We start from the raw sequence: 54,314 nt of genomic DNA, 5'->3' as shown, positions 1-54,314 counted from the left end.
CGGGGATCACGGCGCCTCCCTCCGGAAGAACACGAAGCCGTCGGCCTCGCCGGTGCGGCAGAAGCCGGCCTCCTCGAACAGGCGCAGCGAACGGTCGTTGTCGGTGCGCACGCGCGCGGTCAGGGCGACGTCGGCCATGTGCGCGACGCCCGCGCCCAGCAGCTTGCCGCTCCAGCCCAGGCCGCGCAGCTCGGGGGCGACGGTGATGCTGACCTCCCAGACGCCGGGCCCGGCCTCGTCGAAGCGCAGGGTCCCGATCGCCTCGTCGGTGCGGGTCGCCTCGCCCACGAACAGCAGCCGGTCGGTGCGGGCCAGCGACCGGTCCAGCCAGGCCATGTGCGTGTCGAGGTCGACCTCGGCCGTGTCGACCGACATGGCCCGGGTCACCGGATCGTTGCGCCAGGCCAAGAGGCGGGCGGCGTCGGCCATGCCCGCCGGGCGCAGCCGCAGGGTCGGACCGGTCAAGACTGCAGCCCCAGCACCGCGGCCACGGCTTCGACCACGCGGGCCGGATCCTCGTCGCCCATGCCGGGGTAGAGCGGCAGGCTGAGCGTGGAGGCGTAGAAGGCGTCCGCGCCCGGCAGCACCTGCTCGCCGTAGAGGCCGCGATAGTAGGGCTGGCGGTGCACCGGGATGTAGTGCACCTGGGAGCCGATCCCGCGCGCGCGCAGCCGCTCGGCGACCTCGCGACGGCTGAGGCCCGCGGCCTCGAAGTCGATGCGCACCTGGAGCAGGTGGAGCGCCGGCTCGCAGCCGGCCGGAGTCGCGACCGTACGCACCAGCGGCGCGTAAGGGGCCAGCAGCTCGCGATAACGGCCGGCCAGGAAGCGGCGACGCGCGACAAAGCGGTCCAGCTTGGCGATCTGCGAGACCCCCAGCGCGCACAGCACGTCGGGCAGGCGGTAGTTCCAGCCCAGCTCGACCTGCTCGTACCACCACGGGTTCGGGCGGCCGTCGTCGAAGCCGTCGGCGATGGAGAAGTCGGCGCGCTCGATGCCGTGCGAACGGGCCCGGCGCATGCGCGCGGCGAACTCGGCGTCGTTGGTGGTGATCGCCCCGCCCTCGCCGGTGGCGATGGTCTTCACCGGGTGGAAGGAGAAACAGGCCGCGACGCTGTCGGCGCAGGCCCCGACCGGGCCGGCCGGCGTCCGCGTGCCGACCGCGTGGCAGGCGTCCTCGATCACCACCGCCCCGGCGGCTTCCGCCAGCTTGCGAACCGCCGCCGTGTCGACCGTGTTTCCGGCCAGGTGGACCGGCAGGACGGCGCGGAGCGGACGGCCGCCGACGCGGGTCAGCGCCTCGGTCAGGGTGTCGGCGGTCATCAGGCCGGTGGCCGGATCGACGTCGGCGAACACCACGTCGGCGCCCTGGTAGCGGGCGCAGTTGGCGGTCGCCACGAAGGTGATCGCTGGGACCACGCAGACGTCGCCCGGCTTCACGCCGGCGGCGTGCACGGCCAGGTGCAGGGCTGTGGTGCCGTTGGAGCAGACCACCGCGTGCTCGGCGCCCACGGCCTGAGCCAGCGCGGCCTCGAACCGGTCGACCAGCGGGCCGGTGGTCAGGAAGTCGGACTTCAGCGCGGCGACCACGGCGGCGAGGTCGTCGTCCTCGATGGTCTGACGCCCGTAGGGCAGGAACGGCGCGGCCCCGGCCCCGTCAGGCATGACAGGCGTCCAGCAGCGCGGCGATGCCGCCCGCGTCGAGCCGCTCGGCCGCGTCGGAGGTGTAGGCGAAGGCCTCCGGCACCCGCACGCCCGTGCCGTCGACGGCGAAGGAGGTGCGCGGATACTCCACGAAGTCCGGCTCGATGGCGTAGCGGTCGCCGAGGTCGACGGTGACCCGCGCGTCGTCGGCCGAGATCATCATCTCGTGCAGCTTCTCGCCCGGGCGGATGCCCACCACCCGGGTGCCGGCCTCCGGCGCCATGGCGCGGGCCAGGTCGGGGATGGTGCTGGCCGGGATCTTCGGCACGAAGATCTCGCCGCCGCGCATCACTTCCATGCACGACAGGACGAAGTTCACGCCCTGGTCCAGGGTGATCCAGAAGCGGGTCATCCGCTCGTCGGTGACCGGCAGCTCGGTCGCGCCCTTGGCCAGCAGGTTGCGGAAGAACGGCACCACGCTGCCGCGCGAGCCGGCCACGTTGCCGTAGCGCACCACCGAGAAGCGCGTGCCGATGTCGCCCGACAGGTTGTTGGCCGCCTGGAAGGTCTTGTCCGAGGCCAGCTTGGTCGCGCCGTACAGGTTGATCGGCGAGCAGGCCTTGTCGGTCGACAGGGCCACCACCGTCTGCACCCGGTTGTGCAGGCAGGCCCAGACCACGTTCTCAGCGCCGTTGACGTTGGTGGCGATGCATTCGGACGGATTGTACTCGGCCGCCGGCACCTGCTTCAGGGCAGCGGCGTGCACGACGATGTCGACGCCGCGGAAGGCCAGCTCAAGGCGGGCGCGGTCGCGCACGTCGCCCAGGAAGAAGCGCAGCCGGTCGGTCTTCTCCTTGGGGAAGGCCTCCAGCAGCTCGTTCTTCATGTCGTACTGCTTCAGCTCGTCGCGCGAGAAGACGATCACCTTGCGCGGCGAATAGCGCTCCAGGACCGTGCGCACGAAGCGTCGGCCGAACGAGCCGGTGCCGCCGGTGACAAGGACGACCTTGCCGTCCAGCAGGCGCGAGGTGGGCGCGAAATCGCGGAAAGGCGGGGAAGCGACGGCGTCGTACATGACGGATTCCCTAGGGTCTGCCTTCCTCGTAGGCGCACGCCCCTAAAACGAGCGTTAACGATGTTCGCCAGGCGCGGCGGCCCTGAGGACCTTGTGCCGTGTCGCCGGACGATGCGCGCGGCGCACGTCGTCGCAGCCACGGAACCGGTTGAAGCTGTGCAGGTTGTTTCGAAAGGCGCGCGCGGCCGCGGACGCCGTCGCCTGGGAGGAGGCGACGACGCCCGCTTCCGCGCCGAGCGAGCGCATTCGGAGGGGACCGCTCATGGACGGAGACTGGCGCCGGAAGATTGCCGCCGGCTTGCCGAACGCGGTTAAGCAGGTCTGAGCCGCCCGATGCCCGCCCGCTATCGCTCCACCGACCGGCTCGAGGTCATCCCCACCGCCCTGCCCGAGGTCGTGCTGTTCCGCCCCCGGCGCATGGCCGACGGACGCGGCTTCTTTGTCGAGGCCTGGAACCGGCGCACCTACGCGGAAGCCGGCCTGGACATCGACTTCGTCCAGGACAACCTGTCCCACTCGGCCCGGCCGTTCACGGTCCGGGGCCTGCACTATCAGTCGCCGCCGGCCCAGCAGACCAAGCTGGTCTCCGTCGCGCGCGGGCGGGTGGCCGACGCCGTGGTCGACGCCAGGCGGGGCTCGCCCACCTTCGGCCGGGCGGTGACCATCGAGCTGTCGGCCGAGAACGGCCTGCAGATCCTGGCCCCGCGCGGCTTCCTGCACGGCATGGTCACGCTCGAGCCCGACACCGTGGCCACCTACAAGACCGACGCCCACTATTCCGGCCCGCACGACGGAGCGGTGGCCTGGAACGACCCCGACCTGGCCATCGACTGGGGCGTCGATCCGGCCCGGGTGGTGATCTCCGACAAGGACGCCGGCGCGCCGCTTTGGCGCGACTGGACCTCGCCCTTCAGCGTCGGCGAGGCGGCGTGAGGCTGCTGGTCACCGGCGGCTGCGGCTTTATCGGCTCGGCGGTGGTGCGGCAGGCCGTCCGGCGCGGGATCGAGGTCGTGAACGTCGACGCCCTCACCTACGCCGCCAATCCGGCCAACGTGGCGGAGGCGGAGGGCTCGCCGCTCTACGCCTTCGAAAAGGCCGACGTGCGCGACCGCGCCGCCATGGCCGACATCTTCGCGCGCCGGCGGCCCGACGCGGTCATGCACCTCGCGGCCGAAAGCCACGTGGACCGCTCGATCGACGGCCCGCTGGCCTTCGTGGAGACCAACGCGCTGGGCGCGGCGGTGATGCTGGACGCCGCCGCGCGTTTCCGCGACGGCCTGCCCGGGGCCGAGCGCGACCTCTTCCGCTTCCATCACGTCTCGACCGACGAGGTGTTCGGCGCGCTGGGCGCCGACGGCGCCTTCGACGAGGCTTCGCCCTATCGGCCCAATTCGCCTTACGCGGCGTCGAAGGCGGCGGCCGACCTGCTGGCCCGGGCGTGGGGCGCGACCTACGGGCTGAACGTGGTCACCACCAACTGCTCGAACAATTACGGGCCGTTCCAGCATCCGGAGAAGCTGATCCCGACCGTGGTGCTCTCCGCCCTGGAGGGGCGGCCCATCCCGATCTACGGCGGCGGGACGAACGTGCGCGACTGGCTCTTCGTGGAGGACCACGCCGAGGCCCTGCTGCTGGTGCTCGAGAAGGGCCGCGCCGGCGAGACCTACGCCATCGGCGCCCGGGCGGAAGCCGCCAACCTCGACCTGGCGCTCAAGCTGTGCGGCGTGCTCGACACGATCGCGCCGCGCAAGGACGGCGGCGCCTACGCCGAGCAGATCAGCTTCGTCGACGATCGGCCCGGCCACGACTTCCGCTATGCGCTGGACGCCTCCAAGATCCAGGCCGACCTGGGTTGGAGCCCGCGGGTCGCCCTGAACGAGGGGCTGGAACGGACCGTGCGCTGGATGCTGGACAATCCCGGCTGGATCGCCGCCGCCCGCGCCGGCGGCTTCGACGGCGGGCGGCTGGGGCTCAGCCGATGAGCCTGCGGGTCCTGCAGTTCGGCTCGACCGGTCAGATCGGCCGGGCGCTGGTCGACCAGGCCGCCCGGCGCGACGTCGAGATCGTCGCCCTCGACCGGTCCCGCGTGGACCTGCGCGCGTCCGACGCGGTCGCCCGCGCCGTGCGCGAGGCCGGGCCGGTCGACCTGGTGGTCAACGCCGCCGCCTTCACCCGCGTGGACGACGCCGAAGCCGCCGAGGAGGAGGCTTTCGCGGTCAACGCCGAGGCGCCTCAGGCCATGGCCGAGGCCTGCGCCCGGCGCGACCTGCCGCTGGTCCATTTCTCCACCGACTACGTGTTCGACGGCGAAAAGGGGGCGCCCTACGCCGAAGGGGACGCGCCGCGCCCTTTGAACGCCTACGGCCGCTCCAAGCTGGCCGGCGAGCGGGCGGTGCTGGCCGCATGCCCGCGCGCCCTGGTCGTGCGGGTGTCCTGGGTGTTCTCGCCGTGGGGGACGAACTTCTTCAGCTGGATCCTGTCCCAGGCCGGCCGGCGCGAGCCGCTGCGCATTGTCGAGGACCAGATCGGCCGCGCCACCTCGGCCCTGGACGCCGCCGCCTTCGTGCTGGACCTGGCCCCGCGCCTCGTCACAGCTCCGGCGGGCGACCCGATCTTCGGCCTGCTGCACTTCGCCAACGCCGGCGCCGTCTCGCGCCGCGCCTTCGCGGAGGAGCTGTTCGCCCTGGCCGGCGGCGGCCCGCCGGTCGAAGGCGTGGCCTCGGCCGCCTTTCCAGCGGCCGCCGTGCGCCCGCTGCGGGCCGAGCTCGGCACCGGTCGACTGGAACGCGAATTTCTTGCGCCGCCGCGACCCTGGCGAGAAGCGGCTCTGGAGGTGCTGGCCCGCCGAAAAGGGTGAACCGCGCTCGCCGAACGCGTCCGGGCCACTGGCGTCGAAGCCCCGGAAAAGCTATCTCCTCGGGACCTTGGAAGCTCCGCCGCAGACGCGGGGCGCCTCATCAAACTGGAAGGTTCGTCGATGCGTGTCGCGATGATCGGGACCGGCTACGTTGGGCTGGTCTCCGGAGCCTGTTTCGCTGACTTCGGCCACGTGGTGACCTGCGTCGACAAGGACGCGTCCAAGATCGAGCGCCTGAAGCAGGGCGAAATCCCGATCTTCGAGCCCGGCCTGGACCAGTTGGTCGCCACCAACGTGCGCGAGGAGCGGCTGTTCTTCACCACTGAGGCGGCGGACGCCATCAAGGACGCCGACGCGGTGTTCATCGCCGTGGGCACGCCGTCGCGCCGCGGCGACGGTCACGCCGACCTGTCCTACGTCTACGCCGCCGCCGAAGAGATCGCCGACCTGATGGACGGCTTCACCGTGGTGGTGACCAAGTCGACCGTGCCGGTCGGCACCGGCGACGAGATCGAAGAGATCATCAAGAAGCGCCGCCCCGACGCCCAGTTCGCCGTGGTCTCCAACCCGGAGTTCCTGCGCGAGGGCGCGGCCATCAACGACTTCAAGCGGCCCGACCGGGTCGTGGTCGGCACGGACGACGAGCGCGCGCGCCACGTCATGTCCGAGCTGTACCGCCCGCTGAACCTGAACGAGACGCCGCTGGTCTTCACCGGCCGGCGCACCTCGGAGCTGATCAAGTACGCCGCCAACGCCTTCCTGGCGCTGAAGATCACCTTCATCAACGAGATCGCCGACATCTGCGAGAAGGTCGGCGCGGACGTGAACCAGGTGGCCCGCGGCATCGGCCTGGACAACCGCATCGGCTCCAAGTTCCTGCACGCCGGCCCCGGCTACGGCGGCTCGTGCTTCCCGAAGGACACGCTGGCCCTGGTGCGTACGGCGGCCGATTACGGCGCGCCGATCCGCCTGGTCGAGACCACTGTCGAGGTGAACAACGCCCGCAAGAAGGCCATGGCCGAGAAGATCGCCGCGGCCATGGGCGGCGACCTGCAGGGCAAGACCGTCGGCCTGCTGGGCCTGACCTTCAAGCCCAACACCGACGACATGCGCGACTCTCCCTCGCTGGACATCGTCCCTGCCCTGCAGGCGAAGGGCGCCACCGTCCAGGCCTTCGATCCGGAAGGCATGCACGAGGCCGAGAAGATGCTGTCGGGCGTGGTGTTCAAGGACGGCCCCTACGAGGCCATCACCGGCGCGGACGCGATGGTCATCGTCACCGAGTGGGACCAGTTCCGCGCGCTGGACCTGGACCGCGTGCGGCTGCTGCTGCGCAGCCCGACGTTGGTGGACCTTCGCAACGTCTACCGCCCCGACGACATGCGCGCCCGCGGCTTCAACTACACCAGCATCGGCCGCGTCTAAGCCGGTGGATGCCTGAAGCGACGAGGGCGGCCGCTCCCCGGAGCGGCCGCCCTTTTCGCATCCGCTGGGGACCCGCTCAGGTGGTGGTGTGCGGACGCAGGATGATCTCCACCCGGCGGTTCTGGGCGCGGCCCTGCTGCGTGGCGTTCGAGGCGATCGGTTCGCTCTCGCCGCGGCCGGCGACGAACAGGCGGGCGCGCAGCACCTTGTGGCTGAGCAGGTAGTCGCCGACCGCCAGGGCGCGCCGTTCCGACAGCACCTGGTTGTGGGCGTCCGACCCGTCGGCGCTGGCGTGACCCACGATGTCGACATAGGTGGCCGGATAGCGGTTCAGCACGGCGGCGACGTCGTCGAGCACCGGATCGAAGCGCGGCTGGATGGCGGCGCTGTCCAGGGCGAAGGTGACGTCGCCGGGCATCTGCAGGACGATGTTCTCGCCCTGCCGGATCACGCCCACCCCGCTCCCGGCCAGGTGGTGCTGCAGCTCGGCCTCCTGGCGGTCCATGTAGCGGCCGATCCCGGCGCCGGCGAGCGCGCCGATGCCGGCGCCGATCAGGGCGTTGGTCCGCCCCTCCTCGCTCTTGTTGGTGTTGGTGGCGTAGCCCAAAGCCGCGCCGCCGACGGCGCCCATGAGCGCGCCGGTCGCGGTGTTGTTGCGGCGGACCTGGCCGGTGTACCGGTCCAGCGTCGAGCAGGCCGCTAGCAGCGCGGCCGTCGCCGCGCAGAGGGCGACATTCCTGGAGATCATGCGCCGGAATCCTCGTGGCTGATCCGGCCTGACAACGTGAAGCTAACGGCGACGGTTCCCCCCTCTCGCCCCCCTGTTTCCTCGGCGCGAACCCTGTAGAAAGCGCCCCAGAAACGACAGTCCGAGGTTTCCCCGTGAGCGTCGACGCCCCCGCCTCCGCCATCGAACCGGTGTCCATGCGCCGCTGCGAGACCGACTTCGACGGCTTCGCCGAGGCGCTCGGCGCGTCCTTCCGCCGGTACGGCTTCGCGGTGATCTCCGACCATGGCCTGGACCAGGCGGTGATCGACGGGGCGCTGGCGCGGACCCGCGCCTTCTTCGCCCTGCCGGACGCGGTCAAGCGCGCCTATCACATCCCCGGGACTGGCGGCGCGCGCGGCTACACCCCGTTCGGCACGGAAGCCGCCAAGGACGCCGACACCGTCGACCTGAAGGAATTCTGGCACGTCGGCCGCGACCTGCCGGAAGACCACCCCTATCGCCGCTACATGCCCGACAACCTGTGGCCGACCGAGATCGAGGGCTTCCACGAGTATGTCGGCGCCCTCTACGGCGCGCTGGACGACATGGGCGCCAAGGTGCTGCGGGCGATCGCGCGCGGGCTGGACCTGCCGCTCGACTTCTTCGCGGACAAGGTCGCGCTGGGCAACAGCGTGCTGCGCCTGCTGCACTACCCGCCGGTGCCGGCGGACGCACCGGGCGTGCGGGCCGGGGCGCACGAGGACATCAACGTCATCACCTTGCTGCTGGGCGCCGAAGAGGCCGGCCTGCAGGTCAAGGACCGCGACGGCCAGTGGCTGCCGATCAATCCGCCCCCGGGCGCGCTGGTCTGCAACATCGGCGACATGCTGCAGCGCCTGACCAACCACGTGCTGCCCTCGACCACCCACCGGGTGGTCAATCCGGCCCCGGAACGGCGCGGCTTCTCGCGCTACTCCACGCCCTTCTTCCTGCACTTCGAGCCGGAATATCTGATCCGCACCCTGCCGGGCTGCATCTCGGCGGAAAACCCGGACCGCTATCCGGAGCCGATCACGGCGGACGACTACCTTCAGCAACGCTTGCGCGAAATCCGCCTGCTTTAAGCCTTAACGCGCACCAAACTTTAAGAGGCTGCGGCCCAGGCTCCTCCCGAGCAGGAGGAAGCGTGCCATGGACATCGCGGCGCCCGTTCCCGTCGACGAACAAGAGCGCCTCGCGGTCCTGCACGACCTCGGCCTGCTGGAGGCCGCGCCCACCCTGGGCCTGGACCGTCTGACCCGCCTGGCCACCGTCGTCGCCGAGGCGCCGTTCGGCCTGGCCGCGCTCGTGGACGTCGACGAGGTCCGGTACAAGGCCGCGGTCGGCCTCGACGCCGACGGGGCGCTCCGCCACCGCTCCTTCTCCGCCTGGGTGATCCTGGCCGACGAGCCGCTGTGGGTCGCCGACGCCTTCGAGGACGACCGCTTCCGCGAGGCCTCCAAAGGCAAGGGCCGTCCCGACTTTCGCGCCTACGCCGGCGCGCCGATCACGGTCCAGGGCCGCCGCGTCGGCGCGCTCTGCGTCGGCTGGTTCGCACCACGCCCCTACGACGCCGCGGTCGCGTCGCATATTTCCGAACTGGCCAGCCTGATCTCCGACGAGTTCGAGCTGCACGCGGCCAAGACGCGGCTGGCGGCCGCCCTGGAAGAGACCCGCCAATCCGAAAACCGGCTGAAGCTGGCGACCGAGATCGCCGACCTGACCGTCTGGGAGTACTCCTACGTCCGCCAGTCGCTGGAGTACGCCGTCGGCGACGTGCCCACGGTCTTCCACGGGCAGCGGGACTACGAATCCTTCGTCGGCGAGTGGCTGAACCTGCTGCATCCGGAAGACCAGGCCTGGGTCGAGCGGGCCTGGCGCGAGCATGTCGAGACCGGCGCCCGCTTCGCCTGCGAGTACCGTCAGAAGGGCCGGCGCGGCGACGAGATCTGGGTGCGCAACGTCGCCCAGGCCACCCGCGACGAGGAGGGCCGGCCGGACCGGATCGTCGGCGTGATCCGCAACATCACCGCCCGCAAGCGCAGCGAGTTGGCGGTCGCCCGCGCCCGCGAACAGGCGGAGACCGCCAGCCGGGCCAAGAGCGAGTTCCTGGCCAACATGAGTCATGAAATCCGCACGCCCCTGAACGGCGTGCTGGGCGTGGCGGGGGCGCTTGCCCGCACCGAGCTCGCTCCCGGCCAGCGCGGCATGGTCCGTCTGATCGAGACCTCGGCCGAGACGCTGGAGGTGCTGCTCTCCGACCTGCTGGACCTGGCCCGCATCGAATCCGGGCGCATGGAGCTTGCGGCCGAGCCCTTCGACCTGGAGGAGGCCACCCGTTCGGTGGCGGCCCTGTTCGAGGCCAAGGCGGCCGAGAAGGGCCTGAACTTCGAGGTCGAGCTGCACGCCGACGCCAAGGGCCGCTTCGTCGGCGACGTGGTGCGGGTGCGCCAGATCCTCGCCAACCTGCTGTCCAACGCGGTGAAGTTCACCGATCGGGGCGGCGTGCGCCTGTCGGTGCGCACCACCTGCGGGCGCGAACGCTGCACCCTGCGCTTCGAGGTCGCCGACACCGGCATCGGCTTCGACGAGAGCTTCCGCGCACGACTGTACGAACGCTTCGAGCAGGCCGACGGCTCGATCACCCGCCGTTTCGGCGGTACGGGCCTGGGCCTGTCGATCTGCAAGTCGCTGGCCGAGCTGATGGGCGGACGCCTCGATGCGGTCGCCACCCCCGGCGAAGGCGCGACCTTCTCGTTGGAGGCGCCCTTCGACCGCGCCCCGGCCGCGGCGGCCGAGACCGGCGCGCCGCCTTGCGTCGAGGTCGCGCCGCTGCGCCGCGCCCGCGTGCTGCTGGCCGAGGACCATCCGACCAACCGCACGGTCGTCGAGCTGATCCTGGCCGGCGCGGACGTGGACCTGGTGTCGGTCGAGAACGGCGCCGAGGCGCTGGACGCCTTCACGCCCGGCGCGTTCGACCTGGTGCTGATGGACATGCAGATGCCGGTGATGGACGGCCTGTCCGCCATTCGGGCGATCCGGCGCCTGGAGGCCCAGGCCGGCGCGTCGCGCACGCCGGTTTACGCGCTCACAGCCAACGCCCTGCCCGAGCACGCCGAGGCCTCGCGCGCGGCCGGGGCGGACGACCACCTGACCAAGCCGCTGTCGGCCGCGACCCTGCTGGCCTCGGTCGCGCGGGCGGTGGCTCAGCGCGCGAGCGTCGAGGCGGGCGTGGAGGCGGCCTGAAGACGGGACCTACGCCGCGAACGCCTTGAAGGCCGCGACCACCTGCTCGTAGGCGGCGCGCTTGAAGGGCACGACCAGGTCCAGCACCTCGCCGAGGTCGGCCCAGCGCCAAGCGTCGAACTCGGCCGGCGGGTGGGCTTCGAGGTTCACCTCGGCGTCCTCGCCCTCGAACCGGTAGGCGAACCATTTCTGCTTCTGGCCGCGCCAGCCCTTGGCGATCTTCGAGCCCTCGGCCTCGGGCGGGAAGTCGTAGGTGATCCAGCCCTCGGTCTCGCCCAGCGGGCGGATAGAGACCACGCCGGTCTCTTCCCGCAGCTCGCGGCGCGCCGCCGTCTCCCAGTCCTCGCCGTCGTCGACGCCGCCCTGGGGGAACTGCCAGTTGTAGGGCCCCGGCGTGCCGGCGCGGCGGCCCAGCCAGACGCGGCCCTCTGCGTTGAAGAGGACGACGCCGACGTTGGGGCGATAGAGGTCGAGGTCTAGCGGGGTCACCGCCGCGCAACCGCCGAGGCGGGCGCGAGTTGCAGGCCGCGGCTCTTCAGGCCGTCGGCCCAGCGGGTGGCCACTTCCACCGTCACCGGATAGGCGAAGCCGGAACCGAGCGCCGAGCCGCGGCTGCGGGCGGTCTGCTCGAGCGCGTTCAGCTCGCTGGCGATGGCCTGGGCGGACAGCTGGTCGTCGACGATGGCGTCGGCGCTGGCCCGGGCCCAGGCGCCGCCGCGCTTGCGCGCCGAACCGTCGTCCATGAAGGCGAGGCCCCGGCTCTTCAGGGCGCCGGTGAAGGCGCCCATGCCCGAGTCGGAGGTCACGAACCGCTGGCCCAGATAGTTGGTCACGCCGAAGTAGCCGGTGGCGCGGCTCAGCAACCACTCCAGGCGCTTGACCGTCTCGGCCGGCTGGGCGTCGGCCAGCAGGGTGTAGGGACCCGGATCGTTGTCCGGATAGTCCACCGGCTCCATCGGGATCTCGAGCAGGACCTCGTGGCCGTTGGCGCGGGCCAGGTCGATCCAGCCCTGCAGGCCTTCGGCGTAGGGCACGAAAGACAGGGTGATCTCGGGCGGCAGGCGTTCGATGGCGGCCTTGGTGGCGGCGGCGTTCAGGCCCAGGCCGCCGACGATCAGGGCGACCCTGGGCTGGCCGTTTGACTTGAAGGGGCGGGCGTAGGCGCCGAACGGCGTGCGGCCGTCCGCGGCGACCACCGGCATCGGGCCCAGCGGGCCGGGCACGTTCACGCCGGCCAGGGGCGCGGCCGGCAGCGGATCGGCCGGGACGCGGCGCGGCGCGGCGGCGGTCGGTGCGGCGGAGGCGGCCGCGCCTTCCGGCAGCTCGATGGTGGCTGTGCCCTGCACGGGCGGCGCGTCGGTCAGGTCGAAGCCCGGGACCGCGAGGTCCTGGTACATGCCCAGGGAGTCGATGGTGAAGGCTTCGAAGCCGGTCGGGGCCGCGGCGGCGGCCTTCGGCGCGGGCCGCTGCAGGGCCACGCGCACGGACGGCGCGCCCGCGCGCGGGTCGGCGGCGACCATCAGCAGAACCGCAGCCGCGCCCATGAACAGCACGCCAGCGCCGGCGGGCGCCACGAACGGCTTCTTGGCGAACGCCAGCAGCGCGCGCACGTCGAACCGCGATTGCGGCGCGGCGGCGGCGGTCCCGGCGAGGGCGAGGCGGCGTTTGGCGAACATGGACCCTGAGCGTCGGCTCGAAGACGAGGTTTCCGAGGCTCAGGGTCTGTCCGGCGGGTTAAGAAACCCTGACGGTCTTAACCTATTTTTTCACGGCCGCGGCCGGGGCCTCGGCCACCTTGGCCGGGACGGGGGCGGCGATCTTCGGCAGGGCCTTCAGGTCGCCCTTCACGGACAGCACCTGGAAGGCGCGCTCCAGCTGGAAGTCCTTCTTCTCGTCGAAGCCGGCCGGCGGCGCTTCGGTGGGCTTGTGCGGCCCCTTGCGCTCTGCCTTCTCGGCGGCGTCGAGCGCGTTCGAGTAGGCGGCTTCGCTGTAGATGAAGTTCGACTCCGAGACGATCTCCGCCTCCTTGACCGAACGCGCGACCTCGAGGTCCGGCTCGATGCCGGTCTTCTGGATCGAGCGCCCCGAGGGCGTGTAGTAGCGCGCCGTGGTCAGGCGCAGCGCTCCGTCGCGGCCCGAGCGCAACGGCATCACCGTCTGCACCGAGCCCTTGCCGAAGCTGGTCAGGCCGACCACCGTCGCCCGCTCGTGGTCCTTCAGGGCGCCGGCGACGATCTCGGCCGCCGAGGCCGAGCCGTAGTTGATCAGCACCACCACCGGCAGGCCGTGGGCCAGGTCGCCCGGGGTGGCGTTGTAGCGCTCGATGTCGCGCGGATCGCGGCCGCGCTGGGAGACGATCTCGCCGCCTTCCAGGAAGGCGTCGGCCACCGCCACCGACTGCTCGAGAATGCCGCCGGGGTTGTTGCGCAGGTCCAGCACGACGCCCTTCATGTCGGGCTTCTGGGCGCGCAGCTTGTTCAACGCGTCGACCGTCTCCTGGCCGGTGTTCTCGTTGAAGCTGGAAATGCGCACCACGCCGTAGTCGCCCTCGACGCGCTCGCGCACCGATTTCAGGTTGATGACCTCGCGGGTCAGGTTGCGCTCGATCGGCTTCTCCTCGCCCTCGCGCGCGAAGGTGACCTGCACCTTGGTGCCCATGGCCCCGCGCAGCTTGTCGCCGGCCTTCTTCAGGGTCATGCCGACGGTGTTCTCGCCGTCGATCGAGGTGATCACGTCGCCGGCCTGCACGCCCGCCTTGGCGGCCGGGCCCTCGTCCATCGGCGTGATGACCTTCACGAGGTTGTTGTCGACCGTGATCTCCAGGCCCACCCCGCTGTACTGGCCGCGCGCGCGTTCGCGCAGGTCGTTGTACTCCTCGGGGTTCATGTAGTTGGAGTGCGGGTCGAGCGAGGTGAGCATGCCGTTCAGGGCCGCTTCGATCAGCTTCTTGTCGTCGACTTCGACGACGTACTGCTGCTCGACGACGGCGAGCACGTCGCCGAACAGCTCGAGCATGCGGAAGGTCTCGGACTTGGGCGCGAACGACGACTGGGCGGCGTAGGCGACCGCGCCCGCGCTCAACGCCAAGGCCGAAACTCCGATCACCAGCAGCTTGCGCATTCGCGTCCTCGCGCTTCCAGGCCCGGGCGTCCGCCATGAACGCTCTCGGCCACGCATCAAATCAGTCCCGACGACCTTCGTCGAGCCACCGCGCCGGATCGACCGGCGCTTCGTTACGGCGAATTTCAAGATAGAGTTCCGGCGGCGGCCCGGAAGAGCCGCTCATGCGGCCGATCGGTTCCCCGGCCGCGACGGATCGTCCGGTCCGGGCCGACACCTCGTCCATTCCAGCGACCACCACGTGGTAGCCGCCCCCCATGCGCAGGATCACGACCTCGCCCCACTGCTTCAGCGGGCCGGCGTAGGCGACCACGCCGGCGGCCGGGGCGAGGACCTGAGCCGAGCGTTCGGTGCGCCACGTCCACCCGTCGGACCGCCCGGCGCCGGCGCTCTGGCCAAAGCGGCGGATCAACTCGCCCCGGACCGGCGCGGACAACCGCCCCGGACCGGCGCCGGACTCGCCAGGATGCGACAAGCCCTGAATGAGCCCGCCCAGATCCTGAACCCGCTCGGCCAAGGCGCGCGCCTCGCGCTCGGCGGTCTCGGCGTCGCTGGAGAGGCGCGCTTCGAGGTAGGATTTCTCGCGGATCAGGCGCTCGATCTCCGCGCGGCGGTCGGCCGCGGCGCTCTCGGCGGTGAACAAGGCCTCGCCGGCCAGCGCGGCTTCGCGCCGGAGCCGGTTGATCTCTTCGGCCTCGCCCTTCAGCGCGTCGGCCCGGCGCTCCAGCTCCGGGGCCACGGCGCGCATCAGGATGGCGGCGCGCACGGCGTCGGTGGCGGAGTCCGGCGACACTAGAAGCGCCGGCGGCGGATCGCGGGTGTAGAGCTGCAGCGCGCCCAGCAGGCGGGTCAGCTTGGCCCGGTTGCGGCTCATGCGGGCGGTCAGCTCGCTCTCGCGCGCGTTCAGCCGGTCGAAGCGGGCCCGTTGGCTGGCGACGTCGGCCTCGTCGGTCGACTGGCGTTGCGCCAGCGACACCAGCTGGGCGCGCAGCCGCTCGATCTCCTGCGAGGCGTCGCGGGCCTGGGCGCGCAGCTGTTCGCTCTCGCGCGCCCTGTCCTGGCGCTCGGCCTCCAGCCGGTCGATCTCGTCGCGATTGCCCTTCTGTCCCCACGCGGGCGTGGAGGCCAGGGTCACGACGGCCAGGACGGAAGCGACGCGGCGAAGCATGGGGCTAGCTATAGCGCCGCGGCGGCGGCGCTCAATCGCGGTGATAGGGCGAGCCGCCCAGTATGGTGACGGCCCGATAGACCTGCTCGGCCAGCATCACCCGGGCCAGGGCGTGCGGCCAGGTCTGCGGTCCGAAGGCCAGCTTGAAGCGGGTGGCCGCGCGCACCTCGTCGGACAGGCCGTCGGCCCCGCCGATGAAGAACACCAGCCGCCGCTCGCCCTGGTCGCGCAGGCGCTCCACCCGCGCCGCGAAATCGCGCGAGCGGAAGGTTTCGCCCCGCTCGTCGCAGGCGACGAGGTAGGCGCCCGGCCCGATCGCCTCCAGCAGGGCTTCGCCCTCGGCGGCCTTGCCGGGCTTGCGCGGCTCGATTTCCAGGATGTCGACCGGGCCCAGGCCCAGGGCCCGGCCCGCGGCCGTCGCCCGCTCGGCGTAGTCGCGGGCCATGGCGGCCTCGGGCGAACGGCCGAGCCGCCCGACGGCCGCGATGGTGACCCGCATGCGCCGCTCTTAGACCGCCTGCGGAGTCCGGTGCGGCGCGTCGACCGACCAGATCTTCTCGATGTTGTAGAAGGCGCGGACCTCCGGGCGGAACAGGTGAATCACCACGTCCCCGGCGTCGATCAGCACCCAGTCGCAGTGCGGCAGGCCTTCGACCCGCGCACGACCGTAGCCGGCGTCCTTGAGGGCGCGCAGCAGGTGATCGGCCAGCGCGCCGACATGGCGGGCCGAGCGGCCCGACGCCACGATCATGGAGTCGGCGACCGAGCTCTTACCCTTCAGGTCGATGTGAACGATCTCCTGGGCCTTGTCGTCGTCCAGGCGCTTCAGGATCAGTTCTTCGAGCGAAACGTCTTCATCTCGCAGCGGGTGAACCGGGTCCATCTCATGAGACGTGTTGGACACCGCGTTCGATTGCGCGTCATGCGCAGGGGGGCGACTCAGCTTCAAACTCCTCTACGGCCTGGCCGTGACGTGAACCCTATCACGTAAGGGGCCTCAGGTCATCCGGCGAGCGGCACGGTGCTTTTGGCCGCAGTTCGGGCTCGGATGGCGGTCGAAGACACCGCCTGCAGCGGCGCGACGAGGTAGGCCCACGCAGGCGCTTTCGCGCCCGACAGGCCCTTGGCCGCATGCTCCGGGAGACGGGCGCGAGCGAAGCGCTGGGCGAACGGCGAGGTGCGGCCTTTCAGCGCCTCGGGGCCAGGCCGGGCGACGACGGCGATCGGGACCAGCCGGGCGATATGGCGCCAGGCCCGCCAGCGATGAAACTGGGCCAGGTTGTCGGCGCCCATGATCCAGACGAAGCGCACGCCGGGAAAGCGGGCCTTCAGCGCGCGCAGGGTGTCGACGGTGTAGCGGGTCCCGGCGCGGGTCTCGAAGTCGGAGACCAGCGCCCCCTTCGGCGCGACCGCCTCGGCCCCGGCCATCCGCGCGGCCAGCGGCGCGGTCTCCCGGTCGGACTTCAGCGGGTTCTGCGGCGAGACCAGCCAGATCACCCGGTCCAGGCCCAGCCGCTTCATGGCCGTCTCGGTCACGTGCGCGTGCCCGGCGTGGGCCGGATTGAACGAGCCGCCGAACACGCCGACCCGCATGCCGGGCTCCAGATGGAAGCCCGGGCGGAGCGGCGCGCGCGGCGAGCCGCCGCTCAGGGGCGCCACTCGCCGGCGTCGGGCTCGTCGTGGCCCAGCTGTTCGGCCCGCTTTTCCTCGGCCCGCTTCTCGCGGATTTCGCCCCAGGCGGCGCGCAACAGCTCGGTCACGCCTTCGCCGGAGACGCCGGAGATCACGAACGGGCGCTTGCCGGCGGCGGCCTCCAGCTCGGCGAGCTTCTCGTCCCGCAGCTCCGGGGTCAGGGCGTCGGCCTTGTTGAGGGCCAGCAGCTCCGGCCGCTCCGCCAGGCCTTCGCCGTAGGCCTCCAGCTCGCCGCGGATGGTGCGATAGGCGCCGGCGACGTCGTCCTGCGTGCCGTCGACCAGGTGGACCAGCACGGCGGTGCGCTCGACGTGGCCGAGGAACTTGGTGCCCAGGCCCGCGCCTTCCGACGCGCCCTCGATGAGGCCGGGAATGTCGGCGATGACGAAGCGTTCGTTGGTCGACAGGTCGACCACGCCGAGGTTGGGCGTGAGCGTCGTGAACGGATAATCGGCGATCTTCGGCCGGGCGGCCGACACCGCCGCCAGGAAGGTGGACTTGCCGGCGTTGGGCAGGCCGACCAGGCCGGCGTCGGCGATCAGCTTCAGCCGCAGCCAGATCCACTTCTCCTGACCTTCCTGGCCGGGCATGGCGAAGCGGGGCGCCTGGTTGATCGGTCCCTTGAAGTGCACGTTGCCGAAGCCGCCGTTGCCGCCCTTGAGCAGACGCAGGCGCATGCCGGCGTGGTCGAGGTCGGCGATGAGGGTCTCGCGGTCCTCCTCGTAGACCTGGGTGCCGACCGGCACCTTCAGCACCACGTCGTCGCCGGCCGGGCCGTTCATCTGGCGCCCGGCCCCGTGCATGCCCGTCTGGGCCTTGAAGTGCTGCTGGTAGCGGTAGTCGATCAGTGTGTTCAGGCCTTCGACCGCCTCGATCCAGACGTCGCCGCCGCGGCCGCCGTCGCCGCCGTCAGGGCCGCCGTATTCGATGAACTTCTCCCGGCGGAACGACACGGCTCCGCCGCCGCCGTTGCCGGAGCGGATAAAGATCTTGCACTGGTCGAGGAACTTCATGGGCGGGTTGTGAACCAGGGGCGCGCGAAGGTCGAGGGGGTCGTACGCATCCGATCCGGCGCGACGCGGCCGCCAAGGCCGCTCAAGCCGGCGGCGCCCGTGCTTTGCGGCTCCGCGCGTCGCCGCCCGCGAAGGTGTGCGGCCCCGGCCGCAAGCTTCCGACCGGAAGCTTAAAGTAAACGGATTGTCGGGCGCCCAGCGATCAGCAAACCCGCACCCAGAACGAGGTTTGCGCGCCGGTAAGCGTAATGAATATTTAGAGACTCCAATGCGACAAGACGGCCGAGGGCTCGTGTAGAAGCGCGCGGGCCGGAGGGAACAGCGGTGTCGCAGAGCGCTGATATCGCCGTGTCGTCCTGGGAGGACGACATCGAGAAGTTGAGCCTGCCGGATCTGATGCGGAAGTATCCGATCGAGGCGGGGGCCCACCGGGGCATGCTGTTTCATCGCGGACGCGGCCTCAACCCGGGCTGGCGCGAGTTCAAGCGGTTCCTGGCCGACATGGGCCCGTGCCCGCAGGTCGGCTATGTCCTGACCTTCTACGACCCCAACGAGATCAGCTACGGCCCGGGCCGGGTCTGCTGGTGCGATCCGGCCAAGCCGCCGAAGAAGTTCGTGCCGCCGGCCGACGCGCTCAGGCCCGACGCCATGGCCCAGTGGACCACCGTCCAGGGCCGTCAGGTCGCCCACACCGACGTGGCCAAGGTTCTGCAGATCCCGATGGCGACCTTCTCCTCGGCGCTGAACGAGGGGCGCACCGCCGACGAGGTGGTGCACCAGTCGACCGCCGCCGACGAGCTGATCAATCCGAACGCCTCGTGGTTGCCGCCGGACACCGAGCGGCGCAACGGCTTCCTGCAGGCCTACAAGGCGTGGCACCTGCGCATCCGGCCCGCCTACAGCCGCGCGGCCACGCCGGCCTTCCTGTTCGCCTACATCGCCGTGCCGGTGCTGCGCGATTCCCGCAAGCTGCTCACCGAGCTTGGCCTATGGGAGCCGCTGAGCCTGAAGGACACCAAGGCGCGCGACGCCCACCCGGCCTGGAAACGCTGGTGCGAGTTCCTGCCGCGCGCCCAGACGGCGGTGAACGAGATCGACGCCTACCGCAGCTATTCGCTGTTCACCGAGCTGGAAGACCTGGCCGACCGGATCACCAAGGCGGAGCTGCGGTTCCGGCACGGCCCGAAACAGCCGCCCATGCGCAAGGCGGCGTGACCCGGGCCGGCCAGGCTCAATCCAGCCAGATTCAGGCCAGCCAGACTCAGGCCAGCCAGACCATCATCCGGATCGGCGTGTCCTCGCCCCGCGCGCGCGAGTGCTTGGTGCGCACCTCGCCGGTGTAGAGGAAGCCGGCGTTGCTGAGCACGCGGCCGGAGGCCGGATTGTCGGTGAAGTGCCCCGCGACCACCGCCCTCTTCTTCCAGCGACGCCGCGCCCAGTCGAGCGCGCCCTCCGCCGCCTCGCTGGCGAAGCCGCGGCCCCAGAACGGCCGGCCGATCCAGTAGCCGACCTCCGGATAGGGATCGGCGTCGTGGAAGAAACCGAGCACGCCGATCGGCCCCTCGTCCTCGTGGTCGAGCACGAAGGTGTTCTCGCGACGGGGATCCTGGGCGGCCGTGCGGGCCACGAACTCCTCGGCGTCGGCGCGGGTGTAGGGGTGCGGCATGCGCGTGGTCATGCGCGCGATGTCCCGGTCGTCGGCCAGACAGGCCAGACGGGCCACGTCCTTCTCTTCCGGAGCGCGCAGGGTCAGGCGCCGGGTTTCGATCCGGGGGGAGAAATCGATCACGCACATGCCAGCCTCCTTTGGGGCCGAGGCCCCGGGCTGCGGGAAAAAGAAAACGGGGAGCCCGGCGATCCGGACTCCCCGCTTGGAATTTCCTCGTCCGGATCGCTGCTTTGTGGGCGGCGCGATCCGGAACGTGTGCGTTCTAGCTCGCGCCTATTCGGCGGCCTGTAGAGCCGGGATTACGGACACGAAACACTTGTTGTCGCGCTTGGTCGTGAACTTCACGGCGCCTTGCACGGTGGCGAACAGAGTGTGGTCGCGGCCCATCCCGACGTTGTCGCCGGCATGGAATTTGGTGCCGCGCTGGCGGACGAGGATGTTGCCGGCGAGCACGCGCTCACCGCCGAACTTCTTCACGCCAAGGCGTTTGGATTCGGAATCGCGACCGTTGCGCGACGAACCGCCGGACTTCTTATGTGCCATAGGTCTAGCTCCTGAACTCTAGGACTTAGGCCTCGCCGCCTTCGGCGGCGGCTTCGTCGGTTTTCTTCTTAGCACGGGTCGCCTTCTTCGGCGCGTCCGCGACCGCATCGGCGTGCTCGACCACCGTGGCGGCGATCTTCGGGGCCTTGCCCTTGCCCTTCACCTCGGCGACCACGGCGGCCGCCTCGGCGGCGATCGGGGTCAGCAGGGCGGCGGCGTCGCCCAGGCCGCGAGCGCGCGCGTCCAGGACCGCCTTCGGGGTCAGGTCGACAGTGCCGTCCCACTTGGCCGACTTGCCGGCGCCCGACAGGCCGGTGACGCGGATGACGGTCTCCGGCTGGCGGTGACCGCGGGTGCGGCGGTAGCCCTGGCGGCGGATCTTCTTGAAGATCTTGACCTTCTCGCCCTTGCGGGTCTCGACCAGAGTGCCGGTCACCGAGGCGCCGTCGACCAGCGGCGCGCCGACGGTGGCGCCGGCTTCGTCGCCGACCATCAGGACCTGGTCGAACATCACGTCGGCGCCCGGGGCGCCTTCCAGCTTCTCAACGACCAGCAGATCGCCGGCCTGAACCCGGTACTGCTTGCCGCCGGTTTTGATCACCGCGTACATCGGGGCGCCTCACCTTGCGCAAAAAAATGTGCGCCCGCGGGATGGCCCACGGGCGAGAGGGCGTGACTTATACTCGGGGCGATCACAGAGTCAACGCGAGCGCGGCGCCTTATTTGGACAGGTTCCGTCGCGTGGCGGAATCGTCGCGGCCCAGCCCTCGCCTGTTACACTATAACGCGCTATATGCGCACGCATGACCCCGTCGCGCTTCAACCTGCTGCACGCGAGCGCCCTCGTGCGCCTGGCGCTGGCCGTCGTGGCGCTGGCCGTCGTCTGGGGCGCGGTGTGGCTGGCCATCCAGGGCGGTCCCCGATGAGCGCCGCCGTCCGCCTGCACGACGTCACTCTTGGTTATGAGCGGCACCCGGCCGTCCACCATCTGGACGGCGTGTTCGAGGCCGGCCGGCTGACCGCCGTGGTCGGGCCGAACGGCTCGGGCAAGTCGACCCTGCTGCGCGGGGTGGCCGGCGCGCTGGAGCCGCTGTCGGGGCGCATCGAGCTGCTGGGGCTGAAGCCCCGCGACATCGCCTACCTGCCGCAGGATCCGGGCGTCGACCGCAACTTCCCCATGACGCTGGGCGAGTTGGTGGCGCTCGGCTTCTGGAATAAGCGCGGCCTGTTCGGCGGCCTGAAGCGCGCCGACCGCGAGCGCCTGCACGACGCCTTCGCGGCGGTGGGCCTGCACGGCTTCGAGAACCGGCCGCTGAACGCGGTCTCCGGCGGCCAGCTGCAGCGGGCCCTGTTCGCACGCGTGCTGCTGCAGGACGCCCGCCTCATCCTGCTGGACGAGCCGTTCTCGGCGGTCGACCAGAAGACCACCGCCGACCTGGTCGAGCTGATCCAGCGCTGGCCGCGCGAAGGCCGGGCGGTGATCGTGGTGCTGCACGACCTGGAGCTGGCCCGCGACGCCTTCACCGACGCGCTTCTCCTGGCTCGCGAAAAGGTGGCCTGGGGTCCGGCGCGCGAGACCCTGCGCCCGGAGAATCTTCTGAAGGCGCGGCGCCTGTCCGAAGCCTTCGACGCGCACGCCCACGTGTGCCGCAGGACTGAAGACGCCTGATGCTGACCCTGAACGCCGCCATCTTCGCCAGCGCCAGCGCAGGCGCCCTCGCCCTGGCCTTCGGGGCCGCGCCGCTGGGCGTGCTGCTGATCGGCCGGCGCATGAGCCTGGTCGGCGACGCGCTGTCTCACGCCATCCTGCCGGGCGCGGCCCTGGCCTTTCTGATCGCCGGGGCCGATCCCTGGGCGCTCACCTTCGGCGCCCTGACCGCAGGCCTGGTGGTGGCCGTCCTGTCCAGCCTGCTGTCGCGCACCCAGCGCCTGCCCGAGGACGCCTCCTTCGCCGTGCTTTATCTGAGCGCGCTGGCCGTGGGCGTGCTGATCCTGGGCCGCACGGCCGACGGCGAGGCCCTGCACGGCCTCCTGTTCGGCGACGTGAAAGCGCTGGACCCGGCCGGCCTGGTGTTCGCGGCCGGCGCCGCCACCGCCACCATCCTGGCGCTCGCATTATTCATGCGCGGCTTCGCGGCGGAGGCGGCCGACCCGGTGTTCATGCGCACCACCGGCGTGCCCGGCGGCGCGCTGCACGCGCTTCTGATGTGCCTGGTGGCGCTGAACCTGGTGGCCGGCTTCCGCGCCTTCGGGGCGCTGATGACCGTGGGACTGATGATGATCCCGGCCGCGGCCGCCCGCTTCTGGACCCGCAGCTTCGCCGGCCAGATCGGCGCGGCGGTCCTGCTCTCGACCCTGGCCAGCGGCGCGGGCCTGCTGGCCGCCCGCGCCTACACGGTGGAGCCCGGCGCGGCCATGGTGCTGTGCGCCGCCGCCCTGTTCGTCATCTCCGCGCTGTTCGGCCCCAACCGCGGCCTGCTTCAAAGCCTGCCCGGTCGCGCCCATCTGGAAGGCTGACCGTCCGTTCCGCGACGCCCCCTTTCGCTTCGGCCGCAAGGCCGACTAGAGAGACCGCATGACCCAGCAAATTCCCGTCACCGTGCTCACCGGCTATCTGGGCGCGGGCAAGACCACGCTTCTGAACCGCATCCTCACTGAGGACCACGGCAAGCGCTACGCCGTCATCGTCAACGAGTTCGGCGAGATCGGCGTGGACAACGACCTCGTCGTCGGCGCGGACGAGGAAGTGTTCGAGATGAACAACGGCTGCGTCTGCTGCACCGTGCGCGGCGACCTGATCCGCGTGCTGTCCGGCCTTATGAAGCGCAAGGGCAAGTTCGACGCCATCGTGGTCGAGACCACGGGCCTGGCCGACCCGGGCCCGGTCGCCCAGACCTTCTTCGTCGACGACGAGGTCAAGGCCCGCACCAAGCTGGACAGCGTCACCACCGTGGTCGACGCCAAGCACGTCGAGGCCCGCCTGGACGACTCCAGGGAGGCGCGCGAGCAGATCGCCTTCGCCGACCAGATCATCCTCAACAAGACCGACCTCGTCTCGGAGGCCGAGCTGGCCCGGGTCGAGGCGCGCCTGCGCGGCCTCAATCCGCTGGCCCCGATCCACCGCGCCCAGCGCTCGAACGTGCCGCTTGGGACCATCCTGGGCCGCAACGCCTTCGACCTGGAGCGCATCGTCGACCTGCAGCCGGAGTTCCTGAACCCGGCGCACGGCGAGCCCGGCCACGTGCACGACGAGCACTGCGGCCACGATCATGATCACGACCACCACCACGGTCACGACCATGACCACGGCCACCACCATCACCACGAAGGCGCGCGCGGCCACGCCCACCAGGACGACATCCAGGGCGTCAGCCTGTCGCTGGAGCGCCCGGTCGACGGCAACAAGTTCACCGCCTGGATCGACAAGGTGCTGGCCGACCAGGGCCCGGACATCCTGCGCGCCAAGGGAATCGTCGACGTGAAGGGCGAGGACCGGCGGCTGGTGTTCCAGGCCGTGCACATGATCCTGGAGGGCGACCTGCAGCAGCCGTGGAAGCCCGACGAGCGCCGCTGGAGCCGCGCGGTCTTCATCGGCCGCAACCTCGACGCCGCCAAGCTGCGCGAAGGTTTCGAGGCCTGCGCGGCGTAAGCACTCTCCCTCCCCTTCATGGGGAGGGTGGCCCCGCAAGGGGCCGGGTGGGGAAGCCTTCTCCATCCACTTCCCCACCCTGGCCGCTGCGCGGCCTGTCCCTCCCCATGAAGGGGAGGGAGAAGAGAAGCCCATGACCGCCTTCGCCTTCGACGCCTACGTCACCGCCGCCCTGTTCGAGCGCTCCGGCCGCGCCGCCTTCGCGCTGGGCGACGGCACCGTGCGGTTCGAGACCGGCGAGACGATCGAGGCGCACCCGGACGGTTCGGTGCAGTGCGCGGCGCTGCACCCGTCCGGCGAGGGCGTGGTCACCGGTGGCGACGACGGGCGCCTCGTCTGGTCGAAGGCCGACGGCGCGGTCGAGCTGGCGAACGCGCGCGGCCGCTGGATCGACGCCGTGGCGGTGGCGCCGGAGACCGGCCTGATCGCCTACGCGGTCGGCAAGGAGGCGCGCGTGCTGGACGCGAAGGACGCGTCCTTCGCCCGCGTGTTCGCCCACGAGCGCTCGGTCGCCGACCTGGCCTTCGACGCCAAGGGCCGCAAGCTGGCCTGCGCCACCTACGGCGGGGCGGCGGTCTGGTTCGCGCGCATCGCCGAGCAGAAGCCGCAGACGCTGAAGTGGGCCGGATCGCACGTCGGCGTCGTCTGGAGCCCCGACGGCAAGTTCCTGATCACCGCCATGCAGGAAAACGCGCTGCACGGCTGGCGGCTGTCCGACGCCAAGGACATGCGCATGGGCGGCTATCCGGCCAAGATCAAAAGCTTGAGCTTCCTGGCCAAGGGCATGTTGCTGGCCACCTCCGGCGCCAACGGCGCGGTCGTGTGGCAGTTCGCCGGCGCCAACGGACCGATGGGCAAGGAAGCCGCCGAGATCGGCCATGACGAGAGCGCCATGGTCACCCGCGTCGCCGGCGCGCCGGACAAGACCGTGCTGGCCGCCGGGCTGGACGACGGCCGCCTGTGGGTCGCCGACCTGAAGACCTCGAAGCTTGAGCGGGTGAAGGCCGAGAAGGGCGCGGCCGTGACAGCGCTGTCGCTGTCCCCCAAAGCCGACCGCCTGGCGTGGGGCGACGAAGACGGCGGCGCCGGCGTGCTGGCTGTCGCGGTCTAGCTTCCCGATTGGAACGACGGAATTGGCGGCGGGTCACCGGATCAGATGGGCCACGGAGGCCGACTTCGATCAACTCGGCGAGGTGATGTACGCGGCCGTGCGCACCGGGCCGAGCCGCTATAGCGAACGTCAGCGGGCGGCCTGGGTCCCCGCCCCTCGCAGCGGGCCAGCGTGGAACGACCGCCTTCGGGTCCAGGAGATCGCCCTCGCGGAGGGCGACGGCTCGATCCATGGCTTCATGAGCCTGGCCGATGGCGGCTACATCGACTTCGCCTTCATCCGGCCGGCGGCCCAGGGCTCCGGACTCTTCAGGGCGCTGTTCGACCAGATCGCCGATCGTGCTCGGGGTCGTGGCGAGACGCGGCTTTGGGTGCACGCGAGCCTGATGGCCGAGCCAGCGTTCGGCGCGCTAGGGTTCACGGTCGTCCGACGGGAGCAGGTCACCATCGGCTCTGAAGTGTTCGACCGCTGCGAGATGGAGAAGTCCATCAGCGCGGCCGGTGTGGAGACCGCCCCGGCGGGGCTTACGGAGCCGGACTCGCTCGGCTAGCTTGGCGCCTGGGGGAGTGAGCGTCATGGCCGGCAAGAAGTTCGCGAAGTTCAAGAAGAGCCTACGCACGGTACTGGTGGTGCTGCTGGCCGCGGTGCTGATCCTGCCGCCTCTGGGCGTGCTGGTGCACCGCTGGGCGCCGGTGCCGATGACCTACCTGATGGTCGACCGCGCCTTCGAGGGCGAGGGCCTGCACCACAAGTGGCGCCCCCTGAAAAAGATCTCGCCGAACCTGGTCTATGCGGTGATCGCCGCGGAGGACGCCAAGTTCTGCACGCACCACGGCTTCGACTTCGACGCCATCGAAAAAGCGATGAAGCACAACGAGAAGCACCGGAGGGTCCGGGGCGGCTCGACCATCAGCCAGCAGACCGCCAAAAACGTCTTCCTGTGGCCGCAGCGCAGCTGGGTCCGCAAGGGTCTGGAGGCCTACTACACCGTCCTGATCGAGGCCCTGTGGCCGAAGAAGCGGATCATCGAGGTCTATCTGAACGTGGTGGAGTGGGCGCCGGGCGTCTACGGCGCCGAGGCCGCCTCGCAGAAGTGGTACGGCAAGAGCGCCGACAAGCTCACCAAGAAGGAGGCCGCCCGCCTGGCCGCCATCCTGCCCAGTCCCCGCAAGTGGAAGGCGGCCGGATCGGGCCCCTACGTGCGCAAGCGCTCCTCGAAGATCTCGGCGGCGTCGGGCACGGTGCGCCACGAAGGCCTGGCGACCTGCGTCTATCCGAGCGGAAAACCTTGACCTTGCGGCGCTAAGCCGCTTCCCATGCCTCCCGGAACGGCGGTCGCCCGCGGGCGCGTCCGCCCCCCAGAGCCTTCCCGTCTCGAACGAATGCGTTCGAGGCGGGAAAGAAGGCTCTGGATTCATAATTGTGGAGCGGCGATCGCGCCGAAACCGGCATCCACTTTCGGCTATCGCCGCTCTGGGAGGAAATCCGCATGAAACGCCTTCTGATGACCGCCGCCGCCGCGTGCGCGCTGGCCGGCTGCGCCACCACTCCGAGCGCCTCGACGGCGCCGACCCCGGCCACGCCGGCGGCGCCGGCAGGACCGGCCGCGCCCGCCGCCCCGACCGCGGCCGAGGCCAACGCCTTCATCGCCGACACCGAGAAGCAGCTGGCGGAGATGAGCGAGTACGCCAGCCGCGTGTCGTGGGTGCGCAACACCTACATCACCTTCGACACCATGTGGCTCGAGAGCGACGTCAACGCCAAGTACACCGAGATGGGCGTGAAGCTGGCCAAGGAGGCCGCGCGCTTCAACGACGTCGAGGTCGACCCGGTCGTCCGCCGCAAGCTGAACCTGCTGAAGCTGGGCCTGGTGGCCCCGGCCCCCGACAAGCCGGGCGCGGCCGACGAGCTGGCTCAGATCACCACCCGGATGGATTCGACCTACGCCACCGGCAAGTTCCAGTACCAGGGCAAGACCCTGACCCTGAACGACGCCGAGGACATCCTGGCCTCTTCGCGCGATCCGAACACCACCAAGGCGGTCTACGAAGGCTGGCGGACCATCTCGCCGGTGATGAAGCCCGACTACGCCCGCATGGTGGAGATCACCAACCAGGGCTCGCGCGACCTCGGCTACAAGGACACCGGCGCGCTCTGGCGCTCCGGCTACGACATGGACGCCGACGCCTTCGCGGCCGAGACCGACCGCCTGTGGGCCCAGGTCGAGCCGTTCTACCGCAACCTGCACTGCTACGTGCGCGCCCGCCTGAACGAGAAGTACGGCGACAAGGTGCAGCCGCGCACCGGCCCGATCCGCGCCGACCTGCTGGGCAACATGTGGTCGCAGCAGTGGGGCAACATCTACGACGTCGTGGCCCCCAAGCAGGGCGGCAAGTCGGCCTACAGCCTCGACAACCTGCTGGTGAAGGCCAAGTACGACCCGGTGAAGATGGTCAAGACCGGCGAGGGCTTCTACACCTCGCTGGGCCTGGCGCCGCTGCCGCAGACCTTCTGGGAGCGCTCGCAGATCACCCGTCCGCGCGACCGCGAGGTGGTGTGTCACGCCTCGGCCTGGAACCTCGACAACAAGGACGACGTGCGCATCAAGATGTGCACCAAGGTGAACGCCGAGGACTTCGCCACCATCCACCACGAGCTGGGCCACAACTTCTACCAGCGCGCCTACAAGGATCAGCCGTTCCTGTTCAAGAACGGGGCGAACGACGGCTTCCACGAGGCGATCGGCGACTTCATCGGCCTGTCGGCGACGACGCCCGAGTACCTGGTGCAGATCGGCCTGCTGGATAAGGCGCCGGGGACCAGCGAGGACATCCCGTTCCTGCTGAAGACCGCGCTCGACAAGATCGCCTTCCTGCCGTTCGGCCTGATGGTCGACCGCTGGCGCTGGGGCGTCTTCGACGGCGAGATCACGCCGGACAACTACAACCCGGCCTGGAACGCGATGATGCTGAAGTACCAGGGCCTGGTGCCGCCGGGCCCGCGTCCGGCCGACGCCTTCGACCCGGGCGCGAAGTATCACGTGCCGGGCAACGTGCCCTACACCCGCTACTTCCTGTCCCACATCTACCAATTCCAGTTCCACCGGGCGGCCTGCCAGCAGGCCGGCTGGACCGGGCCGCTGCACCGCTGCTCGATCTACGGCAACAAGGAAGTGGGCGCCCGCTTCAACGCCATGATGGAGATGGGCCAGTCGCGCCCGTGGCAAGACGCCATGGCCGCCTTCACTGGCGAGCACGGCAACGACGCCTCGGCGGTGGCCGACTACTTCGCGCCGCTGAACGTCTGGCTGACCGAGCAGAACAAGAACGAGAAGTGCGGCTGGTGAGGTCGCGCCAAGCCTGAGACTGCGAGGGGCCCGGAGCGATCCGGGCCCCTTTTGCTTGGGCGGGGCGATTAACCTGTTCCGCTCGGGGAATGTTTACCGGTTCACCGTAACCTCGGCCGTGGCGGAGTGTGTCCGCCGGAGAAGACGACGGGGCGAGCGCATGCGCCGCAAGGCCGGCACGCAAGACAGGAGGCCTCGACAACGGGGCCTGTTGAACCAGTTCCTGCGTCGTGACGACGGGGGCGTGGCGGTGATCTACGCCATTTCGCTGATCCCGCTGTCGCTGCTGACCCTCACCGCCATCGATTTCCATCGCGCGTCCAGCGTGCGCCAGGCGCTGCAGGACTCGCTCGACGCCGCCGCCCTGGCGGTGGCCCGTTCCAACGCCACCGCGCCGGCCGACGTGAAGGCGCTGGGGGAGAAGGTGCTGCAGGCGAACCTGCAGCCGCTGACCGGCGCCACCCTGCAGAGCTTCCAGTTCACGCCCAAGTCCGACGGCACCATCGTGGCCACCGCCACCGTCTCGGTGAAGCCGGTGATCACCAACCTGTTCACCGGCGAGCCGATGAAGGTCGCCGCCTCGTCCGAGACGGTCCGGGCCAACTACAAGCTCGAGATCGCCCTGGTGCTCGACAACACCGGGTCGATGAGCTCGAACAACAAGCTGACCACCCTCAAGGACGCCGCCACCAGCCTGGTCGACACCCTGGCCGCCGGGGCCGCGCGCAGCGTCGAGCCCGACGCGGTGCGGATCTCGCTCGTGCCGTTCTCGCAGACCGTGCGGCTCGCCCCGAGCTACCAGACCGCCGTCTGGATGAACCAGACCGCCAGCCAGACCGGCAACGACTACGCGCTGGCCGGCGCGGATCGCTTCAACCTGTTCAAGGCGATGAACATCACCTGGGCCGGCTGCATGGAGAGCCGCCCCTACCCGTACGACGTGCGCGACGACGGCGCGGCCCTGACCAAGCCCGAGTCCCTGTTCGTCCCCTACTTCGCCCCGGACGAGCCGGGCAACGCGGGCGACACCAGCTGGAGCAACGGCTCGACCAATTACGAGGTCACCAACAGCTATCTGCCCGACGGCATCGCGCAGAAGGTCAACGGCAAGACCAACCCCGACTACACCAACTGGTCCAAGCGCCAGGGCAACATCGCCAAGTACGGCGCCAGCGGCCTGAGCGTGACCTCGAGCCGGGGGCCGAACCAGGGCTGCGGCCTAGAGCCGACGACCCGGCTCACCACCGACTATGCGGCCATCAAGGCCTCGATCAAACGCATGACGGCGGTCGGCAACACCAACGTGCCGTTCGGGATGATCTGGGGCTGGCACACGCTTTCGCCGAACAATCCGTTCGGTGACGGCAAGCCCTACGGCACCCAGAAGCTGAAGAAGATTCTCATCGTCATGACCGACGGCGAGAACACCAACGACGACGCCAACAACCCGAACAACTCGTCCTACTCGGGCATCGGCTATCTGAAGCAGAACCGGATCGGCATCACCGACGGCACGACCGCCCAGCGCCGGACCGCGCTCGACAACCGCATGGCCGAGCTGTGCACCAACATGAAGGCCAAGGACATCACGGTCTACACCGTGGCGGTTCAGGTCGATCAGACGGCGGTGAACCTGCTGAAGGCGTGCGCGACCTCGGCCGACCACGCCTACGACGTGAAGAACGTGAGCGACATGAAGACGGCCTTCGACGCCATCGCCGGCTCGATCAGCAACCTGCGTATCGCCAAGTAGCCTTCACGGCGCTGCCGCCCCTCCCCTCGACGGCAGCCGCCCGGGCCGGAGAGCCGAAAGCTCTCCGGCCTTTTTTCTTTCGGCGTCAGCCGTTGGCGAAGAACTTCAGGCCGACGATGCCGGCGACGATCAGGCCGATGCAGGTCAGGCGCGCGGCGGTGGCCGGCTCCTGGAACAGCAGCATCCCCAGGATCGCCGTGCCGACCGCGCCGATGCCGGTCCACACCGCGTAGGCGGTGCCCAGCGGCAGGGTCTTCACCGCCCAGCCCAGCAGGCCCATCGACAGCACCAGGCTGACGCCGGTGCCGATCGTCGGCCAGAGCTTGGTGAAGCCTTGGGTGTATTTCAGTCCGACGGCCCAGCCGATCTCGAACAGACCGGCCACGAAAAGGATCGCCCACGCCATGTGAAGCTCCTGCGGCGTGGCGGGGTCGTCCCCACCGATGTCTGAGAATTCCGGCGGGGTCGTCCCCGCGGGCGCGTGAAACGCGCGGCAGCGGGGGTTCATATAGGGCGCCCGCCGCGAAGGTCCAGCCGTCCGGTGCTAGGGAAACACCCCGAGCCGCCTCGGTCCTCCACCCGATGCCGCCGCCGCACGGCGTCGGGTAAGCCGTACGCAGACGGCGGGCCATGTCATGCAGCCGGAACTCGCACTGTTCGTCAGCGCCTTCAGCACCCTGCTGGCGCTCGTCAATCCGCTCGAGGCCCTGTCGGTGTTCCTGGGCCTGACCGAAGCGGCCGACGCCAAGGCCCGGCACAGGATCGCGCGCCGGTCGTGTTTCTACGCCCTGCTGCTGATGTTCTTCTTCCTCGCGTTCGGCACCCTGGTCCTGAAGGTGTTCGGCGTGCCGCTCAGCATGGTGCGCATGGCCGGCGGCCTGGTGCTGATCAAGATCGGCTTCCAACTGTTCTCCGGCCCGGCCACCGCCCTGGCCCCGCCCGCCGCAGGCGGGAAGCCGGCTCACGTCTCCTTCGTGCCCATGGCCATGCCGATCATGTTCGGCCCCGGCGGCATCGCCACCATCATCGGCATGACCTCGCTGGCGCGGCGCTCAAGTTCGGAGGCAGGCGCCTTCCTCGCGCTGGCCGCGGCCATCGTCGCGACCATGGCGGTGACCTACGTCTGCCTGGCGCGAGCCGAGCATATCCTCAAGCGGATCGGGCCGCAGGGCGTGGACGCCATCACCCGCATCATCGGCTTCTTCGTCTCGGCCATGGGCATGGGCCTGCTGGTGCACGGCGCGCTCGAGGCCTTCCACTTCGGCCCGGCGAGCTGATCGGCGCGCACGAAAAAGCCCGCCGCAGCGAGGCTGCGGCGGGCTCTTCGATTTCAGTCCGGGCCGGTCAGGCTCAGACGCCGTACTCCGAGGCGTGCTCGGCCAGGATGGTCAGGCCCTGCGGCGTGACGTCGGCGAAGCCGCCCTGGATTTCGAACACCCGGCGCTCGGCGCCGTCCAGCACCACCACCTCGCCCAGGGCCAGGGTGGCCATGAACGGGGCGTGGCCGGCCAGCACGCCGAACTGGCCTTCCTGGCCCGGCGCGATCACCTGATCGACCTCGCCGGAGAAGACCTCGCGTTCCGGCGAGACGAGGGAGAAGTGCAGCTTGGCCACTTAGGCCTCCGCCGCGAGCTTTTCGGCCTTAGCGACCGCTTCTTCGATGGCGCCGACCATGTAGAACGCCGCTTCCGGCAGGTGGTCGTACTCGCCGTCGCAGATCGCCTTGAACGAGCGGATGGTGTCTTCCAGCGAGACGAACTTGCCGTCCTGGCCGGTGAACTGCTCGGCCACGAAGAACGGCTGCGACAGGAAGCGCTGGATCTTGCGGGCGCGGGCCACGACCAGCTTGTCGTCTTCCGACAGCTCGTCCATGCCCAGGATCGCGATGATGTCCTTCAGCGCCTTGTACTGCTGCAGGATCTCCTGGACGCGGCGGGCGACGGTGTAGTGCTCTTCGCCGATGACCAGCGGGTCGAGGATCCGCGAGGTGGAGTCCAGCGGGTCCACGGCCGGGAAGATGGCCATGGCGGCGATGTCGCGCGACAGCACGGTGGTGGCGTCCAGGTGGGCGAACGAGGTCGCCGGCGCCGGGTCGGTCAGGTCGTCGGCGGGCACGTAGATGGCCTGCACCGAGGTGATCGAACCGCGCTTGGTCGAGGTGATGCGCTCCTGCAGGTTGCCCATCTCGGTGGCCAGGGTGGGCTGATAGCCCACGGCCGACGGGATGCGGCCCAGCAGAGCCGACACTTCCGAACCCGCCTGGGTGAAGCGGAAGATGTTGTCGATGAAGAGCAGAACGTCCTTGCCCTCTTCGTCGCGGAAGTACTCCGCCTGGGCCAGGCCGGTCAGGGCCACGCGGGCGCGGGCGCCCGGCGGCTCGTTCATCTGGCCGTAGACCAGGGCGCAGCGCGAGCCTTCGCCGCCGCCGGCCTTGTTCACGCCCGACTCGATCATCTCATGATAGAGGTCGTTGCCTTCGCGGGTGCGCTCACCGACGCCGGCCAGAACGGAGTAACCGCCGTAGGCCTTCGCGATGTTGTTGATCAGCTCCTGCATGGTCACGGTCTTGCCCACGCCGGCGCCGCCGAACAGGCCGATCTTGCCGCCCTTCGTGTAGGGGCACAGCAGGTCGATGACCTTGATGCCGGTGACCAGTACTTCGGCCGAGGTCGACTGCTCGGCGAAGGACGGGGCCTCGCGGTGGATCGGGCGGCGCTCGCTGGTGGCGATCGGGCCGGCTTCGTCGATCGGATCGCCGACCACGTTCATGATGCGGCCGAGGGTGGCCGGGCCGACCGGGGCCTGGATCGAGGCGCCGGTGTCGACCACGTCCTGACCGCGGGTCAGGCCTTCGGTGGTGTCCATGGCGATGGTGCGGACCACGTTCTCACCCAGGTGCTGGGCGACTTCCAGCACCAGGCGGAACGGCTTGCCGGTCTTCTGGTCGACGTTTTCCGTCTCCAGGGCGTTCAGGATGCCCGGCAGCGCGCCTTCGAACTCGACGTCGACGACGGCGCCGATGACCTGCGCGATGCGGCCCTTCGAGGCCGTGATCTTTTCGTGCTTGCTCATTGCGGTGACTTTCGGGGTCAGAGTTTCGTCAGAGCGCTTCGGCGCCGGAGATGATCTCGATCAGCTCTTTGGTGATCTGAGCCTGGCGCGAGCGGTTGTACTGGAGCGTCAGGGACTTGATCATGTCGCCGGCGTTGCGCGTGGCGTTGTCCATCGCCTGCATCTGGGCGCCGTAGAAGCCGGCCTGGTTCTCGTACAGCGCCGAGAGGATCTGCACCGCGATGTTGCGCGGCAGCAGGGTTTCCAGGATCGCCTCTTCCGACGGCTCGTAGCTGTAGACCGCGCCGTTCAGGTCGGTGACCGGACCGCCGGCCTCGACCTCGGCCGGGATCAGACGCTTGGCGGTAGGGACCTGGCTGATCACCGACTTGAAGCGGCTGTAGAACAGCGTGACGACGTCGGCGCGGCCCTCTTCGAACTCGCGCAGGACCACGTCGGCGATCGGCTGGGCCGCCGCGAGCGACAGGGTCTTGTGCGCCGACAGCTCGAAGCTCTCGACGAAGCGGTCGCCGTACTGGCGGCGCAGCAGGTCGCGAGCCTTGCGGCCGACCGCGACGATGCGGACGTCCTTGCCCTCGGCCAGCAGCGACGCGATGCGCTCGCGCGCGGCACGGATCACGCCGGTGTTGAAGCCGCCGGCCAGGCCCTTGTCGGCCGTGGCGACGACGATCAGGTGCTTGTGGTCCGAACCGGTGCCGGCCAGCAGGCGCGGGGCGTTGGGCCCCGCCACGCCGGCGGCCAGGTTCGCGATCACCGCCGCCATGCGGCGGGCGTAGGGGCGGGCGCTCTCGGCCTGCTCCTGCGCCCGCTTCAGCTTGGCGGCCGCAACCATCTGCATCGCTTTCGTGATCTTCTGCGTGGCTTTCACGCTTCCGATCCGATTGCGCATCTCCTTGAGGCTGGCCATCGCCGGCTACTCTCCTAAAGCCGCTCGGACGCTCAGGCCGCGAAGGTGGCCGAGAACGATTCCAGGGCCGCCTTCAGGTCGGCTTCCAGTTCCGGCGTCAGCGCCTTCTTGGTGCGGATGCCTTCCAGCAGGCCGGCGTGCGCCGAGTGCAGCTTGGACAGGAACTCGCTCTCGAAGCGGCGGACCGCCGAGGTCGGGATCTTGTCCAGGTAGCCGCGGGTGCCGGCGTAGATCACGCAGACCTGCTCTTCGACCGCCAGCGGCGAGAACTGCGGCTGCTTCAGCAGCTCGGTCAGGCGTTCGCCGCGGGCCAGCAGGCGCTGGGTCGAGGCGTCGAGGTCCGAACCGAACTTCGCGAAGGCGGCCATTTCGCGGTACTGCGCGAGCTCGCCCTTGATGGCGCCGGCCACCTGCTTCATCGCCTTGATCTGGGCCGAGGAGCCCACGCGCGACACCGAGATGCCGACGTTCACGGCCGGGCGGATGCCCTGGTAGAACAGGTCGGTTTCCAGGAAGATCTGGCCGTCGGTGATCGAGATCACGTTGGTCGGGATGTAGGCCGACACGTCGTTGGCCTGGGTTTCGATGATCGGCAGCGCGGTCATCGAGCCCGAACCGAAGTCCTCGTTCAGCTTCGCGGCGCGTTCCAGCAGGCGGCTGTGCAGGTAGAACACGTCGCCCGGATAGGCTTCACGGCCCGGCGGACGGCGCAGCAGCAGCGACATCTGACGATAGGCGACGGCCTGCTTCGACAGGTCGTCGTAGATGATCAGGGCGTGCATGCCGTTGTCGCGGAACCACTCGGCCATGGCGCAGCCCGCGAAGGGCGCCAGGAACTGCAGCGGGGCCGGTTCGGAGGCGGTGGCCGACACCACGATGGTATAGTCGAGCGCGCCGTTCTCCTCGAGCGTCTTCACGATCTGGGCGACGGTGGAGCGCTTCTGGCCGATGGCGACGTAGACGCAGTAGAGCTTCTGGCTCTCGTCCTTGCCGGCGTTGACGGCCTTCTGGTTCAGAATGGTGTCGATCGCGACGGCGGTCTTGCCGGTCTGACGGTCGCCGATGATCAGCTCGCGCTGGCCGCGGCCGACGGGGATCAGGGTGTCGATCGCCTTCAGGCCGGTCTGCATCGGCTCGTGAACCGACTTACGGGGGATGATGCCCGGAGCCTTCACGTCCACGCGGCGGCGCTCGGCGACGTTGGCCACCGGGCCCTTGCCGTCGATCGGCTCGCCCAGCGGGTTGACGACGCGGCCCAGCAGGCCCTTGCCGACCGGCACGTCCACGATTTCGCCGAGGCGGCGGCACTCGTCGCCTTCCTTGATGGCGCGGTCTTCGCCGAAGATCACGACGCCGACGTTGTCGCGCTCGAGGTTCAGGGCCATGCCCTTCACGCCGGCCTTCGGGAACTCGACCATCTCGCCGGCCTGGACCTTATCCAGACCGTAGACGCGGGCGATGCCGTCACCGACGGACAGAACCGAACCGACGTCCGTGACGGCGGCTTCTTCGCCGAAGCTGGCGATTTGCGACTTCAGGATCGCCGAGATTTCGGCGGCGCGGATGTCCATGGTCTTACGCTCTCTTCAGGGCGAATTTCAGGGAGTCGAGTTTGGTCTTCAGCGAGGCGTCGAACAGGCGCGAACCGACGCGCACCTTCAGGCCGCCGAGAATGGCGGGATCGATCGTCGCGGTCAGTTCGGGGTCGGCGCCCAGCGTCGTGCGCAGGGCAGCCTTCACGCCGTCGAGTTGCTTGGCGGTCAGCTTGATGGCCGACACCACTTCCGCGGCGACCACGCCGCGGTGCTTGTCGTAGCGGCGCTCGAAGGCGGCGATCGCGCCCGGCAGCGCCGAGGCGCGGCGGTTGTGCGACAGCAGGCCCAGGAACTTCTTGGTCACCGACTGGAAGCCGGCCTTGTCGGCGATCGCCGCCAGGGCCTTGCCCTTGTCCTCGGAGGAGTAGGCCGGCGAGGCCAGCAGGCGGCGCAGGTCGGCGCTTTCGGCGCGCATCGCCTTCAGCGCCTGGAGGTCGGCGCGAACGGCGTCGAGCGCCTTGGAGTCGAGCGCCAGGTCGAACAGAGCGTGCGCATAACGCTCGGCGACTTCGCTCTCTTTGAAATCGTCAGCCACTTGGGTCCGCCCGGATAGGGTTTCGGTGCGCCGCCGCGGCGGAGGCCACGACGACTAAAGGCTTGAAGCGCTTGGAAAAGCACGCACGGCAAGGTTCGCTTGGAACCCCGCCGTTCGAAGCCGGGCGCCTGATAGCACGGGCGTTTCGCAGTCGCAACCGACACGGCCGCGACGAAACGGTCTGCGACGCCGCCCGCTTGAAACCGATGCCCCTGCTTCCTTTATGGACAAGCTTTAGACGATCAGGACCGCTGCCGGATGACCGACATCGCCGCCCTCCTCGCCGACCCCGCCGCCTGGCTCGCCCTCGTGACCCTGGTGGTCATGGAGGTGGTGCTGGGCATCGACAACCTGATCTTCATCTCGATCCTGTCCAACAAGCTGCCTGAGCACCAGCGCTCGAAGGTGCGCCGGCTGGGCATCAGCCTGGCCCTGATCATGCGCCTGGTGCTGCTGTCGTCGATCAGCTGGCTGGTGGGGCTGAAGGAGCCGGTGTTCTCCCTGCCCTGGGGCCCGGCGGCCGGCGACCACGCCGGCTACGACCTGCAGTTCTCCTGGCGCGACCTGATCCTGATCGCCGGCGGCCTCTTCCTGTTGTGGAAGGCCACCAAGGAGATCCACCACAGCGTCGACCCGCGGCCCAGCCACGAGCTGCTGGACAAAAAGGACGTGATGATCACCAACGCCGGCGCGGCGATCTTCCAGATCATCCTGCTGGACCTGGTGTTCTCGGTCGACTCGATCCTGACCGCGGTCGGCATGACCGACCATCTGCCGATCATGGTGGTGGCGGTGATCGCGGCGGTGACGGTGATGCTGGTGGCGGCCGACCCGCTGGCGAACTTCATCAACAAGAACCCCAGCGTGGTGATGCTGGCGCTCGGCTTCCTGCTGATGATCGGAATGGTGCTGATCGCCGACGGGTTCGGCGTGCACGTGCCCAAAGGCTACATCTACACCGCCATGGCGTTCTCGGCCGGGGTGGAAGGGCTGAACCTGCTGGTCCGGCGCAAGTCGGCGAAGCGGGAGGCGGACGGCCACACCCGCCACTGACGCGACAAGGGCCGCTCCCAAGGGGCGGCCCTTGTTCCTGTCCCGATCGCGCGTCGGCTTACTGGTAGCTCTCGCCCAGATAGACCCGGCGCACTTCCGGGTTGTCGACGATCTCGTCGGGAGTGCCTTCGAACAGCACCTCGCCGGCGTGGATGATCGAGGCCCGGTCGATGATGTCGAGCGTCTCGCGCACGTTGTGGTCGGTGATCAGCACGCCGATGCCGCGGCCCTTCAGATAGCCGATCACCTCGCGGATGTCGGCGATGGCCAGCGGGTCGATGCCGGCGAACGGCTCGTCCAGCAGCATGAAGGACGGCTCCGACGCCAGGGCGCGGGCGATCTCGACGCGGCGACGCTCGCCGCCCGACAGCGAGATGGCCGGCGAGGAGCGCAGGTGCGAGATGCGCAGCTCGTCCAGCAGGCCCTTCACGCGTTCCTTCGCCTTGGTCTGGTCGCGCTCGTGCAGCTCGACCACGGACATGACGTTCTCTTCCACGCTCATGCCGCGGAAGATCGAGGCTTCCTGCGGCAGGTAGCCGATGCCCAGGCGCGCGCGCTGGTACATGGGCTGGGAGGTGACGTCTTCCTTGTCCAGGTAGATCGAGCCGTAGTCCGGCTGGATCAGCCCGGTGATCATGTAGAAGCAGGTGGTCTTGCCCGCCCCGTTGGGGCCGAGCAGGCCGGCCACCTCGCCGCGTTCCAGGCGCAGGCTGACGGTCTTGACCACGGCGCGGCCGCGGAACGACTTGCCGATCTGGTCGACGCAGATGCCGTCGCACAGCCGGTTCGCCGGCGTGGCGGCGTCACGGCCTACGAACTCGCCCTTGGTGGCCACGCGCTCAGACTCTTTCCACAGGGGTTTGAGCATTCCGGCGACGCTCACCGTCCGGCGCCGTCGGACTTCTTCGGATAGAACACGCCACGGACCCGCTCGCCCGGGCCGCCGCCAGGCCCGGCGTCCATGGTCGAACGACCGGCGCCGACCTCGATGGTCAGCACGTCGCCGCGCAGCACGTTCTCACCCTGGGCCACGACCACGTCGCCGGTGATGACGATGGTGTCGCTGGCTGCCGTATAAACGCCCTTCTCGCCGCGAGCGACCTGCTCGGGCGTCACGAAATAGACGTTGCCGACCGCCTCGATGCGGTCGATGTCGCCCCAGCCGGTGCCCGGCGCGGCGTTCTCGGCCCGCGGACCGGTCCCCGGCCCGTAGTAGATGTTGATGGCGTCGGCGCGCAGGCGGTTGTTGCCCTGCAGGGCTTCCACCCGGCCTTTCCACGCGACCATGCGCTGGGCGTCGATGACTTCCATGTTGTCGCCGGAGATGTCGATCGGATCGCCCCGGTTGGTGGAGATCTGGGCCTGCGCCCCGCCGACGCACAGGGTGAGCGCCACGCCAAAAGCCGCTGCTAAACGCTTCATCGGGGTCCCCCGTTTCCAGCGGCCGGTCGGCCGCGCTGTTCAAGCCGGGCGCGCACGCCGCCCTTGAACACCACCCGTGCGCCCTGATCGTAAATGGCATAGGACGAAGCGCTGATCTGTCCAAGGGGGCCTTGGCCTTGGATCGGCGCATTTCCGCTGATCACCCCCGAACGCGTGTCGATCTTGGCCTCGCCCGTCTTGAAGTGGAAGCCGGAGCCGGCGTCCTTCACCTGAACGTCCCCGGCCAGGCGCACCGACCGGTTCTTCTCGTCGTAATAGCCTTTTTGCGCGGTCAGCTCGGTCGGTTTGCCGGCCATGTTGCCCAGCCGCAGCATCGGATCGTCAAGGCGGATCTGCTCGCCGCCGCCGCGCTGAGCCTCGCGCGCGCCAAGCACGTAGGCGCGGCCCTTGTCGTCCTGGCCGTAGAAGCGCGGATTGACCATGCGCACGACGTTGTCGCGCACCCGCAGGCTCTCCAGGCTCAGCAGCACCTGCTTGATGCCGACCCAGCCCAGCAGGGCGATCAGGGTCGCCGCGATCCCCGCCGGCAGGGCCTTGCGGAAGAAGTGGATCAGCTGCGAACGCCGGCGCCACGCGTGCATCGCGCGGTGGACGCGTTCAGCGTCCTCCTGGCGATCGTCGAGCGGCGGCAGCGGTTCGTTCACGGCGTCACGCGTGGGCGAAGATGTCGACGTCCTCCCACCCGGCGAGATCCAGGCGGGCGCGGACGGGGAGGAAATCGAAACAGGCCTGGGCCAGTTCGGCGCGGCCTTCGCGCGCGAGCATGGCGTCCAGGCGGGCGCGCAGCGCGTGCAGGTGCAGCACGTCGGAAGCGGCGTAGGCGACCTGGTCCTGGCTGAGCTGGCTGGAGCCCCAGTCGGAGCTCTGCTGGGCCTTCGAAATTTCGATGCCGAGCAGCTCGCGGGTCACGTCCTTCAGGCCGTGCCGGTCGGTGTAGGTGCGCGCCAGCTTCGACGCGATCTTGGTGCAGTAGACCGGCGCCGTGGTCACGCCCAGGTGCAGGGCGAACATGGCGATGTCGAACCGGCCGTAATGAAAAATCTTCAGGACCGACGGATCGGAAAGCAGCCGCTTCAGGTTGGGAGCGTCGTAGTCCGGACGGTTCAGCCGCACGACATGCGCGTCGCCGTCGCCGCTCGACAGCTGGACCACACAGAGGGGGTCGCGTCGGAAGCGAAGGCCCATGGTCTCGCTATCGATCGCCACAACCGGGCCGAGGTCGAGGCCGGAGGGCAAATCGCCGTCGTGCAGATAGGTCGTCACGAGAACCTCGATACACGAAAGCGCCGGTCGAGACGACACGGCGCTTTACAGAAATTCTAAGAAAGGGGTGGTGCCCAGGAGAGGACTCGAACCTCCACGGCTGTTAAGCCACTGGCACCTGAAGCCAGCGCGTCTACCAATTCCGCCACCTGGGCATCGACCGCGCCCCGAGGGGCCGTCGAAGAGGCGGGACTGATAGTCCGCCGACTCGCGGCGGTCAACAGGGCTTTTCAAGGTTTTCGCATCAACGTTGCGGGCCGGGGCGCCTTCGTCTATCCGGAGCGCGTTTTCGGCGGTTTGCGCGCCCAGGGAGCGTAAGATGACGGGGCTGACGAGGTCCGAACTGGTGACCGTGTTCGGCGGGTCGGGTTTCATCGGGACCCAGGTCGTGCGGGCGCTGGCCCAGCGTGGCTGGCGGGTCCGCGTGGCGGTGCGCCGTCCGCACCTGGCCTACAAGCTGCAGACCGCCGGCCGGGTCGGCCAGATCCAGGTCGTCCAGGCCAATGTCGGCGTGCCCGACAGCGTCGACGCCGCGCTGGAAGGCGCCAGCGCCTGCGTGAACCTGGTCGGCCTGCTGTATGAGACCGGCTCGCGCAAGTTCCAGACCCTGCACGTGGAGGGCGCGCGCAACGTCGCCGAGGCCTGCGCCGCGCACGGCATCGAAGACCTGGTGCACATGTCGGCGCTCGGCGCCGATCCGGATTCGTCCTCGGTCTACGCCCGCACCAAGGGCGACGGCGAGCAGGCCGTCCGCCGCGTGGTCCCCGGCGCGACCATCTTCCGCCCGTCCGTGGTGTTCGGTCCGGAGGACAACTTCTTCAACAAGTTCGCCCAACTGGCGATCATGGCCCCGGCCCTGCCGCTGCCGGGCGGCGGCAAGACCCGCTTCCAGCCGGTCTATGTCGGCGACGTGGCCGAGGCGATCGCCGAGGCGGTGGACGACCGCGCCTGCGCCGGCAAGACCTACGAGCTGGCCGGCCCGGTCACCTACACCTTCAAGGACCTGATGCAGATCGTGCTGGCCGAGACGCATCGCCGGCGCCTGCTGCTGCCGATCCCGTACGCGGCGGCCAGCCTGATGGGCGTGGCCGGCAACATCCAGGCGCTGCTGCAGCCGTTCGCGCCGGCGCCGGTGATCACCTCCGACCAGGTTCTGCTGCTGCAGCGCGACAACGTCGTGTCGGGCGCCTTCCCGGGCCTGCGCGAACTGCAGATCACGCCGAACGCGCTGGAAGCGATCGTGCCGACCTATCTGTGGCGCTATCGCAAGGGCGGCCAGTTCGCCCAGCCGACCGTCGCCTAAAAGAATAGTGGGCGGCTCAGGCCGCCCACACCCCCGTTCCGATCAGCGCCAGGCCCGCCAGGCCGACCAGGATCCGCCACCAGGCGAAAGGCGCGAAGCCGTGCTTGGCGACGAAGTCCAGCATGGTGCGGACCACGAAGGCGCCGCTGACGAACGACACCACGAAGCCAATGGCGATCAGGCCGGTGAAGTCCGCGTCGAACGCGTCGCGGTGCTTGTAGAAGTCGTAGACGAACGCGCCCATCATGGTCGGGATGGCCAGGAAGAACGAGAATTCCGCGGCCGCCCGCTTGTCGAGGCCCAGGGCCATGCCGCCCACGATGGTCGCGCCGGAGCGCGACACGCCCGGCACCATGGCCAGGCACTGGAACAGGCCCACCCCCAGCGACGTGCCCAGGCCCACGTGCATGGCGTCCTCGGTGCGCGCCTTCGGCGCGAAGCGCTCCAGCACCAGCAGCACCAGGCCCCCGACGATCAGCGCGATGCAGATCACCATCGGGCTTTCGAACAGCACCGCCTTGATGAAGTCGTAGAGGAAGACGCCGGCCACCACCGAGGGGATGAAGGCGATCGTCACGCTCAGCACGAACTTGCGGGCCTGCGGGTCCTTCGGCAGGCGGATCAGCACGTTCCACAGCCGGCTGAAGTAGAGGGCCACGACCGCCAGGATCGCGCCCAGCTGGATCATGACGATGAAGGTGTCCCACTTCACGTCGGTCAGGCCCAGGGCCTGCTTGGCCAGCAACAGGTGGCCGGTCGAGGACACGGGGATGAACTCGGTCAGACCCTCGATGAGCCCGAGGATCACGGCGTTCAGCCAGTCGGCCATACGTTCAAACCCCTATACGCGAAGAAATTCAGGCCGACTCAGGAACGGTCAGGCTCCGCTCCGACATAGCGCAGTCTGGTGCGGATCGGCGCCCCTGCGGCGATCTGTTCGAGGGCGTGGCCGGTGAAGCCCACGGTCCGGCCGATCGCATACAGGGTGAAGGCGCCGTCCTTGGGCAGGTCCAGCTGCCGGCCGATCAGGGCCAGCGCCATGTCGAAGTTGGGGGCCTGGCCGGTCAGGCCCTCGCCCACCCGCACCACGTCGTTCAGTTCTTCCGGAAGGGAGGCGGCCGCCAGCAGGGCCTTGGCGCGCGGATCGCCGTCCGGATGCAGCGGATGACCGAAGCCGGGAATCTCCAGCCCCTGGGCCAGGCGCTGGCGGGCGGCCGCGCGCGCGTCGGCGCCGCGGCGGGCCTCGGCCACGAAGCCGGTGGCCAGCGCCAGCTTGCCGGCGAAGCGCGGACCGGACAGGGCCGCCACCCCCGACAGGGCGCAAGCGGCCAGCGACGCGCCGGTCGAGGCGGTCACGCGCACGGCCAGGGCCGCCTCGTTCAGGCCGTGGTCGATCGACAGCACGAGCGCCCGGCGCAGCAGCTCGCCGTCCTTGTCGGTCAGCTTCCAGGCGCGGGCCAGCCGCAGGTGCAGGGCCGGGCGCGTGCCGCCGGCGGCGACCGCGTCGACCACCTCGCTGAGCACGGCGGCAGCCTCGCGGCGCAGCGAGCGGACGCTGCGCCCCGCGCTGGGGGCGTCCTCGTCGGCGCGGCGGGCCAGGGCGGCGAAGGCCCGCCCGCGCGGGCCGCCCGGAAACACCACGTCGACCCGCGGTTTCATGTCGGCGAACGGATCTTCCTCGCCCTCCCACAGCCAGCGGGCCGCCTGCTCCAGGGTCGAGGCCTCGGCCAGGGCGGCGGCGTCCTTGCCGCGGAACCACAGCTTGCCGTCGGCGAAGGAGGTGAGCGCGCTCTCGACCACCGCCTCGCCGCGCGCGGCGGCCGGCTCCAGCTCGCGGGCGGTGCGCCGGGCGGCCTGGGCCGTGCGGTCAAGCAGGCGGTGGATGTCCTCGGCGGCGTAGAGGCTGCGGCGCGGGTCGTCGGGATCCGGCCGGGCGGCGATGCGGCCGCGGCTGACGTAGGCGTAAAGCGTCTGGGGCTTCACCCCGAGCCGCTCCAGGACTTCAGGCCGCGAGAGCCAGGAACGCGCGCTGGTCGTCATGGTTGACCCCTGCCCGGTCAAGATTGACAGACCATAACGCAAGCTCGGCCGTTTTGATTCGCTCCGGAAGCGCGTAATCGGCCTGTGAACAGTCACGTTTACGCGAGCAGGCGAATAATGAGCGCACAAGGCCACGCCGTCCCGGGGACCACCCCGCCCGCCGAAAGCGCCGCCGTCACGCGCCGGGTCACCGCCTATTCGGTGCTGACCGCCCTGATCCTGGTGGGGGCGAAGGCCGTCGCGTGGTCGGCCAGCGGCTCGGTCGCCCTGCTCTCCTCGCTGGCGGATTCGACGCTCGATCTGGTCGCCTCGCTCGGCACCTTCCTGGCCGTACGCTACGCGGTGACGCCGCCGGACGCCGAGCACCGCTTCGGCCACGGCAAGGCGGAAGCCTTCGCCTCGCTGGTGCAGGCCTGCCTGGTCTTCGCCTCCGCCGCCCTGGTCGGGCGCGAGGCGGTGGCGCGGCTGGCCGACCCGCGGCCGGTCGAGCACGGCGGCTGGGCGCTGGCGGTCATGGGCTTGTCGATCGCCCTGACCCTGCTGCTGGTCGCCGCCCAGACCCGCGCCCTCAAGAAGACCGGCTCGGTGGCGGTCAGCGGCGACCGGGCCCACTACTTCGCCGACCTCGCCTCGAACCTGGCGGCGGTCGCCGGCATCGCGGGCGCGACCTTCCTCAGCCTGCCCGAGTTGGACGCCTTCGCCGGCCTGGCCGTCTCGGCCTGGCTGGTCTGGGGCGCCATCGGCGTGCTGCGCGAGGCCGCCGACCACCTGATGGACAAGGGCCTGCCGGTCGAGGCGCGGGCGCGGATCGTCGAACTGGCCCTGGCCGACCCGCAGATGACCGGCGTGCACCAGCTGCGCACCCGCGTCGCGGGCCCCTACGTCATGATCCAGTTCCACGCCGACCTCGACCCGGCCCTGACCCTCGAGGCCGCCCACGCCATCCTGGTCGAGGCCGAGAACCGCATCCTGGCCGAGTACCCGGCCGCCGACATCCTGATCCATCCGGATCCGCGCGGCCGGGCCGAACCGCACGGCGGGGCGTTCCAGGAGACGGCGGCGGCGCATTCTCCACAGGCGACCCCGGAATCCTGAGGCGGAAGCGGTTGCGGTGAACGAGTCCTTAAGAAGCCCGGGCGCATCGGATCGGACATGACCCCGCGGCGTACCCTGCACCACTTTCCGCTCGATCCGGCCTCGCGTCAGGCGCGGCTGGCGTTGGGCGAGAAGCGCCTCGATTTCGACGAGGTGGTGGTCCGCTACTGGGAGCCGAACCCCGAGTTCGAGGCGCTGAACCCGTCCGGCCTGACCCCGGTGCTGGTCGAGGAGACCGACCGGGGCCAACTGGTCGTGTGCGAGACCCGCGCCATCCTCGACCACCTGGAAGAGACCGCCAAGGGCGACGCCCTGCTCTCGCCCTCGCCGGCCGAGCGGGCCGAGGCGCGCCGCCTGCTGCAGTGGTTCGACAAGAAGTTCGACTACGAGGTCAACGCCCTGCTGCTCCACGAGAAGATGGAGAAGCGCCTGCTGCGCCTGGGGCCGCCCGACATGCCGGCCATGCGGGCCGGCCGCGAGGCCCTGCGCCGTCACCTCGGTTATTTCGACGAGCTGCTGCAGGCGCGCGACTGGCTGGCCGGCCGCAGGCTCAGCCTGGCCGACATCGCCGCCGCCGCGCACCTGTCGGTGCTGGACTATTTCGGCGAAGTCCCCTGGCGCGACTACCCTGCGTTGAAAACGTGGTATTCGAGGATCAAGTCGCGCCCCTGCTTCCGTCCGTTGCTGGCCGACCGCCAACCCGGCATTCCGCCGGCCGAGCACTACGACGACCTGGACTTCTGAGTTCCGGAAGTTCCGCGCTCGGGAATTTCTGAATTCGGGGGGAGTCTCGTGAGGAAACTGACCGCCGCGCTCGCCGCGCTCGTCCTGGCCGCCGCGTCGCCCGCCATCGCGAAGGCCCAGTCTCCGGTCCGGTCTTCGGCCCAGTCTTCAGCCCCGGCGCCGGCCGCCGGGGACCCGGCCGCGCAGATGCGGGCCTATCTGGCGGAGGTCGCGGTCTGGAGCACGGCGATCCAGCAATCCCTGCAGGAGCAGTCCGACGCCTTCGTGGAGGTCCTGGACGGCGCCGACGTCGCGCTCGACTTCTACGACCGCCGCGCCAAGCGCGACGGCCGCACCTGGGCGAAGACCTGGGGGGCGGAACAGGAGCAGGCCTGGGCCGCCATGGGCGCGAAGCTCGACGCCGCCGCCTCGGCGCCGCCGCCCGTGCCGCCCGCCTTCGCCGCCGCCGATGCGTCGTTCGCCAAGATGACCCGGGCCCTGAACGATCTTCCCGAGATCCTGCGCCGCGACTTCGAAAAGAACCGGATCCTCGTCGGGCGCATCATCCCGCAGGTCCAGGCGACGGCCGGCGGCGACAAGCGCGCCGCGGAGGGCCTGGTCCCGGAACTGCTGAACGTCAGCATCGCCATCGCGGAAGCCGAGAACGAACTCGGGACGGCGACGACCGCGTTCGCGCCGGCGGACCACCCGCAGCGCCACCTGGTCTCGGCCTCCCAGAGCACCAACCTGGCGCTGATCGAGCTGCTGACCGCCGAACAGGCCGTCCTGCTTTCCAAGCCTGTCGACGAAGCGGCCCTGGCCGCGCGCCTCCGCGAATACGCCGACGCGTCTGAGGTCGCGGCCGCCAAGGTGGAAGCCAACGCAACGAGACTGCTCGCCGAGGTCCGCGGAACCCGCGTCCTGGCCGGCACCGAGCTACTGGTCACCGCCGAGCGGGCGCTGGCGACCTACAAGGACAGCGCCGACGTCGAGCGCCTGCTCGTGAATGTCCTGCGGGAGATGGCCACGCGCATCGAAGCGCCCGGCGAGGTAGACTGGCAGACGCTCCTGCCGTCGCTGGAGCAGCTCGAGGCCCTCGCCAGTCAACGTGTCGCAATCGATCTGCAACGCCGCCAAGGCCTTCAGGGCGCCTGACCTGCGCGAAACCATCCGCGCGGAAGCCCTGGCGCTCGGCTTCGACGTCTGCCGCTTCGCCTCGGTCGAGGCCCCCTGGCCGGCGTCGGACCGGCTGCGGACCTTCGTGCAGAAGGGCCGGCACGGCACCATGGGCTGGATGGAGGAGACGCTGGAGCGCCGCGTCCACCCCAGGGCCATGTGGGAGGGTGCGCGCTCGGCCATCGTGCTGGGCGTCAACTACGGCCCGGACGCCGATCCGCTGGAGGCGCTGAAGGACAGGGGTCGCGGCGTGATCTCGGTCTACGCCCAGGGGGACGACTACCATGACGTCGTCAAGAAGCGGCTGAAGCAGCTGGGCCGCTGGCTGGCCCAGGGGGCCGGCTGCGAGCTGAAGGTGTTCGTCGACACCGCGCCCCTGATGGAGAAGCCGCTGGCCCAGTCCGCCGGGCTGGGCTGGCAGGGCAAGCACACCAACCTGGTGTCGCGCGAGTTCGGCTCCTGGCTGTTCCTGGGCTCGATCCTGACCACGCTGGAGCTGGAGCCGGACGCGCCAGAGCGCGACCGGTGCGGCTCGTGCCGGGCCTGCCTGGACGCCTGCCCGACCGGCGCCTTCCCCGCCCCCTACCAGCTCGATGCGCGGGCCTGCCTGTCGTATCTGACCATCGAACACGCGGGCCCATGGCCGGTGCGCTATCGCGAGGCGGCGGGCAACCGGATCTACGGCTGCGACGACTGCCTGGCGGTCTGCCCCTGGAACAAGTTCGCCCAGGCCGGGCGCGAGCTGAAGCTGCAGGCGCGCGACGCCCTGCGCGGGCCCAGGCTGGAGGATTTGGCCGGGCTCGACGATCCGAGCTTCCGCGAGCTGTTCGCCAAGGGGCCGGTCAAGCGCATCGGCCGCGACCGCTTCGTGCGCAACGTGCTCTACGCGATCGGCAACTCCGGAGACCCCGCGCTGGCGGCCGCCGCCGAGCGCCTACTGGAGGATCCCGCCCCGGTCGTGCGCGGGGCCGCCGCCTGGGCCCTGTCGCGCCTGGCGCCGGAGCGCTTCACCGCGGCCGCCGCCAGCCGGCTCGAACGCGAGGACGATCCCGACGTCCGGGCCGAATGGCTGCGAGCCGCCGCGTGACGGCCCCGGCGGTCAGCGTCCTGATCGTCGCCTACGAGAGCGGGCCGGTTCTGGCCCGCTGTCTTTCCGCCCTGAAGGCGCAGACGTTCCAGGACTTCGAAATCCTGATCGCCGACAACGGATCCAGGGACGGCGCAGCCCAGACGGCCGCCGCGGCTGACCCGGCGCTCCGCCTGCTCGAGTTCGGCGAGAACCTCGGCTTCGCCGAGGCCAACAACCGCGCCGCCCAGGCCGCGCGCGGACGGTGGCTTGCCCTGCTGAACCCCGACGCCTTCGCCGAGCCCGACTGGCTGGAGGCTCTGGTCGCGGCGGCGGAGGCGCAGCCCGACGTGCGCTGCTTCACCTCCCTGCAGGTCGCCGAGCATGATCCGGCCGTGCTGGACGGCGCCGGCGACGCCATGACCCTGGCCGGCGTGCCCTACAGAGCCGGCTACGGCCGCGCCCGGCCGGAGCGCGTGCCGGCGGGCGAAGTGTTCGCCGCCTGCGGCGCGGCCATGCTGGTCGAGCGCGCCCTGTTCCTCGACGTCGGCGGCTTCGACAAGGCCTTCTTCTGCTACTGCGAGGACATGGACCTGGGCTACCGGCTGCGGCTGCGCGGCGAGCGCGTGCGGCTGGTCCCGGACGCCGTCGTCCGCCACGTCGGCTCGTCCACCCTGGGCGCCCGGTCGGACTTCGCCCTGTGGCACGGCGTGCGCAACCGCCTGTGGACCTATGTGAAGAACACCCCGCCGCTGCTGCTGGCGGTCACCTTCCCGCTGCACGCGGCGGCGGTCGCCGCCCTGGTCGCGGGCTCGGTCCTGAAGGGCGAACGCGCGGCCTGGCGGGGGCTGAAGGCGGGGCTGGCCGGCCTGCCCGCCGCCTGGCGCGCGCGCAAGGCGGTGCAGGCGGCCCGGCTTGTCGGCTCGCTGGAGATCGCGCGGGCCCTGACCTGGAGCCCGCTGAAGGCGGCGGCGCGCGCGGTGGACGTGCGCGCCTGAGCGTTCAGACGTTCCCGCTCTCGCCGCCGGCGTGCGGCAGCACGCCCAGCAGTTCGATGCGGAACACCAGGGTGGCGTTCGGCGGAATGGTCGGCGGCGAGCCCTCTTCGCCATAGCCCAGCTCAGGCGGGACGTAGAGGATCCACTCGTCGCCCACCCGCATCATCGGGATCGCTTCCTGCCAGGCCTTCACCAGGCCGGCCAGTTCGAAGGTCTCGGGCGAGCCGCGCTCGAAGGAGCTGTCGAACACCTCGCCGTTCAGCAGGGCGCCCTCGTAGTGGACCTTCACCTCGTCGTTGACGTCCGGCTTCGGCGCGTCCGGCGCGCCGGAGCGCACGACCTTGTACTGCAGGCCGTCGGGCAGGGTGCGCACGCCCTCGGCCTTGGCGTTCTTGGCGAAGAAGGCCTTGGCCTCGGCCAGGCCGGCGGCGGCCGCCGCCGGGTCGACCTTCGGGCCGCAGGCCGAAAGCGCCGCGGCCAGGGCGAACACGGCCAGCGCCTTACGCATTGGTGAGGACATAGCCGCTTTCCTTCAGGGCCTGGCGGATCTCGTCGGCGTGCTGCTCGTCGCGGGTCTCGACGACGATGTCGTACTCCGCGCCCTTGGCCGGCACCTCCAGCGAGAGGCGGTTGTGGATGACGTCGAGGATGTTGCCGCCCAGCTTGCCGATCACCGCGCTCATGCCGGCCAGCACGCCCGGACGGTCGTCGCCGATGATGCGGTAGGTGACCATGCGGCCCTGGCGGACCATGTCGCGGTAGAGCACCGAGGCCAGCATGCGCGCGTCGATGTTGCCGCCGGCCAGCACCAGGCCGACCTTCTGCCCCTTGAACTTGGCCGGATAGCGCAGCAGGGCGGCCAGGCCGCCGGCGCCGGCGCCCTCGGCCACCGTCTTCTCGACGTTGGCGTACATGGCCACGGCGCGCTCGAAGTCGGCCTCGTCGACCACCAGCACTTCGTCGATCAGCGGGTCGGCCACCGCGAACGGGATCTCGCCGACCGCCTTGATGGCGATGCCCTCGGCGATGGTCTGGCCGCCGCACTTGGGCTTCTCGCCCTTCCGGCGGGCGACGAAGGACGGGTACATGGCCGCCTCGACGCCGTAGACCTTGATGCCGGGCTTCAGCGCCTTCACCGCCGAGGCGACGCCGGCGATCAGGCCGCCGCCGCCGATCGGCACGATCACCGCGTCGAGGTCGGGCGCGTCCTCCAGCATCTCCAGGCCGCAGGTGCCCTGGCCGGTGAGGATCTGCAGGTCGTCGAAGGCCGAGACGAACACGTAGTCATGCTCGTCGCGCAGCTTCATCGCGTGGTTGGTCGCCTCGGTGAAGTCGCCGCCCTCGATCACCACGTTGGCTCCGTAGGACCGGGTCTTCTCGATCTTCACGAAGGGCGTGCCATGCGGCATCACGATGGTGACCGGCACGCCGAGCTGCTGGCCGTGATAGGCCAGCGCCTGGGCGTGGTTGCCGGCCGAAGCCGCGATCACGCCGCGCTTCTTCTCCGCCGGCGACAGCTGCATCAGCTTGTTGCGCGCGCCCCGCTCCTTGAAGGAGGAGGTGAAGTGGGCGTTCTCGAACTTCACCCACACCTCGGCCCCGGTGCGCTGGGACAGCTTGCGCGAATAGCGGCACGGGGTCCGGTCGACGAAGTCCTTGATGCGCTCGGCGGCGGCGCGGATGTCGTCGAGGGTCACGGTGGTCATGGGCGCACTTCTGAAACGGAACCGCGCGGACCCTAGTGGGCGCCCTTGGGGAAGGCAACGCCCGCTACGTCACCCCGGATAGCCGCTATGCGGCTTCCGGGATGACGCGCGTTTGCTAGCGCCGCACCCGCACCGTCACGCCGACGCTGCGCGGCTCGCCGAGGAAGGCGTTGACCGTGCCGGCCTGCAGCGGGGCGTCGAAGGCGACCTGGCGGTAGAGCTCGTCGGTCAGGTTGCGGGCCCACAGCTCCGCCGCCCATCGGCCGTCGGCGGCGCCGACCCAGACGCGCGCGTCGGCGCGCCAGAAGGCCGGCTGGATCTTCAGCGGATTGAGGTCCGAACCGGTGTTGTAGTCGGAGTTGAACTTGCCCGAGAGCCAGGCGCCGGCCTCCAGGCCGTGGCCGATCGGGCGGCTCCAGTCCGCCGCGGCCGCCGCCGACCACAGGGGCGCGAAGGCCGAGCGGGAGCCCGGCAGGCGGACGAGGCCCGTGACCGGATCGGAGCCGAATTCGGTCTCGGCGTAGGTGACGCCGCCGCTCAGATTCAGGCCGTCCAGCGGCGTGGCCCAGCGGGCTTCCACTTCCGCGCCCGTGGAGGTCAGCTCGGGCACCGAGCGCACCACGAAGGTGGCGTTGGCGAAGGTGTTCAGCTGGAAATCCTGGAACTCCTGGCGGAAGACGGCGGCGTCGACGGCCAGCGCGCCGTCGAACCAGCGGGTCTTGGCCCCCAGTTCGTACGCGTCCACGCGCTCGTCCTCGAAGGCGGTGTCGGCGTCCAGCAGATAGGCGGTCTGCTCGCGGTCCAGGTTGAAGCCGCCGGCTTTCCAGCCGCGCGCCCACGAGGCGTAGGTCACCGCCTCGTCGCTCAGGCGCCAGGAGGCCTTCAGGGTGCCGGACCAGGCGGTCTCCGAGCGCGACTGGTGCGAGGTCCCGTTGAAGGCGCCGTTCGACCAGGGCAGGCACAGGACGCTGACGCCGGTCGCGGCCGCCTTGGCCGCGGCGCAGGCCGCGCCGCCGTCGGTGGTGCGCCAGGTCGAGGCCAGGTCCTTGTCCTCGGCGGTGAAACGCAGGCCCGCGGTCAGCTCCAGCCGCTCGGTCAAGCGCCAGGTGTCGTTGGTGAACAGGGCCAGGGTGCGGGCTTCCTGGCGGTAGGTGTCGCGCGCGCCCTCGCCGGCGACGAAGGCGGCGCCCGGCGCGAAGCCGGTGATCTCCGACACCCGGTTCGGGTTGGCGCCGCCGGTCAGCAGCAGGCCCAGATAGGTCTCGTAGTCCGCGCCGTAGAGGTACTCGTCCCGACGCTCGACGTCCTCGGCCGCCAGAAAGGCGCCGACCATCCAGTCCAGCGCGTCGCGCTTGCCGGCCAGGCGCAGTTCCTGGCTCAGGGTGGCGAACTCCGAGCCGAACGAGCCGTCCGGGTCGCGGTAGTAGATGTCGGCGGTCGAGAAGTCGGCGTCGTAGCCGTTCTTCGTCGACCAGCTGCGCGCGGCGGTGATCGAGGTCAGGGTCGCGGCGCCCAGGTCCAGGTCGAGCTGCACCGACAGGCCGGCGTCCTCGATCTGCTGGGCGGTGGAGCGGTTCGACCAGGCGGTGCGGGCGCCCGGGTTCGGCGTGGGCGCGACGCCCTCGTCGGCGGCCAGGCCGTCGATCCAGGCCGCGGTCGGGCCGCGCACCAGCATGACGCCGGCGCAGCAGTTCTCCTCGCGCTTCGTGTAGTCGGCGATCACCCGGATCTCGGCGTCGTCGGAGGGGGTGAACAGCAGCTGGCCCCGCGCGGTCCAGTAGTCCTGATTGTTGTCCTGGCGCTCGGTGCGCGGGCCGTCGCCGGTGCGCACGTCATAGATGCCGTCGCGCAGGCGCCGCGCCACGAACAGGCGACCGGCCAGGGTGTCGGTGATCGGGGCGTTCAGGGTCAGGGACGCGCCCCGCGTGCCCAGCTCGCCCACCGTGGCCTCGGCTTCGAGGTAGGTGTTGAACTCGGGCGCAGCGGTCAGCACGCTGATCAGGCCGGCCGAGGCGTTCTTGCCGAACAGGGTGCCCTGCGGGCCCTTGAGGATCTCGATCCGGTCCAGCTCGCCCAGATCGTTGATCGCCGTGCCGGTGCGCGGGCGATAGACGCCGTCGATCACCACGCCGACCGAGGACTCCAGCCCCGGATTGTCGCCGACCGTGCCGACGCCGCGCAGGCGGGCGGTGGTCTGGGTCTCGTTGGCGGTGGAGGTGACGATCAGGCCCGAGGTCAGGGTCTGCAGGTCCTTCAGGTCGCGCCCGCCGGAGCGCTCCATGGCCTCGCCGGTGACCACGGCGACCGACAGCGGCGCGTCGATCAGGCGCTGCTCGCGCTTCTGGGCGGTGACGACCAGTTCCTCGACGGCGGCGGGTTCGGCGGAAGCGGAAGCGGCGGCCAGCAGGGCCGAAAGCGCGACGAAGGACATCTATTGTGCAACTGCGAAGCTGAAAGACCGCGCCTAGAAGCGCAGCCTGCTGCGTCGCACAAGAGCGCAAAGGTAGAGCTGCTCAGGTTATCGTCGGCAAGAAACAGAAATTTCCCAGAACGCCGCGACCCGCGCTCGACTTCACGACAACCCGTTTGAGTTCAAACGAAATCAGTCGGAATCCGCCGCCTCGGCGTCGCCGATCTCGCGGGCGGCGGCGAGGAGCGCCTGGGCGGCGGGCAACTCGGCCTCGGGGACGCACAACCGAATGCCGCCGGCGTCGTCCGGCTCCAGCGGCATCACGCCTGGCAGCGGGTCATCGAGGACGGTCGCGTCCAGCCCGGCTGAGCGCAGGGCCGTGCGGGCCACCTGCGCCTCGGGGAGCGACTGGAAGCGTTCGACGACGGCCAGGGGCATAGGGCGCTCCGCTCAGTACGACGCCGGCTGCATCTGGGCGGAAACCACCGCCAGCAGCCAGACGGCGATGCAGCCCAGGATCAGGACGGCGCCGGTGATGCGGATCGGGTCGGGCCGACGACGCACGGCGTCGACCGCCCAGCCGGCCGGGCTCGAGGCGAGCACGGCGGTGAACAGGGATGCGAGCGTCCACGCCGGATGGTGCGGCCGGATCTCGATATCGGACGGCAGCGCCTCGGCGGCCGCCGCGGCCTGAGCCTCGCGCAGGATCTCGCGCGCGACCGGCAGATCGGTCAGGGGCACGCACAGGCGCGAGCCGCCGAACGCCCGTTGGGACAGCGGTTCGACCGAGGCGATCGCACCATCGAGCACCACGGCCTGCAGCCCGGCGGAGCGCAGGGCGGCGCACGCCACGTGGGCTTCGTTCAGATCCGAAAAGCGGGCGACGACCGCCAGAGTCACAGGAACTCCCCCCAAACAAAAAGGGCGGCCTGCAGGCCGCCCTCTTCAGGATCAGACGTCCAGCAGGAAGCGCTGGGGATCCTCGATGTTTTCCTTGATGCGCACCAGGAAGGTCACCGCTTCCTTGCCGTCGACGATGCGGTGGTCGTAGCTGAGCGCCAGGTACATCATGGGGCGGATCACCACCTGGCCGTTCACGGCCATCGGGCGCTGCACGATGTTGTGCATGCCCAGGATGCCCGACTGCGGCATGTTCAGGATCGGCGTCGACATCAGCGAGCCGTAGATGCCGCCGTTGGTGATGGTGAAGGTGCCGCCCTGCAGCTGGTCCAGCGACAGCGAACCGTCACGGGCGGCCTTGCCGAGGCGACCGATCTCCTTCTCGATCTCGGCCAGCGACATCTTGTCGGCGTCGCGCACCACCGGAACCACCAGGCCGCGATCGGTGCCGACCGCGACGCCGATGTCGTAGTGGTTTTTGTAGATAATGTCGGTGCCCTCGATCTCGGCGTTGACCGCCGGGATCTCCTTCAGGGCGGCGACCACGGCCTTCACGAAGAAGCCCATGAAGCCCAGCTTCACGCCGTGGCGCTTCTCGAAGCCGTCCTTGTAGGCGGTGCGGAGCGCCATGACCGTGGTCATGTCCACCTCGTTGAAGGTGGTCAGCTGGGCGGCGGTGTTCTGGGCTTCCTTCAGGCGCCGGGCGATGGTCTGGCGCAGGCGGGTCATCTTCACCCGCTCTTCGTTGGCGCCCAGCGCGCGCGGCGCGGCGGCCGGCGCGGCCGGAGCCGCGGCCGCCGGGGCCGGAGCGGTCGGGGCGCCCGACAGGGCCGCGAGCGCGTCGCCCTTGGTGATGCGGCCGTCCTTGCCGGTGCCGGCGATCTTGGAGGTGTCCAGCCCGGTCTCGGCGGCGATGCGGGCCACCGACGGCGACAGGGTCTGGGCCGGAGCCGCAGCGGCCGGCTTGGCGG

General features: G+C 70.2%; 58 protein-coding genes and 1 tRNA gene (1 of these 59 running past the window's edge). 24 read left to right on the top strand and 35 right to left on the bottom strand.

Going from position 1 to position 54,314, the window contains the following annotated elements:
• The 4 genes in view from pseI to pseB are tightly spaced (each overlapping or abutting the next) and all read right to left on the bottom strand, a layout consistent with a single transcriptional unit that may run on beyond the window.
• Positions 1 to 10, bottom strand: the beginning of a protein-coding gene (gene pseI, locus H8B08_RS18080; protein ID WP_187451594.1) for a pseudaminic acid synthase. 1,040 nt of this gene lie to the left of the window's left edge; only the first 10 of its 1,050 coding nucleotides appear in the window; its start codon is at positions 8 to 10; its stop codon lies beyond the left edge, outside the window.
• Complete coding sequence (locus H8B08_RS18075; RefSeq protein ID WP_222934572.1) at positions 7 to 465, bottom strand: GNAT family N-acetyltransferase; 459 nt, start codon at positions 463 to 465, stop codon at positions 7 to 9. The genes pseI and H8B08_RS18075 overlap by 4 nt, the downstream gene beginning before the upstream one ends.
• On the bottom strand, positions 462 to 1,664 hold the full coding sequence (gene pseC, locus H8B08_RS18070; RefSeq protein ID WP_187451593.1) for a UDP-4-amino-4,6-dideoxy-N-acetyl-beta-L-altrosamine transaminase: 1,203 nt from the start codon (positions 1,662 to 1,664) through the stop codon (positions 462 to 464). Before pseC ends, H8B08_RS18075 begins: the two co-directional genes overlap by 4 nt.
• Positions 1,657 to 2,718: a UDP-N-acetylglucosamine 4,6-dehydratase (inverting) gene (gene pseB, locus H8B08_RS18065; protein ID WP_187451592.1), complete on the bottom strand. Its 1,062-nt coding sequence runs from the start codon at positions 2,716 to 2,718 to the stop codon at positions 1,657 to 1,659. The genes pseC and pseB overlap by 8 nt, the downstream gene beginning before the upstream one ends.
• Positions 2,719 to 3,051: 333 nt before the next feature.
• On the opposite strand from pseB, the gene rfbC reads away from it, so the two are divergent.
• From rfbC to H8B08_RS18045, 4 genes are all read left to right on the top strand, one after another.
• On the top strand, positions 3,052 to 3,651 hold the full coding sequence (gene rfbC, locus H8B08_RS18060) for a dTDP-4-dehydrorhamnose 3,5-epimerase (RefSeq protein WP_187451591.1): 600 nt from the start codon (positions 3,052 to 3,054) through the stop codon (positions 3,649 to 3,651).
• Entirely contained in the window at positions 3,648 to 4,700 is a 1,053-nt protein-coding gene (rfbB, locus tag H8B08_RS18055) for a dTDP-glucose 4,6-dehydratase (protein ID WP_187451590.1), read from the top strand. The genes rfbC and rfbB overlap by 4 nt, the downstream gene beginning before the upstream one ends.
• Entirely contained in the window at positions 4,697 to 5,575 is an 879-nt protein-coding gene (rfbD, locus tag H8B08_RS18050; protein WP_187451589.1) for a dTDP-4-dehydrorhamnose reductase, read from the top strand. Before rfbB ends, rfbD begins: the two co-directional genes overlap by 4 nt.
• A 120-nt stretch (positions 5,576 to 5,695) precedes the next feature.
• Entirely contained in the window at positions 5,696 to 7,000 is a 1,305-nt protein-coding gene (locus H8B08_RS18045; protein ID WP_187451588.1) for a UDP-glucose/GDP-mannose dehydrogenase family protein, read from the top strand.
• A 76-nt stretch (positions 7,001 to 7,076) separates the two neighbouring features.
• Here H8B08_RS18045 and H8B08_RS18040 read toward each other — a convergent pair whose 3' ends face one another.
• Positions 7,077 to 7,748 carry an OmpA family protein gene (locus tag H8B08_RS18040; RefSeq protein ID WP_187451587.1) on the bottom strand — a complete coding sequence of 224 codons (672 nt, stop codon included), beginning with the start codon at positions 7,746 to 7,748 and terminating at the stop codon, positions 7,077 to 7,079.
• 176 nt (positions 7,749 to 7,924) lie between these two features.
• Between H8B08_RS18040 and H8B08_RS18035 the strand changes: the two genes are divergently transcribed.
• Positions 7,925 to 8,833, top strand: a complete 909-nt coding sequence (locus tag H8B08_RS18035) for an isopenicillin N synthase family oxygenase (RefSeq protein WP_187451601.1) — start codon at positions 7,925 to 7,927, stop codon at positions 8,831 to 8,833.
• 67 nt (positions 8,834 to 8,900) lie between these two features.
• Positions 8,901 to 10,994 carry an ATP-binding protein gene (locus H8B08_RS18030; RefSeq protein ID WP_187451586.1) on the top strand — a complete coding sequence of 698 codons (2,094 nt, stop codon included), beginning with the start codon at positions 8,901 to 8,903 and terminating at the stop codon, positions 10,992 to 10,994.
• 9 nt (positions 10,995 to 11,003) lie between these two features.
• Here the strand turns inward: H8B08_RS18030 and H8B08_RS18025 are convergent, their stop codons facing one another.
• The 8 genes from H8B08_RS18025 to obgE all read right to left on the bottom strand — a co-directional run bounded on the left by H8B08_RS18025 (position 11,004) and on the right by obgE (position 17,987).
• Positions 11,004 to 11,483, bottom strand: a complete 480-nt coding sequence (locus H8B08_RS18025) for an RNA pyrophosphohydrolase (protein WP_187451585.1) — start codon at positions 11,481 to 11,483, stop codon at positions 11,004 to 11,006.
• Entirely contained in the window at positions 11,480 to 12,670 is a 1,191-nt protein-coding gene (locus tag H8B08_RS18020; protein WP_187451584.1) for a divergent polysaccharide deacetylase family protein, read from the bottom strand. Before H8B08_RS18020 ends, H8B08_RS18025 begins: the two co-directional genes overlap by 4 nt.
• An 82-nt stretch (positions 12,671 to 12,752) precedes the next feature.
• The gene (locus H8B08_RS18015; RefSeq protein ID WP_187451583.1) at positions 12,753 to 14,114 is read right to left on the bottom strand and encodes a S41 family peptidase; all 1,362 of its coding nucleotides are present in this window, start codon (positions 14,112 to 14,114) and stop codon (positions 12,753 to 12,755) included.
• A gap of 61 nt (positions 14,115 to 14,175) precedes the next feature.
• Positions 14,176 to 15,282 carry a murein hydrolase activator EnvC gene (locus tag H8B08_RS18010; RefSeq protein ID WP_187451582.1) on the bottom strand — a complete coding sequence of 369 codons (1,107 nt, stop codon included), beginning with the start codon at positions 15,280 to 15,282 and terminating at the stop codon, positions 14,176 to 14,178.
• Between the two features lie 31 nt (positions 15,283 to 15,313).
• On the bottom strand, positions 15,314 to 15,781 hold the full coding sequence (rlmH, locus tag H8B08_RS18005) for a 23S rRNA (pseudouridine(1915)-N(3))-methyltransferase RlmH (RefSeq protein WP_163261937.1): 468 nt from the start codon (positions 15,779 to 15,781) through the stop codon (positions 15,314 to 15,316).
• Positions 15,782 to 15,790: 9 nt separating this feature from the next.
• Positions 15,791 to 16,165 carry a ribosome silencing factor gene (gene rsfS, locus H8B08_RS18000; protein ID WP_187451581.1) on the bottom strand — a complete coding sequence of 125 codons (375 nt, stop codon included), beginning with the start codon at positions 16,163 to 16,165 and terminating at the stop codon, positions 15,791 to 15,793.
• 119 nt (positions 16,166 to 16,284) lie between these two features.
• Positions 16,285 to 16,941: a nicotinate-nucleotide adenylyltransferase gene (locus tag H8B08_RS17995; protein WP_370545525.1), complete on the bottom strand. Its 657-nt coding sequence runs from the start codon at positions 16,939 to 16,941 to the stop codon at positions 16,285 to 16,287.
• Positions 16,929 to 17,987, bottom strand: coding sequence for a GTPase ObgE (gene obgE, locus H8B08_RS17990; RefSeq protein WP_187451580.1), 1,059 nt, complete (start codon positions 17,985 to 17,987; stop codon positions 16,929 to 16,931). Before obgE ends, H8B08_RS17995 begins: the two co-directional genes overlap by 13 nt.
• A 324-nt stretch (positions 17,988 to 18,311) precedes the next feature.
• On the opposite strand from obgE, the gene H8B08_RS17985 reads away from it, so the two are divergent.
• Positions 18,312 to 19,202 carry a hypothetical protein gene (locus H8B08_RS17985; RefSeq protein ID WP_187451579.1) on the top strand — a complete coding sequence of 297 codons (891 nt, stop codon included), beginning with the start codon at positions 18,312 to 18,314 and terminating at the stop codon, positions 19,200 to 19,202.
• A 46-nt stretch (positions 19,203 to 19,248) separates the two neighbouring features.
• Here H8B08_RS17985 and H8B08_RS17980 read toward each other — a convergent pair whose 3' ends face one another.
• The 3 genes from H8B08_RS17980 to rplU form a co-directional block, all read right to left on the bottom strand.
• Positions 19,249 to 19,782, bottom strand: a complete 534-nt coding sequence (locus tag H8B08_RS17980) for a GNAT family N-acetyltransferase (RefSeq protein WP_187451578.1) — start codon at positions 19,780 to 19,782, stop codon at positions 19,249 to 19,251.
• A gap of 147 nt (positions 19,783 to 19,929) precedes the next feature.
• The gene (rpmA, locus tag H8B08_RS17975; RefSeq protein ID WP_187451577.1) at positions 19,930 to 20,199 is read right to left on the bottom strand and encodes a 50S ribosomal protein L27; all 270 of its coding nucleotides are present in this window, start codon (positions 20,197 to 20,199) and stop codon (positions 19,930 to 19,932) included.
• 25 nt (positions 20,200 to 20,224) lie between these two features.
• Positions 20,225 to 20,809, bottom strand: coding sequence for a 50S ribosomal protein L21 (gene rplU, locus H8B08_RS17970; RefSeq protein WP_187451576.1), 585 nt, complete (start codon positions 20,807 to 20,809; stop codon positions 20,225 to 20,227).
• A gap of 193 nt (positions 20,810 to 21,002) precedes the next feature.
• Between rplU and H8B08_RS19420 the strand changes: the two genes are divergently transcribed.
• The 9 genes from H8B08_RS19420 (at position 21,003) to H8B08_RS17930 (ending at position 30,058) form a co-directional block, all read left to right on the top strand.
• Entirely contained in the window at positions 21,003 to 21,125 is a 123-nt protein-coding gene (locus H8B08_RS19420; RefSeq protein ID WP_255500936.1) for a hypothetical protein, read from the top strand.
• Complete coding sequence (gene aztA / locus H8B08_RS17965) at positions 21,122 to 21,868, top strand: zinc ABC transporter ATP-binding protein AztA (RefSeq protein ID WP_187451575.1); 747 nt, start codon at positions 21,122 to 21,124, stop codon at positions 21,866 to 21,868. The genes H8B08_RS19420 and aztA overlap by 4 nt, the downstream gene beginning before the upstream one ends.
• Positions 21,868 to 22,716, top strand: coding sequence for a metal ABC transporter permease (locus H8B08_RS17960; protein WP_187451574.1), 849 nt, complete (start codon positions 21,868 to 21,870; stop codon positions 22,714 to 22,716). Before aztA ends, H8B08_RS17960 begins: the two co-directional genes overlap by 1 nt.
• 58 nt (positions 22,717 to 22,774) lie before the next feature.
• Positions 22,775 to 23,848, top strand: a complete 1,074-nt coding sequence (locus H8B08_RS17955) for a GTP-binding protein (RefSeq protein ID WP_187451573.1) — start codon at positions 22,775 to 22,777, stop codon at positions 23,846 to 23,848.
• A gap of 133 nt (positions 23,849 to 23,981) precedes the next feature.
• Entirely contained in the window at positions 23,982 to 24,959 is a 978-nt protein-coding gene (locus tag H8B08_RS17950) for a WD40 repeat domain-containing protein (protein ID WP_187451572.1), read from the top strand.
• A 22-nt stretch (positions 24,960 to 24,981) separates the two neighbouring features.
• Positions 24,982 to 25,509, top strand: coding sequence for a GNAT family N-acetyltransferase (locus tag H8B08_RS17945; protein ID WP_187451571.1), 528 nt, complete (start codon positions 24,982 to 24,984; stop codon positions 25,507 to 25,509).
• A 25-nt stretch (positions 25,510 to 25,534) separates the two neighbouring features.
• Positions 25,535 to 26,251: a monofunctional biosynthetic peptidoglycan transglycosylase gene (gene mtgA, locus H8B08_RS17940; protein ID WP_187451570.1), complete on the top strand. Its 717-nt coding sequence runs from the start codon at positions 25,535 to 25,537 to the stop codon at positions 26,249 to 26,251.
• Between the two features lie 197 nt (positions 26,252 to 26,448).
• Positions 26,449 to 28,305, top strand: coding sequence for a M2 family metallopeptidase (locus H8B08_RS17935; RefSeq protein ID WP_187451569.1), 1,857 nt, complete (start codon positions 26,449 to 26,451; stop codon positions 28,303 to 28,305).
• Between the two features lie 211 nt (positions 28,306 to 28,516).
• A complete protein-coding gene (locus H8B08_RS17930; RefSeq protein ID WP_187451568.1) occupies positions 28,517 to 30,058 on the top strand; it encodes a TadE/TadG family type IV pilus assembly protein in 1,542 nt (513 codons plus the stop codon).
• Between the two features lie 85 nt (positions 30,059 to 30,143).
• Here the strand turns inward: H8B08_RS17930 and sugE are convergent, their stop codons facing one another.
• The gene (gene sugE, locus H8B08_RS17925; RefSeq protein ID WP_187451567.1) at positions 30,144 to 30,464 is read right to left on the bottom strand and encodes a quaternary ammonium compound efflux SMR transporter SugE; all 321 of its coding nucleotides are present in this window, start codon (positions 30,462 to 30,464) and stop codon (positions 30,144 to 30,146) included.
• A gap of 229 nt (positions 30,465 to 30,693) precedes the next feature.
• Here sugE and H8B08_RS17920 point away from each other — a divergent pair, with 229 nt between their 5' ends.
• Positions 30,694 to 31,335 carry a MarC family protein gene (locus tag H8B08_RS17920; RefSeq protein ID WP_187451566.1) on the top strand — a complete coding sequence of 214 codons (642 nt, stop codon included), beginning with the start codon at positions 30,694 to 30,696 and terminating at the stop codon, positions 31,333 to 31,335.
• Positions 31,336 to 31,408: 73 nt separating this feature from the next.
• On the opposite strand, the gene H8B08_RS17915 is transcribed toward H8B08_RS17920, so the two are convergent.
• Genes H8B08_RS17915 through H8B08_RS17895 form a run of 5 tightly spaced genes read right to left on the bottom strand, consistent with a single transcriptional unit; the run spans position 31,409 to position 36,167 of the window.
• Entirely contained in the window at positions 31,409 to 31,672 is a 264-nt protein-coding gene (locus tag H8B08_RS17915; protein ID WP_187451565.1) for an ATP synthase F1 subunit epsilon, read from the bottom strand.
• Positions 31,673 to 33,130, bottom strand: coding sequence for a F0F1 ATP synthase subunit beta (gene atpD / locus H8B08_RS17910; RefSeq protein WP_187451564.1), 1,458 nt, complete (start codon positions 33,128 to 33,130; stop codon positions 31,673 to 31,675).
• Positions 33,131 to 33,158: 28 nt separating this feature from the next.
• Positions 33,159 to 34,037 carry a F0F1 ATP synthase subunit gamma gene (locus tag H8B08_RS17905; protein WP_187451563.1) on the bottom strand — a complete coding sequence of 293 codons (879 nt, stop codon included), beginning with the start codon at positions 34,035 to 34,037 and terminating at the stop codon, positions 33,159 to 33,161.
• Between the two features lie 32 nt (positions 34,038 to 34,069).
• Positions 34,070 to 35,608, bottom strand: coding sequence for a F0F1 ATP synthase subunit alpha (gene atpA / locus H8B08_RS17900; protein WP_187451562.1), 1,539 nt, complete (start codon positions 35,606 to 35,608; stop codon positions 34,070 to 34,072).
• 4 nt (positions 35,609 to 35,612) lie between these two features.
• On the bottom strand, positions 35,613 to 36,167 hold the full coding sequence (locus tag H8B08_RS17895) for a F0F1 ATP synthase subunit delta (protein WP_187451561.1): 555 nt from the start codon (positions 36,165 to 36,167) through the stop codon (positions 35,613 to 35,615).
• A 258-nt stretch (positions 36,168 to 36,425) separates the two neighbouring features.
• On the opposite strand from H8B08_RS17895, the gene H8B08_RS17890 reads away from it, so the two are divergent.
• On the top strand, positions 36,426 to 37,220 hold the full coding sequence (locus H8B08_RS17890; protein ID WP_187451560.1) for a TerC family protein: 795 nt from the start codon (positions 36,426 to 36,428) through the stop codon (positions 37,218 to 37,220).
• A gap of 58 nt (positions 37,221 to 37,278) precedes the next feature.
• Here H8B08_RS17890 and lptB read toward each other — a convergent pair whose 3' ends face one another.
• The 5 genes from lptB to H8B08_RS17865 form a co-directional block, all read right to left on the bottom strand.
• Positions 37,279 to 38,088: an LPS export ABC transporter ATP-binding protein gene (gene lptB, locus H8B08_RS17885; protein WP_187451559.1), complete on the bottom strand. Its 810-nt coding sequence runs from the start codon at positions 38,086 to 38,088 to the stop codon at positions 37,279 to 37,281.
• 11 nt (positions 38,089 to 38,099) lie between these two features.
• Positions 38,100 to 38,642, bottom strand: coding sequence for an LptA/OstA family protein (locus tag H8B08_RS17880; protein WP_187451558.1), 543 nt, complete (start codon positions 38,640 to 38,642; stop codon positions 38,100 to 38,102).
• On the bottom strand, positions 38,639 to 39,307 hold the full coding sequence (gene lptC, locus H8B08_RS17875; protein ID WP_187451557.1) for an LPS export ABC transporter periplasmic protein LptC: 669 nt from the start codon (positions 39,305 to 39,307) through the stop codon (positions 38,639 to 38,641). The genes H8B08_RS17880 and lptC overlap by 4 nt, the downstream gene beginning before the upstream one ends.
• Before the next feature lie 4 nt (positions 39,308 to 39,311).
• Positions 39,312 to 39,926, bottom strand: a complete 615-nt coding sequence (locus tag H8B08_RS17870; RefSeq protein ID WP_187451556.1) for a ribonuclease D — start codon at positions 39,924 to 39,926, stop codon at positions 39,312 to 39,314.
• A gap of 68 nt (positions 39,927 to 39,994) precedes the next feature.
• Positions 39,995 to 40,081, bottom strand: a tRNA-Leu gene (locus H8B08_RS17865).
• 164 nt (positions 40,082 to 40,245) lie between these two features.
• Between H8B08_RS17865 and H8B08_RS17860 the strand changes: the two genes are divergently transcribed.
• Positions 40,246 to 41,229: a complex I NDUFA9 subunit family protein gene (locus tag H8B08_RS17860; RefSeq protein WP_187451555.1), complete on the top strand. Its 984-nt coding sequence runs from the start codon at positions 40,246 to 40,248 to the stop codon at positions 41,227 to 41,229.
• Positions 41,230 to 41,245: 16 nt separating this feature from the next.
• Here the strand turns inward: H8B08_RS17860 and H8B08_RS17855 are convergent, their stop codons facing one another.
• Positions 41,246 to 42,058 (bottom strand): undecaprenyl-diphosphate phosphatase, encoded by an 813-nt coding sequence (locus H8B08_RS17855; RefSeq protein WP_187451554.1) that lies wholly within the window; start codon positions 42,056 to 42,058, stop codon positions 41,246 to 41,248.
• A 38-nt stretch (positions 42,059 to 42,096) separates the two neighbouring features.
• Positions 42,097 to 43,269 (bottom strand): citrate synthase, encoded by a 1,173-nt coding sequence (locus H8B08_RS17850; RefSeq protein ID WP_187451553.1) that lies wholly within the window; start codon positions 43,267 to 43,269, stop codon positions 42,097 to 42,099.
• 117 nt (positions 43,270 to 43,386) lie between these two features.
• On the opposite strand from H8B08_RS17850, the gene H8B08_RS17845 reads away from it, so the two are divergent.
• The 5 genes from H8B08_RS17845 to H8B08_RS17825 all read left to right on the top strand — a co-directional run bounded on the left by H8B08_RS17845 (position 43,387) and on the right by H8B08_RS17825 (position 48,327).
• Positions 43,387 to 44,364, top strand: a complete 978-nt coding sequence (locus tag H8B08_RS17845) for a cation diffusion facilitator family transporter (RefSeq protein ID WP_187451552.1) — start codon at positions 43,387 to 43,389, stop codon at positions 44,362 to 44,364.
• 57 nt (positions 44,365 to 44,421) lie between these two features.
• Positions 44,422 to 45,108: a glutathione S-transferase family protein gene (locus H8B08_RS17840; RefSeq protein ID WP_187451551.1), complete on the top strand. Its 687-nt coding sequence runs from the start codon at positions 44,422 to 44,424 to the stop codon at positions 45,106 to 45,108.
• A gap of 186 nt (positions 45,109 to 45,294) precedes the next feature.
• Positions 45,295 to 46,242, top strand: a complete 948-nt coding sequence (locus H8B08_RS17835; RefSeq protein WP_187451550.1) for a hypothetical protein — start codon at positions 45,295 to 45,297, stop codon at positions 46,240 to 46,242.
• Positions 46,196 to 47,350, top strand: a complete 1,155-nt coding sequence (gene queG, locus H8B08_RS17830) for a tRNA epoxyqueuosine(34) reductase QueG (RefSeq protein WP_370545524.1) — start codon at positions 46,196 to 46,198, stop codon at positions 47,348 to 47,350. Before H8B08_RS17835 ends, queG begins: the two co-directional genes overlap by 47 nt.
• On the top strand, positions 47,347 to 48,327 hold the full coding sequence (locus H8B08_RS17825; protein WP_370545523.1) for a glycosyltransferase family 2 protein: 981 nt from the start codon (positions 47,347 to 47,349) through the stop codon (positions 48,325 to 48,327). The genes queG and H8B08_RS17825 overlap by 4 nt, the downstream gene beginning before the upstream one ends.
• Positions 48,328 to 48,331: 4 nt before the next feature.
• Here H8B08_RS17825 and H8B08_RS17820 read toward each other — a convergent pair whose 3' ends face one another.
• The 6 genes from H8B08_RS17820 to odhB form a co-directional block, all read right to left on the bottom strand.
• Entirely contained in the window at positions 48,332 to 48,847 is a 516-nt protein-coding gene (locus H8B08_RS17820; RefSeq protein ID WP_187451548.1) for an FKBP-type peptidyl-prolyl cis-trans isomerase, read from the bottom strand.
• Positions 48,828 to 50,033, bottom strand: coding sequence for a threonine ammonia-lyase (locus H8B08_RS17815; protein WP_187451547.1), 1,206 nt, complete (start codon positions 50,031 to 50,033; stop codon positions 48,828 to 48,830). Before H8B08_RS17815 ends, H8B08_RS17820 begins: the two co-directional genes overlap by 20 nt.
• A gap of 115 nt (positions 50,034 to 50,148) precedes the next feature.
• Positions 50,149 to 52,464 (bottom strand): TonB-dependent receptor, encoded by a 2,316-nt coding sequence (locus H8B08_RS17810; protein ID WP_187451546.1) that lies wholly within the window; start codon positions 52,462 to 52,464, stop codon positions 50,149 to 50,151.
• Between the two features lie 171 nt (positions 52,465 to 52,635).
• Entirely contained in the window at positions 52,636 to 52,881 is a 246-nt protein-coding gene (locus tag H8B08_RS17805) for a hypothetical protein (protein WP_187451545.1), read from the bottom strand.
• Positions 52,882 to 52,893: 12 nt separating this feature from the next.
• A complete protein-coding gene (locus H8B08_RS17800) occupies positions 52,894 to 53,343 on the bottom strand; it encodes a hypothetical protein (RefSeq protein ID WP_187451544.1) in 450 nt (149 codons plus the stop codon).
• Between the two features lie 51 nt (positions 53,344 to 53,394).
• On the bottom strand, positions 53,395 to 54,314 hold a 920-nt coding region (gene odhB, locus H8B08_RS17795), incomplete at its 5' end, for a 2-oxoglutarate dehydrogenase complex dihydrolipoyllysine-residue succinyltransferase (protein ID WP_187451543.1).

Origin of the sequence: Caulobacter sp. 17J80-11 (genome assembly GCF_014349105.1) — a bacterium.
Lineage (GTDB): Bacteria > Pseudomonadota > Alphaproteobacteria > Caulobacterales > Caulobacteraceae > 17J80-11.
Note: the sequence above shows the minus strand (reverse complement) of the source record. Positions and strands in the feature narration are given on the sequence as shown.

What these genes read in the sequence shown, in the direction of transcription:
- sugE (WP_187451567.1), bottom strand. Translation starts at nt 30,464, where the DNA reads ATGGCGTGGGCGATCCTTTTCGTGGCCGGTCTGTTCGAGATCGGCTGG.
- mtgA (WP_187451570.1), top strand. Translation starts at nt 25,535, where the DNA reads ATGGCCGGCAAGAAGTTCGCGAAGTTCAAGAAGAGCCTACGCACGGTA.
- H8B08_RS18035 (WP_187451601.1), top strand. Translation starts at nt 7,925, where the DNA reads ATGCGCCGCTGCGAGACCGACTTCGACGGCTTCGCCGAGGCGCTCGGC.
- H8B08_RS17935 (WP_187451569.1), top strand. Translation starts at nt 26,449, where the DNA reads ATGAAACGCCTTCTGATGACCGCCGCCGCCGCGTGCGCGCTGGCCGGC.
- H8B08_RS17950 (WP_187451572.1), top strand. Translation starts at nt 23,982, where the DNA reads ATGACCGCCTTCGCCTTCGACGCCTACGTCACCGCCGCCCTGTTCGAG.
- H8B08_RS17980 (WP_187451578.1), bottom strand. Translation starts at nt 19,782, where the DNA reads ATGTGCGTGATCGATTTCTCCCCCCGGATCGAAACCCGGCGCCTGACC.
- H8B08_RS19420 (WP_255500936.1), top strand. Translation starts at nt 21,003, where the DNA reads ATGACCCCGTCGCGCTTCAACCTGCTGCACGCGAGCGCCCTCGTGCGC.
- H8B08_RS17860 (WP_187451555.1), top strand. Translation starts at nt 40,246, where the DNA reads ATGACGGGGCTGACGAGGTCCGAACTGGTGACCGTGTTCGGCGGGTCG.
- H8B08_RS17855 (WP_187451554.1), bottom strand. Translation starts at nt 42,058, where the DNA reads ATGGCCGACTGGCTGAACGCCGTGATCCTCGGGCTCATCGAGGGTCTG.
- H8B08_RS17880 (WP_187451558.1), bottom strand. Translation starts at nt 38,642, where the DNA reads ATGAAGCGTTTAGCAGCGGCTTTTGGCGTGGCGCTCACCCTGTGCGTC.
- H8B08_RS17845 (WP_187451552.1), top strand. Translation starts at nt 43,387, where the DNA reads ATGAGCGCACAAGGCCACGCCGTCCCGGGGACCACCCCGCCCGCCGAA.
- H8B08_RS18040 (WP_187451587.1), bottom strand. Translation starts at nt 7,748, where the DNA reads ATGATCTCCAGGAATGTCGCCCTCTGCGCGGCGACGGCCGCGCTGCTA.
- H8B08_RS17920 (WP_187451566.1), top strand. Translation starts at nt 30,694, where the DNA reads ATGCAGCCGGAACTCGCACTGTTCGTCAGCGCCTTCAGCACCCTGCTG.
- pseB (WP_187451592.1), bottom strand. Translation starts at nt 2,718, where the DNA reads ATGTACGACGCCGTCGCTTCCCCGCCTTTCCGCGATTTCGCGCCCACC.
- H8B08_RS17960 (WP_187451574.1), top strand. Translation starts at nt 21,868, where the DNA reads ATGCTGACCCTGAACGCCGCCATCTTCGCCAGCGCCAGCGCAGGCGCC.
- rsfS (WP_187451581.1), bottom strand. Translation starts at nt 16,165, where the DNA reads ATGGACCCGGTTCACCCGCTGCGAGATGAAGACGTTTCGCTCGAAGAA.
- H8B08_RS17955 (WP_187451573.1), top strand. Translation starts at nt 22,775, where the DNA reads ATGACCCAGCAAATTCCCGTCACCGTGCTCACCGGCTATCTGGGCGCG.
- rfbC (WP_187451591.1), top strand. Translation starts at nt 3,052, where the DNA reads ATGCCCGCCCGCTATCGCTCCACCGACCGGCTCGAGGTCATCCCCACC.
- H8B08_RS17805 (WP_187451545.1), bottom strand. Translation starts at nt 52,881, where the DNA reads ATGCCCCTGGCCGTCGTCGAACGCTTCCAGTCGCTCCCCGAGGCGCAG.
- H8B08_RS18020 (WP_187451584.1), bottom strand. Translation starts at nt 12,670, where the DNA reads ATGTTCGCCAAACGCCGCCTCGCCCTCGCCGGGACCGCCGCCGCCGCG.
- obgE (WP_187451580.1), bottom strand. Translation starts at nt 17,987, where the DNA reads ATGAAGTTCCTCGACCAGTGCAAGATCTTTATCCGCTCCGGCAACGGC.
- rfbD (WP_187451589.1), top strand. Translation starts at nt 4,697, where the DNA reads ATGAGCCTGCGGGTCCTGCAGTTCGGCTCGACCGGTCAGATCGGCCGG.
- H8B08_RS17890 (WP_187451560.1), top strand. Translation starts at nt 36,426, where the DNA reads ATGACCGACATCGCCGCCCTCCTCGCCGACCCCGCCGCCTGGCTCGCC.
- H8B08_RS18010 (WP_187451582.1), bottom strand. Translation starts at nt 15,282, where the DNA reads ATGCTTCGCCGCGTCGCTTCCGTCCTGGCCGTCGTGACCCTGGCCTCC.
- H8B08_RS17810 (WP_187451546.1), bottom strand. Translation starts at nt 52,464, where the DNA reads ATGTCCTTCGTCGCGCTTTCGGCCCTGCTGGCCGCCGCTTCCGCTTCC.
- H8B08_RS17850 (WP_187451553.1), bottom strand. Translation starts at nt 43,269, where the DNA reads ATGACGACCAGCGCGCGTTCCTGGCTCTCGCGGCCTGAAGTCCTGGAG.
- atpD (WP_187451564.1), bottom strand. Translation starts at nt 33,130, where the DNA reads ATGAGCAAGCACGAAAAGATCACGGCCTCGAAGGGCCGCATCGCGCAG.
- H8B08_RS17835 (WP_187451550.1), top strand. Translation starts at nt 45,295, where the DNA reads ATGCGGGCCTATCTGGCGGAGGTCGCGGTCTGGAGCACGGCGATCCAG.
- H8B08_RS18045 (WP_187451588.1), top strand. Translation starts at nt 5,696, where the DNA reads ATGCGTGTCGCGATGATCGGGACCGGCTACGTTGGGCTGGTCTCCGGA.
- H8B08_RS17840 (WP_187451551.1), top strand. Translation starts at nt 44,422, where the DNA reads ATGACCCCGCGGCGTACCCTGCACCACTTTCCGCTCGATCCGGCCTCG.
- rlmH (WP_163261937.1), bottom strand. Translation starts at nt 15,781, where the DNA reads ATGCGGGTCACCATCGCGGCCGTCGGGCGGCTCGGCCGTTCGCCCGAG.
- H8B08_RS17905 (WP_187451563.1), bottom strand. Translation starts at nt 34,037, where the DNA reads ATGGCCAGCCTCAAGGAGATGCGCAATCGGATCGGAAGCGTGAAAGCC.
- rpmA (WP_187451577.1), bottom strand. Translation starts at nt 20,199, where the DNA reads ATGGCACATAAGAAGTCCGGCGGTTCGTCGCGCAACGGTCGCGATTCC.
- H8B08_RS17815 (WP_187451547.1), bottom strand. Translation starts at nt 50,033, where the DNA reads ATGACCACCGTGACCCTCGACGACATCCGCGCCGCCGCCGAGCGCATC.
- atpA (WP_187451562.1), bottom strand. Translation starts at nt 35,608, where the DNA reads ATGGACATCCGCGCCGCCGAAATCTCGGCGATCCTGAAGTCGCAAATC.
- H8B08_RS18015 (WP_187451583.1), bottom strand. Translation starts at nt 14,114, where the DNA reads ATGCGCAAGCTGCTGGTGATCGGAGTTTCGGCCTTGGCGTTGAGCGCG.
- aztA (WP_187451575.1), top strand. Translation starts at nt 21,122, where the DNA reads ATGAGCGCCGCCGTCCGCCTGCACGACGTCACTCTTGGTTATGAGCGG.
- pseC (WP_187451593.1), bottom strand. Translation starts at nt 1,664, where the DNA reads ATGCCTGACGGGGCCGGGGCCGCGCCGTTCCTGCCCTACGGGCGTCAG.
- H8B08_RS17820 (WP_187451548.1), bottom strand. Translation starts at nt 48,847, where the DNA reads ATGTCCTCACCAATGCGTAAGGCGCTGGCCGTGTTCGCCCTGGCCGCG.
- lptB (WP_187451559.1), bottom strand. Translation starts at nt 38,088, where the DNA reads ATGCTCAAACCCCTGTGGAAAGAGTCTGAGCGCGTGGCCACCAAGGGC.
- rplU (WP_187451576.1), bottom strand. Translation starts at nt 20,809, where the DNA reads ATGTACGCGGTGATCAAAACCGGCGGCAAGCAGTACCGGGTTCAGGCC.
- H8B08_RS18030 (WP_187451586.1), top strand. Translation starts at nt 8,901, where the DNA reads ATGGACATCGCGGCGCCCGTTCCCGTCGACGAACAAGAGCGCCTCGCG.